The sequence below is a fragment of the Bradyrhizobium sp. WYCCWR15520 genome (assembly GCF_056174665.1).
Map to the genome: position 1 here is coordinate 169,997 of NZ_JBWBWM010000011.1, position 57,413 is coordinate 227,409.

Sequence of the window (57,413 nt, forward strand, 5' to 3'; positions counted from 1 at the left end):
TGGACGAGATTCAGACCGGCATGGGCCGGACCGGCAAGCTGTTCCACTACGAGCACGCCGGTATCGAGCCCGACATCATGACGCTCGGCAAGGGTATCGGCGGCGGCGTGCCGCTGGCCGCCCTGCTCGCCACCGGGCACGCCTCCTGCTTCGAACACGGCGACCAGGGCGGCACCTTCAACGGCAATCCCCTGATGTGCGCTGCGGGCCTGGCCGTGCTCGACCATGTGGCCAAGCCGGAATTCCTGAAAGCTGTGGCGGACGCCGGCCTGTTCCTGGAAAGCGAGCTGCACAAACTGTCCGCCCGGCATGGGCTCGGCGAGGTGCGCGGCCGCGGCCTGCTGCTGGCGCTCGACCTCAAACTGCCGATCGGTGCGTCAATCGTGGCCGAAGCGTTCGCAGACGGCGTACTCATCAACTCGCCGCAGCCCGATGCGCTGCGCTTCATGCCGGCGCTCAACGTCACGCGCGAGGAGATATCACTGATGATCGATTGCCTGGATGCGATTTTGGTCAAGGCAGGCGCGGCGCGTCGGGTGGCGTAAGGCTCTCATGTCATTCCGGGGCGATGCGGAGCATCGAACCCGGAATCTCGAGATTCCGGGTTCACGCTTCGCGTGCCCCGGAATGACGGTGACGTCACGGCCGCAAGATCGCAGCCCCCGTCGTCGCCCGGCTCTCGAGCTCGGTATGCGCTTTCGCCGCATCCTTCAGCGCGTAGGCATGGTTGATCGGCACGTGGAGCTTGCCGTTGATGACGGCGGCGAACAGCGTGTCGGCGCCTTCGAGCAGTTCGTTCCGGGTAGAGACGTAATCGTTGAGCTTCGGCCGCGTCGCAAACAGCGAGCCGTGATTGTTGAGCTCGGCGAGTGGGAACGGCGGCACCGGGCCGGAGGCGTTGCCGAAACTGACGAACAGGCCGCGCGGCCGCAGGCACGACAGTGAGCCCGGGAAGGTGGTCTTGCCTACGCCGTCATAGACGACGTCGCACAGCTCGTTGCGGCTGATCTGTTTGACGCGGGCCACGAAGTCTTCCTCGTTGTAGAGGATGACGTGATCGCAGCCATTGGCCAGCGCAAGATCGGCCTTGGCCTTGGAGCCGACGGTGCCAATCACATGGGCGCCGAGCGCCTTCGCCCACTGGCAGGCCAACAGGCCGATGCCGCCGGCGGCGGCGTGGATCAGCACGCGATGGCCGGGTTCGACCTTGAAGGTCTTGTGCAGGAGGTACCAGACCGTCAAACCCTTGAGCATCAGCACCGCGCCCTGCTCGTAGGTGATGTGGTCCGGCAGCTTGACCAGCTTGTCCGCCGGGATCACCCGCTCCGAGGCGTAGCCGCCGAGCGTGAAATAATAGGCGACGCGATCGCCGGGATGAAAATTGGTGACGCCGGGTCCGACGGCCACCACCTCGCCGGCGGCCTCGTTGCCGGCGATGAACGGCAGGCCGGGCGCCTTGTAGAGGCCGGTACGGAAATAGACGTCGATGAAGTTCAGGCCGACGGCGTGCTGGCGGATGCGGACCTCGCCCGCTGCAGGCGCCGCCACGTCCACGTCTTCATACACCAGGGCTTCCGGACCCCCTACCTTGTGCACGCGCACGGCCTTGGTCATGACAGTCTCCCTCGGTATTTCCTGAAACGCCCAACCTGAAAGCGAAACGAAAGCCATCGCCGGCCGGATGTCAACTCACCCCCGGCTCCTGACGGCCTTCCTGCGGTTGCGCCGGGCGAGCACGTTGAATAGTTCGACCGCGGCTGCGAACAACATGGCGAAATAGATGTAGCCGCGCGGAATATGGAATTTGAATCCATCCGCCACCAGCGCCACGCCGATCAGCACCAGGAAGGCCAATGCCAGCATCTTGGTGGTCGGGTGATTGGCCACGAACCGGGCCACCGGACCCGACGAGACATACATCACGACGCATGCGATCACGACGGCAGCGATCATGATTTCCAGGTCCTGCGCCATGCCGATCGCGGTGATGATAGAGTCCAGCGAGAACACCATGTCGATGACGATGATCTGCATGATCACCCAGAAGAATACGCTGGTTTTGGGTTCGGCATCGGGCTCGCCATGGCTCGCCTCGACCTCGCCATGAATTTCATGCGTCGCCTTCGCGATCAGGAAGGCGCCGCCAGCAATCAGGATGATGTCCCTCCAGGACAGTTCGACGTTTCGCACCGTGATGACAGGCTCCGTCAGGCCGATCAACCACACCAGCAGGCTGAGCAGCACGATGCGAAACACCAGCGCCAGCAAGAGGCCGATTTGACGCGCGCGCTTGGCCTGCTCTGGCGGGATTCGCGACACGATCACCGAAATGAAGATGACGTTGTCGATACCGAGCACGATTTCCAGTGCCGTCAACGTCAGCAGCGCCGCCCAGGCTTCCGGGCTCGTCAACAATTCCATCATGCTCTGAACGACTTTATTTGCCGGATCACTGCGTCGCTTCCCACAACATAGGCGGCAATGGCGCAAAGCCCGGCGATGATGGGAGCACCCACGTTGAAATCGCTGATGAGCGTGTAGATCGCAAGCACGGCTCCGATTGCCATCAGCCACAGGGTCAGCCAGCGCAGACGCACCACCCGGAACGGGTGCAGCACATGAAACGGGGCGAATGTGAGCGCGATCAGGATTGCAATTCCCAGAGTGGCGAGTTCCTTCGGCAAGTTCAGCAAGAACAAATAAAACGCCGCGGCGTTCCACAGCGCCGGAAAACCTCGGAAGTGATTGTCGGAGGCCTTCATGCGTCGGTCGGCGAAATAGAGCGCACCGGAAACCATAATGCCGATGCCGAGTATGGGCGCCGCCACCGGCAGCAGCCTGCCGCTCGCGGTGATGGCATAGGCCGGAACGAAGACGTAAGTTACGAAATCGACGACGAGATCGAGAACCTCGCCCGACCAGTTCGGCTGCAACCGCACGACGTCAAGTTTTCGCGCCAGCGGGCCGTCGATGGCATCGATGATCAGGGCGACGCCAAGCCAGCCGAACATGCTGGCCCAATGCTCGCGCACGGCCTCCAGCATCGCGAGCAACGCGACGCCCGCGCCCAGCGCCGTAAGAATGTGTACGGCGAATGCGGCGGTTCGCATTCGACTGGTTGCAGGAGCGGAATCTGGCTCTGAGGTCTGGTCCATTGCTCGGGCAGTGCTATCAGGAATCGCTCCGATTTGCATATCGGCGATTGCGGCGTTCCGCCGCGCGATTGGGCGGAAACATTTCGGCCGGTTGATGGCTTGAAAATGCCCGCTCGAACGTCAATTGTCCCAATATGAACGACGCATCTCAGGTTTATGACGCCGCTGTGATCGGCGGCGGGCCAGCGGGGTTGACCGCCGCCGTCTCCCTGGCCGCAACGGGCGTAAAGATCGCCCTGCTCGCCCGCCGTGTCCCCTATGCCGACAACCGCACGACGGCACTATTGGGAGCATCCACCGATCTGCTGGAGCGGCTGGACGTCTGGCCGCGCTGCCGCGACAAGGCGGCGGCCCTGCGGACCATGCGGCTCGTTGACGACACCGGCCGGCTGATCCGGGCGCCGGAGGTGCGCTTCAGCTCGGACGAGATCGGTCTCGAACAATTCGGCTACAACATCGACAACCGCTCGCTGATGGTTGCCCTGGAAGAGCGTGCCGCAGAACTTTCGAACCTGACCCGGTTTGACGATGAGGCTGTAGTGATCGACCCGCAGGATGCGCTCGTTGCCATCCGCACCGGCAAGGGCGGCCAGCTCGCCGCGCGGCTGGTGATCGGCGCCGACGGACGGCAATCGCCCTCCCGCGAGGCAGCCGGCATCGCGATCAGCCGCCGCGACCTGCATCAGTCGGCGCTGACCTTCAACATTTCCCATTCCCGGCCGCACAACGGCATCTCCACCGAGTTTCACACCGCACAGGGCCCATGCGTGTTCGTGCCCTTGCCCGGCAACCGCTGCAGCGTGGTGTGGGTCTCGGCGACCAGGGAAGCCGAACGGCTGATGTCGCTCAGCGACGACGAATTATCGGAGGCCGCGGAAAAGCAGTCGCACTCCATTCTCGGCCGCGTCGAAGTCGAAGCCGGGCGTAACCTGTTTCCGCTGACAATCGAGCGTCCCGACCAGTTCGCCAGCCATCGTGTCGCGCTGGTCGGTGAATCCGCCCATGTGGTGCCGCCGATCGGCGCGCAGGGCCTCAACATGGGATTGCGCGATGCGGCCGATATCGCCGACATCGCAGGTAGTGCGATCTCGCTCGGAGAGGATCCGGGATCGCCGGCGGTGCTGGCGCGTTATCAGTCCGCCCGCCGCGCCGACGTCGCGAGCCGGCTGATTGCCATCGATGTCGCCAACCGTTCATTGCTCAGCGATTTCTTAGGCATGCAATCGCTGCGCGCGGCCGGCATGCACTTGCTTGGTTCGTTCGGCCCGCTGCGGCGGCTCGCGATGCGCGAGGGGCTGGCGCCGACCTGGAAGCGCGTCAGCTAAGGCCGGCCGCAGGCGGCGCAAGTCCTTACGAACCGGATACCATTCTACTTTGCATGGGGTTGTTTTCGATATTTTCGTTTCGAGCACCCGCGCAACGCCTTACGGAAACACCAGCCGTCCGCTCTGGATGAACCACATCACGCTGGTCAGCGTGACCACGGAGGCGAAGGTCCCGATCAGCACGGCGACGGACGCCGGCTCGATCCAGGTGTTGTTCTGCCGGGCGATCACGAACACGTTCAGCGCCGGCGGCAGCGCCGCCATCAGGACGGCGGTTGCGGCCCAGGGTTGTGCGAATGGGCCGAACAGCAGCATCAGGGCGAACACGATCAGCGGATGGATCAGGAGCTTGATCGCGATCACGCCGGGCACCTCCCAGGGCACGCGGTCGAACGGCCGCAGCGCCACGGTCACGCCCAGCACGAACAGCGCCGTCGGTGCCGCGGCGTTCTGCAGAAACAGCAGCGTCCTGTCGATGGCGACCGGCAACTGAACATGCAACGCCGCGACGAGCGCTCCCGCCGCAGCCGACATGATCAGCGGATTCAGCACGATCTGTCGCGCAGCTACACCAATAGCATGCAGGAAAGACGGATGTTTGCGATCGGTCACTGCCATTAGCAGCGGCACGATCGTGAACAGAAAAATGCTGTCGCAGCAGAAGATCAGCGCGGTCGGCGCCGCCGCCTTGGCTCCAAGCACCGCCAGCGCCAGTCCGGGACCCATATAGCCGATATTGCCGTAAGCGCCGGCAAGCCCCGCCATGGTGGCCTTGCGCAGCGACAATTCGCCGACGATCCGACCAGCCACCATGGCAAGTATGAAGGCGCTTATGGTCGCAAGCGTGGTTGCGATCAGGAATGGCGGGTTGTTCAGTTCGGGAAACGGCGTCTCCGACATGATGCGGAATAGCAGCGCCGGCAGCGAGACGTAGAGCAGGAAGAAGTTCATCCAGCTGAGGCCCGATTCCGGCAGCCCCCGGGTCTTGCCACAGGCGAAGCCGATAAAAATCAATCCAAAATAGGGGAGCGCGAGGTTGAGGATATCGACCATCTCGGAAGCGTCTTTTCGTCAGTGATTTCGGGGGGATGGCGCCTGATATGGCCACTATACGTAAAGGTTAACTCGTTCTATTGCCCCTAGCATCGGCCACAATCATGGTCTATTCGACGGGACATGATCAAAGCGCGCACCGCCAAATTTCAGATCGGGCAGATCGTCCGCCACCGGGTGTTCTCATTCCGCGGCGTGATTTTCGACATCGATCCGGAATTCAACAATACCGAGGAATGGTGGTTGTCGATCCCCGAGGAGGTTCGGCCTCACAAGGACCAGCCGTTCTATCACCTGCTCGCGGAAAATTCGGAGTCCGAATACGTCGCCTATGTCTCGGAGCAAAATCTGCTGCCGGACGATTCCGGCGAACCGATCCGGCATTCGCAGGTGGCCGAAATCTTCGTGAAGGACAAGTCGGGCGGTTACCGGCCGCGCAATCCGTCGCTGAACTAGCGCGGTTTCGCGCAAAAGCGGAAACTGGTTTGCTCCAGGCAAACGCGTCAACGCCGAGCCATCTCTGACTGGAAACGAAAAAGGCGCCCGGTTGGGGCGCCTTTTGTTTTGTCGAACGGCTGCGGCCGTTACTTCGCCGCCGGATTGGCGCCGCCCGGTTGGGCCGCCTCCAGCTTCTTGCGCTGCTCTTCGGCCCGCTTCTGCAGCTCTTCCTGCAGTTTCTTCTGGTTTTCCTCGAACTGCTTCGGATCGGTCGGCGGACCGTCATAGGCCTTGGCGAATTCGCCCGCGAGCGGCAGCGGCAACGTCAGTGGCGCACCGTTGGAATTGATCGCCTGAACAACGAGGTTCTGGCCCTTCTTCAGGCTGGCGATCAGCTCAGGGGTCGCCTCGTAGTCGGACATGCAACCGTTCTGGAAGCAGATGACGTAGGGACCCTGCATCGGCGCATTGCTATCGACGATGATCCGGGTGCCGTGGACGAGCTGCATGCCGAGCGGCAGCGTCACGCGCAGGAGCTTTTTCGGCTCGCCTTCCGGCTCGATGATGACGGCGGCGATTACGGGCTGGCCCGACTCGATGCGGCCGTCCTTGCCGGTGAAGCAAACCTGCTTGGCGCCGGCTTCCTGACCCTTGAGGCAGAACTTGGTCCAGGGAGCGTAGATCAGCTGAACCTGCTGTTCCTGCGGCGGGGTGGCTCCGGCGGCGGGGGCACCGGCCGCAGGGGCTTGCGGGGCGGGCGCGGGAGCCTTGGGAGCCGCCTTCGGAGCCGCTTTCGGCGCGGCGGGCGCCGGCGCTGGTGCCTGCGCCTGCGCACCCGACGCAATCAACGTTGCCGACAGTGCCGAGGCCGCCAACAGGGCCAACATCTGCCCACGCGGCCGGACTGACCCGGCCAAGATACGGAAATTCATTGCGGAAAACCCTTTCTGAACCGGAGCGCCCGAAACCGCTGCAGACGCCGACACCTCTACCCGCGCTGAGGCGGCTATCTCGTTGGCAATTGAGGCGGATACGTGACAGGCGTTCCCGCTGGCATCAACTGCCCGCCTTCAATACAGCGGCAGCCGAAAAGATCAATGCCGACAAGCATCTTTGGTATTCCCCGCAGGCCGGGGCCAAAGCCTATGGTAAAGCTTTTCGGTGTGCATTTTCGAATCAAATCGCTGCCCGCCAATGACCGCCTTTAGGCATATCCGTCTGCGTGTGCTGACCTGTATCACCCTCGCGCTGGGTGTGGCTCCGCTCAGCGGTGCGAAGGCGGCCGAAACCCACGCACTGGCGATGCACGGGACGCCCGCCCTGCCCGCCGATTTCACCCACATGCCCTATGCCAATCCGGATGCGCCGAAGGGCGGGCGGCTGGTCTGGGGCGTCCTTGGAACTTTCGACAGTCTCAATCCCCTGATCGTCCGTGGCATCGCCGTTCAGCAGATCAGGGGCTTTGTGGTCGAGAGCCTGATGGCACGCGGCAATGATGAGGCTTTCACGCTGTATGGCCTGCTCGCCAGGAGCGTCGAGACCGACGATGCGCGCAGCTATGTCACCTTCCGCCTCGATCCCAAAGCGCGCTTCGCCGACGGCAAGCCGGTTACGACAGAGGACGTGCTGTTTTCATGGACCTTGCTGCGCGACAAGGGCCGTCCCAATCACCGCCAGTATTATTCCAAGGTCGCAAAGGCCGAGGCGCTCGACCCGCTCACGGTGCGCTTCGATTTCGGCGGCGCCAATGACCGCGAACTGCCGCTGATCCTCGGCTTGATGCCGATCCTGCCTAGGCATGCCGTCGATCCCGCCACGTTCGAGGAAACCACGATGACCGGGCCGGTCGGTTCCGGTCCCTATCGCGTCACCGCCGTCAAGCCGGGAGCCAGCGTTACGCTGACCCGCAATCCCGACTATTGGGGCCGCGACCTGTCTGTAAATCGGGGCCTATGGAACTTCGACGAGATCAGGCTCGACTTCTACCGCGAGTCCAACGGCCTGTTCGAGGCGTTCAAGCGCGGCCTCTACGATTTTCGCGTCGAATACGAACCGCTGCGCTGGCACGAGGGCTACGACTTTCCGGCAGCCCGCAATGGCGAAGTGATCCGCGACACCATCAAGCCCGGAATGCCACAGCCGTCGGAATTCCTGGTGTTCAACACGCGGCGCCCGCAGTTTTCCGACATCCGCGTGCGGCAGGCGCTGACGCTGCTGTTCGATTTCGAGTGGGTCAACCGCAATTACTTTTTCGGGCTCTATGCCCGCACGCCGGGCTTCTTCGCGGGATCCGAACTCTCCGCCTACACCCGTCCGGCCGACGCGCGCGAGCGCGAACTCTTGCAACCGTTCGCCGAGCGCATCCGCCCCGATATTCTCGACGGCACCTATCGCCTGCCCGTCACCGACGGATCGGGCCGCGATCGCACGACGTTGCGCCAGGCGCTGAACTTGCTGTCGGAGGCCGGTTACGATCTCGATGGAGCCGTGCTGCGGCAGCGTTCGACCAGGACGCCGCTCACCTTCGAAATCCTGGTAACGACGCGCGACCAGGAGCGGATCGCGCTGTCCTATCAGCGCGACCTCAAGCGCGCCGGCATCGAGGTCAGCATTCGCGCCGTCGATCCCGTGCAGTTCGACCAGCGCCGGCTCGGCTACGAGTTCGACATGCTGCAGAACCGCTGGGATCAATCGCTGTCCCCCGGCAACGAGCAATCGTTCTACTGGGGCAGTCAGGCCGCCGACATTCCCGGCACGCGAAATTACATGGGAGCCAAGGAGCTGGCCATCGACGCCCTGATCGGGACGCTGCTCGAGGCGCGTGAGCGTCCGGCCTTCGTCTCGGCGGTGCGGGCGCTCGATCGCGTTCTGATATCGGGCTTCTACGCAATTCCGGTGTTTAACGTGCAGGAGCAATGGATCGCGCGCTGGAATCGGATAGAACAACCTGTGGCGACCGCGTTGACGGGCTATCTGCCGGAAACCTGGTGGCAGAAGCCGGAAGCGAAGTGAATTTAGTTGCGTACCCAAGTATCTTGCCAAGTATCTTGCCCAACCGACGCAACCCTCGTGATAGAGCCGAAGTAACGCCGTGACCCAGCCGACCGCTTCGCCGACGCTCGATACGCTATTCAAACGGAACCTGGCACGGCAGCCGGACGCGCTGGCGCTGGTTGATCCCCCCAACAAGCCACGCATCACCGGCCAGCCGCCGAAACGTCTTAGCTTTGCGCAGGCCGACCGTATGATCTCCTCGCTGGCCGCGCACTTCATCGAGTCGGGCTTGCCGTCCAATTCCGTGATCGCGGTTCAACTGCCGAACACCATCGAATTCGCGGTCACCGTGCTCGCCGCCTATCGCGCAGGTCTTGTCGTTGCAGTGCTGCCCCTGCTCTGGCGGCAGTCGGAATTGACGATGGCCCTCAACCGCACCGCCGCGCGGGCGATCGTGACTTCGGGCAAGGTCGACGGCGTGGTCTATTCGGACATCGCCATGAACGCCGCCGCCGAAGCGTTCTCGATCCGCCATGTCTGCGGCTTCGGCAGCGACCTGCCGGAAGGCATGGCCTCGCTCGACAATGCCATCTTCCGGGAATCTCCGACCACGCGCGCCGTGGTCCAGGACGGCCGCAAGGCGGCGCTGATTTCATTCGATGTCACCGCAGACGGCTTCCGGCCGGTCCCGCGCGCCCATCTCGGCCTGATTGCGGGTGGGCTTTCCATGTCGCTCGAAAGCGACGTGCCGCAGGGCGCCACCATGCTGTCGGCGTTCTCGCCGATGTCGTTTGCCGGCCTCGCCTCCTCGCTGGCGATCTGGCTGCTGTCGGGCGGAACATTGGTGCTGCACCACCCCTTCGACGATGAGGTTCTGGAGCAGCAGATCAACGAACAGGCCTGCGACACGCTGATTGCACCTGCTCAACTGGCGCTGCGGCTGGACGAACTGGACCTCGCCGCGCGGATGCCGAGCCTGCGCAATGTTATCGGCCTGTGGCGCACGCCAGAGCAGGTCGGTTCCAGCGCATGCTGGACCGCGCAACAGGCGACGCTGACGGATGTCTATCTATTCGGCGAGGCCGGATTGTTCGGCGCGCGCCGGATCGCTGAGGATGGCTCGCCGGCCCTGATCAAGCCTGGCCCGCACGGCGCGCCGCGCGATCTGCCGGGATCGTCGATCGCGGGCGAAATCCTCGTGACGCCGCGCGGCACGTTAGGATTGCGCGGGCCGATGGTGCCGGTCGCAGCCTATGCGCCCCCTCCGCCGCCGAGCGACTCCCTGATCGCGTCGCCGCCGCGCGACTATGTCGACACGGACTACGCCTCGCGACTCGACCGCGTGACCGGTGCGGTCCATATCACGGCGCCGCCGTCCGGCGTCATGGCCGTCGGCGGCTACCGGTTCCTGGCGCAGGACCTCCAAGAATGGGCGCGCCGGCTCGGCCAGGGTGCGCTTCTGACCGCGTTGCCGGACCGTATCAGCGGCCACCGGCTGGCGGGGCGCGCCCTCGACAACGCGCGCGCTCGGGACGCGCTGACAGAACTTGGCCTTAACCCCTTGATGGTGGAAGCATTTCGGGATCGGAGCAACGCCGCCTGAGACGCCGGCGGCGGGCGTCCGTTGACGCCGCATTAAGCGGGGCAAACTAGGATCGCGGCTTCCTGTTTCGCGCCTTATCCGAGTCCGCAAATGTCCCAGCAAGGTCCGATCCTCGTCGCATCAAGCGCGAGCCGGCCGTCTTTTGCCGCCACGCTGGATGGCGCAGGGCTGTTTCCCGTGGTCGAGACCGGATGGGCGGACGCGGCGCGCGCGGTCGAGCAGGTCCAGCCGGCCGCCGTGCTGGCCGCGGCATCGCAGACCGACGCTGCCGGACTGACGGAGTTGGCCGCGCGGGTCGCGGCGCGACAGCCTTATCTGCCGTTGATCGCGGTGGACCCGCAGATGGCCTATCCCGACAACGTCATTCCCTTCTTTCAGAGCCAAGTCCTTCAGAGCCAAGTCCTTCAGAGCCAAGTCCTTCAGAACCACGTCCCCCACACCCAACAAGCTGGCTGCGACCGGCTGATGGCCCGCCTGCGGGCCGTGCTGCGCGTGCGGGCGTTGCATGCAACCGTGATGCGCCGGCTGGTGCCGGCAGCGCCGATGACGCTGTCACAGATCGACCCGGCGCGCGATGCTACCGTGCTGCTGATCGGCCGCGGCGGCGCCTATCCCGCGCTGTCGGTCGCGCTTGGCGAGCGCAGCGGCGTGGTCGGCGCGCTCTCGATCGAGGCGGCTGCGAAGCATCTCAACACCAGAGACATCGACGGCATCGTGCTCGGCGAAGGATTCAGCCTGCGCGTCGTCGATGCCTTCCTCACCGTGCTGACGGAGGACTCCCGTTTCCGCAATCTCCCCGTCGTCGTGACCGCAGGCGATCTGGCGCCGGCCTATGATCTGGCGAACCTCGAAATCGTTTCCGGCGATGCGGCCCAGGTGGCAACGACGGTGCTGCCGCTGATCCGCCAGCACGCCTTCGAAGCGCATCTGAGCCGCACGCTGAAGGCAATCGACGCCGACGGCCTGATCGACGCGCGGACCGGTCTGCTCACGGCGGAAGCCTTCGAACGCGACTTTGCCAGCGCCATCTACCAGACCCAGCAGCGCGGCGGCGGATTGTCGGTCGCGCGCTTTGCGTTCGACCCCGATCATCCGCGCGCGCAATTCGATGGCGCGCGGATCATCAGCCGCCTGATGCGGCAAATGGATTTTGGCGCCGCGCAGGACGACGGCTCGGTGGTCGTGGTGTTTGCCGAGGCCGACCTGAAGACGGCCCATGCCGTCGCCCGGCGGCTGTCGAGCGTGATGCGCCATACCAGTCACGGCCAGCGTGACGCACGGTCGGAGCCTTCAGTTACGGTCGCCACGCTGCTGCCGAACGATTCCGCGAAGTCATTGCGGTCACGGCTGCAGGAAGGTGCGCAACGCGCGGCATCTTAGAGCAAGCGCCCGATCTATCCCCGTCATTGCGAGCCAGCGGGTCGGCGCGAAGCGCCGCCCGATGACAGGCTCCGCGAAGCAATCCATCCCTCCGCGCATGAGGACAGATGGATTGCTTCGTCGCTTCGCTTCTCGCAATGACAGGAAGAGAGCCCCGCTTACGCCGCCTTCTTGCTTTCCGCGAGATTGGCGAGCTGCCGCAAGATCTCGGTCGTGCCCATCAACCGCTCTTCCGGCGTCTTCCATGCCTGCAGGAACACCACCTTCATGTCCGGCCGCACTTTCGCGGCCTGGCCGTGCTGGCGGATGAAGGCTACCAGGCGATCCGGTTGGGCAAAGCTGTTATCGCGGAACGAGATCACCGCGCCCTTAGGCCCGGCATCGACCTTCTCGACATTGGCTCTGCGGCAATAGGCCTTGATCGCGGCGACCTTGAACAGATAGCGCACCTCATCCGGCAGCACGCCGAAGCGGTCGCGCATCTCCGCGGCGAAATTGTCGATCTCCTCGTCGGTGTCGAGATCGGCCAGCCGCCGGTACAGCGATAGCCGCACCGCAAGGTCGTTGACGTAATCCTCGGGGATCAGCACCGGCATGCCGATGGTGATCTGCGGCGACCAGCGGTCTGCGGCAGGCTCCGCCACGCCGGCCTTGAGGTTGAGGATCGCCTCCTCCAGCATCGATTGATAAAGCTCGAAGCCGACCTCCTTGATGTGGCCGGACTGCTCCTCTCCGAGCAGATTGCCGGCGCCGCGGATATCCAAGTCGTGCGACGCAAGCTGGAAGCCGGCGCCGAGCGTTTCCAGCGACTGCAGCACTTTCAGCCGCCGCTCGGCCTGACCGGTGATCTTCTGCTGCGTCGGCAGCGTGAACAGCGCATATGCTCGCAGTTTCGAGCGCCCTACCCGCCCGCGCAACTGATAGAGCTGCGCCAGGCCGAACATGTCGGCGCGGTGCACGATCAGCGTATTGGCGTTCGGGATGTCCAGGCCGGACTCGATGATGGTGGTCGAGAGCAGGATGTCGTATTTGCCGTCATAGAACGCCGACATGATGTCCTCGATCACGGTCGGCGGCATCTGGCCGTGCGCGACCGCGACCTTCATCTCGGGCACGTTCTTATCGAGGAAGTCTTTCACGCTGGCGAGATCCTCGATCCGCGGCACGACGTAGAACGCCTGTCCACCGCGGTAGCGTTCGCGGAGCAGCGCTTCGCGGATCATCAGGGGATCGTGCGGGGCCACGAAGGTACGCACCGCGAGGCGGTCTACCGGGGGCGAGGCGATGATCGAGAGGTCGCGCACGCCGGTCAACGCAAGCTGCAGCGTGCGCGGGATCGGGGTGGCGCTCAGTGTCAGCACATGCACCTGCGCCCGCAACTGCTTCAGCCGCTCCTTGTGGCTGACGCCAAAGTGCTGCTCCTCGTCGACGATCAGCAATCCGAGGTCCCGGAACTTGATCGACTTGCCGAGCAGCGCGTGGGTGCCGACCACGATGTCGACATTGCCTTCGGCGAGCCCCTTCTTGGTTTGCGTCAGCTCCTTGGCCGGGATCAGACGCGAGGCCTGCGCGACATTGACCGGAAAGCCTCTGAAGCGATCGGCAAAATTCTTGCTGTGCTGCCGCGCCAGCAGTGTGGTCGGCACCACGACAGCGACCTGCTTGCCGTCGAGCGCCACGGCAAACGCCGCTCGCAATGCCACCTCGGTCTTGCCAAAACCGACGTCGCCGCAGATCAGCCGGTCCATGGGACGGCCGCTTTCGAGATCCTTAAGCGTGGACGTGATGGCGCCGAGCTGGTCCTCGGTTTCCTCATAGGGGAAGCGCGCACAGAATTCGTCATAGACATGCGGCTGCACCGGCATTTTCGGCGCTTCGTGCAACTGCCGTTCCGCCGCGATCTTGATCAGTTCGCCGGCAATTTCCCTGATGCGGTTCTTGAGCTTGGCCTTGCGCGCCTGCCAGCCACCACCACCCAGCCGGTCCAACTCCACACCGGTCTGCTCGGACCCGTAGCGCGACAGCAGCTCGATATTTTCGACCGGAAGGAACAGCTTCGTTTCCGCGGCATAATGCAGTTCGAGACAGTCATGTGGCGCGCCGCCGACCTCGATCGTCTGCAAACCCACAAAGCGCCCGATGCCGTGCTCGACATGCACCACGAGATCACCGGTCGAAAGGCTCGTGACTTCGGAGATGAAGTTGTCGAGCTTGCGGCTCGACTTGCGCTGGCGCACCAGGCGGTCGCCGAGGATGTCCTGTTCGGTGATGACGGCGAATTCGTCGGTCTCGAAACCGCTCTCCATGCCGACCACCGCCAGCATGGCCTCGTTGCGCGGCGTCGCCTGCACCGTGCGCCAGGTGTTGACGCTGGTGATATTGGCAAGCTTGTGATCCCTGAGCATGCTGCTCATGCGGTCGCGCGAGCCTTCGCTCCACAGGGTGATCACGACCTTCTTGCGTTGTGCCTGCAGCGCCAGCACATGCGCCACCACGGCCTCGAATACATTGACCGCAGTATCGGCGCGCTCAGGCGTGAAATTCCGGCCCTGCCGCGCGCCGGCGTCGAACACGTCGCTGGTGCCCTCAGGGACCGCAAACGGTGTCAGCCGCGCCACTGCCGCGTCGTTCAACCGCGTCGTCCATTCCGTTTCCGTCAGATAGAGCCGGTCCGGCGGCAACGGCTTGTAGATCGCGCCTGATCCTGGATGCTCCAACGCCTCGCGCCTTGCCTCGTAATAGTCCTGGATCTGCTTGAAGCGCTCGCGCGCGGCATCCTCGCTCTGCGGCTCGATCGCAACCGGCGCGCCATCGAGATAGTCGAACAGCGTATCCATCCGTTCCTGGAACAGCGGCAGCCAATGCTCCATGCCGGGATGGCGGCGGCCTTCGCTGACGGCCTCATAGAGCGGATCGCCGCGCTCCGGTGCGCCGAAGGTCGCGACATAGCCCATGCGGAAGCGGCGGATGGTCTCGGTAACGAGCTGGAATTCCGAGATCGGCACCAGGTCGAGCGCGCGCATGTCGAGCAGGGTGCGCTGGGTTTCCGCATCGAACGTGCGGATCGATTCCAGGCTGTCGCCGAAGAAATCGAACCGCACGGGCTGATCGAGCCCGGCCGGAAACAGATCGAGAATGCCGCCGCGCACCGCGTATTCGCCGGGCTCGCGCACGGTCGAGGAGCGGTTGTAGCCATTGTGCTCCAGCCAGGCGACGATCGAATCCATCGGCACGACATGGCCAGGCGCGACCGACAGCGCCTGCGCCGCCACAACCTCGCGCGCCGGCACGCGCTGCACGATGGCGTTGACGGTGGTGAGCACGATCAGCGGCTTGTCGCTGCCCTGCAGGCGCGACAGCCGCGCCAGCGTGGTCAGGCGTTGCGCCAGGACGCCGCCATGCGGCGACACCCGGTCATAGGGCTGGCAATCCCAGGCCGGAAACTGCATCACCGGCAGATCGGGCGCAAAGAATTCCAGCGCCCGCGCCAGTTGTTGCATGCGTGGGCCGTCGCGGCAGACCACCGCAAGGCTGACCGCCGGCGGTTTCGGCCGGGCCGCCACCGCACGCGCGAGGTCCGAGACGACCAGCCCTTCCGCGCCTTCGGCGACATTGGCAAAGGTCAGCGCGCGGCCGGGGGTCAGCAGCGCGGCAGGTGATTTGACTGATGCCTTCATGCGTCGTGATCCACGGCGCGAAACGCCTTGATGCGCTCGAACAGCGCGGTCGCATATTCCGGATCGGGCGGCTTGTCGCCGATCAGCGCGGCATAGAGATCGGGATCGGGTACCTCGATCAGGCGCTCAAGTTCGGCCAGTTCGTCATCGCGCATTTTTGATATCTCGGCATCCGCAAAGCGTCCGAGGATCAGATCCATCTCGCGGGTACCGCGATGCCAGCAGCGAAATAAAAGCCGCTTGCGGCGGTCGTCGAGGCCACCGCTCGACCGTGTCGTACCCGTCATTTCTCTGTCCCATCCGAACGCCAAAAGCCCGGACGTGCCGGGCGAGGTTGATATAGTCCCCGTACCCGGGATTGTCAGTAGCGTTTCGCCCACAGATCCATGCGAAAGTGGACGTGCACCGCTCGCGAGGCACTTCATTGCGCCCTTGGGTTGCCGCATCGCTGCGGTTTCGCCGCGCGGGGGTTGCAGCTTTTGCATTTCGCCGCTATGTGTCTGCCGCGATCGGTGGCCGATTTTGGCACGATCATCAGGGAGAAGGCTCGATGACGTTGATGTCTCGCCGCCCCGTCGAGGGCATCGCCTAAGAGCGCGTGCGTTAGCCCGCCGCTTGGGAACTCGCGCGCTTAAAGCCAACGATCGTTGCGTTTGCGCGCGTCGACGATTCTCAAATCTCCTGAAAGTCTTTCAATGGGCACTTCTCCCAAAGTGGACGGCTGCGCGCCGATCCACGTCTTCGCCTCGTCCAAGTCCTGGATCGAGGGCAACGCTACGCTGCAACTGCAACAGGTCGCCGGATTGCCCGGCGTCCGCGCGGTCGCCGCGATGCCGGACCTTCATCCCGGCAAATACGGCCCCGTGGGCTGCGCTGTGCTGTCGGATCACATTCATCCGCAACTGGTCGGCTCCGACATCGGCTGCGGCATGGGCCTGTTTGAACTCGATATCGCCGCGCGCAAGCTTCGGCTCGACCAACTGGCCGGGCGCTTGCACGCGCTCGATCAGCCATGGGACGGCGATACGAGCAGCGTTCTGACCGACGCCGGTCTTCGCGCGACCGCCTTCGATGCTTCGCTCGGCAGCATCGGCGGCGGCAACCACTTCTGCGAGATCCAGGCGATCGAGGAAATCCTTGAGCCTGACATCGCCGCGCAGGCCGGGCTCGACCGCGACCATGCCTATGTTCTGGTCCATTCCGGTTCGCGCGGGCTCGGCTTCTCGATCCTGGAGCGAGAGATGCGGAACGGCCAGGCGGCGCTTGACCCCGCGAGCGAAGCCGGCAGCGCGTACATGGATGCGCATGACCACGCCGTGCAGTGGGCCAGGCTCAACCGTCGCATCATCGCGGAACGGGCGGCGGCCGTTGCGCGTGCGCACCTGCGCGCTGTGAACGATCTGGCGCACAACATGGTCGAGCGTCAAGCCGATGCCGGTGGCAACGTGATGGCGCTGCATCGGAAAGGCGCAGCAGCGTCCGATCGCGGGCTGGTGCCGGTGCCGGGATCGCGCGGCACGCTGTCGTATCTGGTGGAGCCGCTCGCGGCGATGCAGACCGATGCGCTCGCCTCCCTCGCGCATGGCGCAGGCCGCAAATACGATCGCGCATCCATGCACGGCCGTATCAGGGTCAAGAAGTCCGACGTGGCGCGGCTGGAGCGCAATCCCTATGGCGGCATCGTCGTCTGCGGCGATCGTGGCCTGCTCGCGGAGGAGGCGCCCGAGGCCTACAAGAACATCGAACGCGTCATCGAAGACCTCGTCGAGTTCGGCCTGGCGCGGGTGGTGGCGACGTTCCGGCCGCTCGTGACGTTCAAGAAGGCGCAATCCAATGTGGCGAGCAGCGCCGCCCGACGGGAGAAATCCTGGAAGGAGGACCGCCGATGATCCGGCTTCTCTTCACCAGCGGCCGCGGTCCGGCGGAATGCCGGATCGCGGTCCGGAAAGCCGTTGCAACGCTCGCGGCCGAAGCTGCTGCGCTCGGCCTTGAAACCGACTGCGTAGAAGGCCCGAGCCCGGACGGACATGGTCCGGGCTCGGCCATCGTTCTGGTCCACGGCGAAGCCGCGGCCGCGTTCGCGCGGCCGTGGATCGGCGCTATCCAGTGGGTGGCGCAGAGCCCGGTCCGGCCGCATCACAAGCGCAAGAACTGGTTCATCGGCGTGTTCGAGCTTCCGGCGCTGCCTGAGGCACCGAAGGCGCTCGCAGAGCAGGATGTCCGCTTCGAAGCCTTCCGGGCCGGCGGTCCCGGCGGTCAGCATCAGAACAACCGAGAGCGCGGTGCGCGCCACCCACATCGCCAGCGGGCTCTCTGTCGTGGCACGGGAGGAGCGCTCGCAGCATCGCAACAAGGCGCTGGCACTGGAGCGAATGACAGCGTTGCTCCGGCTGCAGGGTGAGCTCGAAGCCATCACCGCCCGGAACGATGCGCATGCAGCGCATGACCGCCTCGAGCGTGGGCGGCCGGTGAAGCGGTTCAAGGGCGAGGCGTTCCGGGCATCGTAGCACAGGCTAGGACGGTGCCGGAGTGCACGTCATGGAGAAATACAATCGCGCGGTGTATCAATAGTCCCGGGGTCACCGCCTCGGAAATGGTTTGTACAATGACGAACGTAGTACAAGTTTACGACTATCGGTTTCCTTACACCGATTTTGCCATCATGCGCTTTCAAGTGCGCCTCTCGGAGATCGCGCAGTCACTTGGTTTTGAGGTCGAGAGTTGGGAGGATCAGCTGGGTCCAGCTCGCGGAATGCTTCTCAGGCTACCCACGGGACAAGTGGTCTTGTTTCTTGAGCTCCAACACGCGATCGATCACTATCAAGAAATGGGGCCATACGTCCACGTAGACGCCGGTGCGGTTGCGGAGTTCGGCGTTGAGCCTTTGATAAGCGAAGTTTTGACGACTCTCGGTTTATCGGACCAATCAGTTGATTGGCGCGCTTCAAGTGAGCAGCAGCAAATTGCTATTGATCTGGTGAAACGAGTAGCGGCTTATAAAGGACTGAAAGACTAAATTGATGCGGACTGGTGCTCGTCGCACGCAAATCATACGGATACTTCTCTGGATAGCTCTCGCCCTGTTCGTCCTCTCACTCTTCTCGCCCTCCGTTTCGGGAGGTAGATTTTTTCGCGAGGATTTCGTGTGCAAGGCGCACCAGTGGACGCGGGGATGGGAGCTTCTCTTGATTGGACCGCTCGGCGTCCTCGATGGGCAGTTCGGATGGATTGCAAATCCGTTGATGCTTTTTGCGGCGCTAGGAAGACTACGCCGAGCCGCAAATCTGAGTTTTGCATTAGCGGCCGTCGCGCTCATCGTCGTCACTGCTTTTTCCTTCACCTCTGTATGGATGGACGGTGGAGGAAACGCGACGGTGTGCGGCTTTGGACCGGGGTACTATCTTTGGCTGGCTTGTTCTGTTCTCGTGTTGATTGCGACGCTGTTGAAACCGGCCAAGTAGGCCGGCGTCGACCGCATCGCCTTGAAAGGCCGTCTCGAAAAAAAGCCGTGGACGTTCCGCCCAAACCCGCGCATGACGGCGCGAAACGGTCTTAGGTTTCGATATGCGCCCCACCCTGCTCAATTCGCTGTTTGCGCCGGTCACGAGCCTTCCAGGCGTCGGGCCGAAGCAGGACAAGTTGCTGCGGTATCTGCTCGACCGCGATGAGACCCCGCGGCTGGTCGATCTGCTGCTGCATCTGCCGGCGAGCGTGATCGACCGCCGGGCGCGGCCGAAGATCCGCGAGGCTGTGCAGGGAACCGTGGTGACGCTGGAGGTCAACGTGGATCGTCACCGCCCACCACCGCCGCGCAATTCCCGCGCGCCCTACCTCGTCCATGCCTCTGACGATACCGGCGACGTGGTGCTGACGTTCTTCCGCGCCAAGCCTGGTTATGTCGAAAAGCTGCTGCCGGTCGGCGAGAAGCGCTACGTATCGGGCACGCTGCAGATGTATGACGGCATTCCGCAGATCGTGCATCCCGACCGCGTGGTGGATGAAGCGACGTTTTCAAAATTGTCCGGCATCGACCCGGTTTATCCGCTGACCGAGGGCCTCGCGCTGGGATCGCTACGCCGCGCGATCGCGCAGGCGCTGCAGAAGCTGCCGGAATTGCCGGAATGGATCAGTCCGGAGGTGATCCGCCGCTGCAGCTTTCCGCCGATCCGGGAAGCGCTGAACCGCGTGCATGTTCCGGTCGAACTCACGGACATTTTGCCTGATGGCCCGTTCTGGTCACGGCTCGCTTTCGACGAACTCTTGGCCGGTCAATTGGCGCTGGCGCTGGTGCGTGCGCAACTCCGGCGTCCGGCCGGCGACCGCAACGCCGGCGACGGCCATCTGCGCCACAAGATCATCGACGCGTTGCCCTATGCGCTGACGTCGTCACAGCGCGAGGCGGTCGCGGCCATCACCGCGGATTTGCTGCAGCCGGTGCGGATGTTGCGGCTGCTGCAGGGCGATGTCGGGTCCGGCAAGACGGTCGTGGCGCTGTTGGCAGCCGCTGCTGTGACTGAAGCCGGCAAGCAGGCTGCGCTGATGGCGCCGACCGAAATCCTCGCCCGCCAGCACATCAAGACCATAGCGCCGCTGGCCGAACGCGCCGGCCTGCGGGTTGCCATCCTGACCGGCCGCGAGAAGGGCAAGGAGCGGCGCGAGATTCTGGCGCGACTCGAAGCCGGCGAAATCGACTTTTTGGTTGGCACGCATGCGCTGATCCAGGACGACGTGATCTTCAAGGCGCTGGCGCTGGCAGTGGTCGACGAACAGCATCGCTTTGGCGTGCGCGAACGGCTCGCGCTGACCAACAAGGGCGAGGCTGTCGACGTGCTGGTCTTGAGCGCAACGCCGATCCCGCGCACGCTGGTGCTCACCTATTTCGGCGACATGGATGTCTCCGAACTGCGCGAGAAGCCGGCCGGCCGGCAGCCGATCGACACCCGTGCGGTCCCGGCCAGCCGGCTCGACGAGGTCGTCGACGCCGTCGGCCGTGCGCTGAAATCAGGCACGCTGGTCTACTGGATCTGTCCGCTGGTCGAGGAATCCGAGGCTGAAGGTACCGAGCATCTCACCAACGCGACGGAGCGGTTTGAGAAACTGCAGCAACGCTTCGGCGACAAGGTCGGTCTCGTCCACGGCCAGATGAAGGGCGCGGAGAAAGACCGCGTGATGGCTCAATTCTCCGCGCACGAGATCGGGCTCCTGGTGGCGACCACGGTGGTCGAGGTCGGCGTCGACGTCCCGGCCGCAACCATCATGGTGATCGAGAACGCCGAGCGCTTCGGCTTGGCGCAATTGCACCAGTTGCGCGGCCGGATTGGGCGCGGCTCGGAGGCGTCTACCTGCCTCTTGCTCTACAAGGAACCGCTCGGCGAAATGTCGAAGGCGCGGCTGAAGGTGATCCGGGAGACCACCGACGGTTTTCGGATTGCCGAGGAAGACCTGAAGCTGCGCGGCGAAGGCGACGTGCTCGGCATCCGCCAGAGCGGCCTGCCCGGCTACCGCATCGCCCGCTCAGATGTGCACGCCCAACTCATTACGCAAGCCCGCGACGAGGCGCTGCGGATCATGAAGGACAATCCGAAGCTCAGGGGTGAGCGCGGCGAGGCGCTGCGCTGCCTGCTTTACCTGTATGAACGCGACGAAGCCGTGCCGCTGATCGGCGCGGGATGACGCGCCGCGACGTCGGCAATGCGGCGCCGGTAGTGCTCGGTGCCCTCGACGATTTTGTCGATCAGCGCCTCCAGCGCCCAGAATTTTTCGTGGATATCGAAGGTGACGGCGCGGCTGTCGGTGCAGGCGAACGTGCCGAGGCGCTGGTGATAGAGCTTTGCGAGCTTCGGATAGCCCATCGGTTCGGCCATCGCTGATAGCGCGAGATAGACCGAGAGTTCATCCGCCAGCTCCGGATAGCTGATGTGCTCGGTCATCAGCCACTGGTAGAGATCGGGATGAAAATTCGTGAACACGCCGGTGAAGCCGCGCGAGCCGGCCTTCATCGCGTCAAAGGCAATCGCCGCATTGGCGTTGACGATGGCAAGCGGCGTATCCCTGGTCAGCGCCACCCGACGCTTGACCGTTTCGAGGTCGCAGGAGACATCCTTGAGGATGACGAAGCGGCCACTATTGGCGCAGAATTTCAGTTCGTCGTCGCTGAGCAGACGGCGATAGGGCGCCGGGCACTCGTAGAGTCCAAGCGGAAGCTGCTTCGGCAGCCGGTCGAGCAGCCAGGTCAGGTCGTCGATGAACTTGCTGCCACCTTCCCGCTTGGCGTCGAGGCGGTTGGTGACGAGCACCATGCCGTCGACGCCGGTTGCGGCAATCGCGGTCAGCTCGGCAAGCTGGTCATCCAGGCTTTCGCTGATGTGGCCGGAAGCGATCACCGGCACGCGGCCTGCGGCGGCCTTCTTGACGAAAGCGGCGAGCTCGACGCGTTCGTCGAGCGTGAGAAACTGCATCTCGCTGGACTGGCAGACCGCAAACAGCGCGTCCGAGCCATTGTCGATGTACCATTCCACCAGCCGGCCAAGGCCGGGATAGTCGATCGCGCCGTTCGCGGTGAACGGCGTGATCATCACGGGAATGATGCCTTCGATCTTCTTGGTCATGAGGTCATGCCTGCCAGCATTCGAGGATTGACGGGTGCAAGGGATGATTCGGGCGAGCCATGATGGTTGCCGTCATTCCGGGATGCGCGAAGCGCGGACCCGGAATCTCGAGATTCCGGGTTCGCATCTTCGATGCGCCCCGGAATGACGACAGCTCAAATCACTCCACCTTCACCTTTGCCGGAGCCGGCTGCAGCGCGGCGGCGGAATTCGCCACGCGCGCGGCGTTCGCCATGCCGGCCAGCGCGGCATTGCGTTTCTGCGGATCGGAGCCGGGCTGCACCACGCCCGCTGACATGATCAGGGTCGCGGCGTCTTCGGTGCTCATGTCGACTTCGATGATCTTGCTCTTCGGCACGTAGAAGAAGAAACCCGTGGTCGGGTTCGGGGCGCAGGGCAGGAACACCGAGATGTGCTCCTCCTGGCCGGGAAGCTGGCTGGCGATGTTCACGCTCGGCGACTGCGAGATCAGGACGATCGACCACATGCCGGGCGAGGGAAATTCGACCAGGCCGACCTTGCGAAAGCTCGATCCCTTGCCCGAGAACAGCGTCTCGAACACCTGCTTCAGCCCGCGATAGATCGCGCGCACGACAGGCATGCGGCCGAGCAGCCGTTCGCCGAGATCGACCAGCGTCCGCCCGATCAGGTTGGCGGTGAGGAAGCCCAGCAGCGTCAGGGCGACCACGGCGACGATCAGGCCCGAGCCGGGCAATCCGAACGGCAGGTAGGTTTCCGGCCGGTAGGCCGTCGGCACGAACGGACGGACGATGCTGTCCACCCAGTTCACGAACCACCAGGTCAGATAGAGGGTAATGGCGACCGGCCCTGCGACAATCAGTCCGGTCAGAAAGTAGTTCCGGAAACGGGCCACTAGCCCGGCGTGATGGCCTTCCGGCACGGGTTCGTCCGGGGGCGCGGTCGGGGGCAGTTCTTCGCGGTTCATCGTGGTTCCAGGTCGGAGCAGCCGAACTCGACATTCGGGCGCGATCGGACGCAAAACCGGGGCTTTGCTGATCGCGCCTCTCCCAGCTAAGCCATCCTAGCAGATTTTTGAAGTCCCGGCATGACAGCCGAGGGACTTGACTAGAGCCTTTTCCGTTTCGATTGAATCGAAACGGGGCTCTAGATTCCTTGTTTTGACGCGTTTTCTTAACGCGAACCGGGTCCACTTCGCTGGAAAACGCTCTATTCGACCGTTACCGATTTGGCGAGATTCCGCGGCTGATCCACATCCGTGCCCATCACCACGGCGGTATGATAGGCCAGCAGCTGCACCGGGACGGCGTAGACCATCGGGGTGAACGTCGCCGCCATGTCCGGGAGCACGATGGTAACAAGCGATTCGATGGTGGCTTCCGCCGCCCCCTTGGCATCGGTCATCAGGATGATGTTGCCGCCGCGGGCCGCCACTTCCTGCATGTTGGAGACGGTCTTTTCGAACACCCGGTCATGCGGCGCGATCACCACGACCGGCATGGTTTCGTCGATCAGCGCGATCGGCCCGTGCTTGAGTTCGCCGGCGGCATAGCCCTCGGCGTGAATGTAGGAGATTTCCTTGAGCTTCAGCGCGCCTTCCAGCGCCAGCGGATAGCTGGTGCCGCGGCCGAGATAGAGCACGTCCTTTGATTTCGAGATGTCGCGGGCGAGCTTCTCGATCTGCGGTTCAATGGTCAGCGCCGCCGCCATCAGGCGCGGAATCTCGACCAGGCCATGGACGAGCTTGGTCTCGTCCTCGTCGGACAATTCGCCGCGTGCCTTGCCGGCAGCGACCGCCAGCGAGGCCAGCACCATCAGCTGGCAGGTGAACGCCTTGGTCGAAGCGACGCCGATTTCGGGACCGGCCAGCGTCTGCAGCACGGTTTCGCTTTCGCGCGCGATCGTCGAGGTCGGCACGTTCACCACCGACAGCGTGTGAACGCCCTGCGCCTTGGCGTAGCGCAGCGCGGCCAGCGTGTCGGCGGTCTCGCCGGACTGTGAAATGAAGATCGCGAGATCGCCCTTGCGCAACGGCGCCTCGCGGTAGCGGAATTCGGATGCGATATCGATTTCGACCGGCACCCGCGCCAGCCGCTCGAACCAGTATTTGGCGACGTAGCCGGCAAGGTTCGCGGTACCGCAGGCCGTGATCGAAATGCGCTGGATATCCTTGAAGTCGAACGGCAGCTTGACCGGCAACATGACGCGCTCGCTCGCCATGTCGATGTATCTGGCGAGGGTGTGTCCGACCACTTCCGGCTGCTCGTGGATTTCCTTGGCCATGAAGTGGCGGTAGTTCGCCTTGTCGACCAGCGAGGTCGAGGCGCTGTGCTTGACCGCGTCGCGGTGCACGATCGCATTGTTCTTGTCGTAGATGGTCGCGCCCTTGCGCGTCAGCACCACCCAGTCGCCGTCTTCGAGATAGCTGATCATGTCGGTGAACGGACCGAGCGCGATCGCATCCGAACCCAGATACATTTCACCGTCGCCATGACCTATCGCCAGCGGCGGGCCGTTGCGGGCGCCGATCATCAGGTCGTCGTCGCCGGCGAAGATGAAGCCGAGCGCGAATGCGCCGCGCAGTTCCGACAGCGCCGCCCTCACCGCCTCGACCGGCTTGATGCCCTGCTGCAGCAGGCTGTCGACCAGGTGCAAAACGATCTCGGTATCGGTTTCGGTCTTGAACTCCGCCCCCTTCTTCTCGAGCGCCTCGCGCAGCTCGCGAAAGTTCTCGATGATGCCGTTGTGAACGACAGCGACGCGGTCGGTCGCGTGCGGATGCGCGTTGTTCTCGGTCGGCTTGCCGTGGGTTGCCCAGCGCGTGTGTCCGATCCCGGTGTGCCCCGCGAGCGGTTCGGCCTCCAGCCGCTTTTCGAGGTTCTTCAGCTTGCCTTCGGCGCGGCGGCGTTCGAGGTGATCGCCTTCCAGCGTGGCGACACCGGCGGAATCATAGCCGCGATATTCAAGCCGCTTGAGTGAATCTACCAGAAGCTCCGCGACCGGAGCTTTTCCAAGAATGCCGACAATGCCGCACATGCGGTTCAATTTCCCCAAATCGACGAATAGCGTCGCAACCCGCGACTGTCTTAACGAAATTCGCTGTCTTACAGATACTCAATAATTATTGCGGATTGAGACAGCCTTAAGTGAAAAGCTTAATGGGTAGCCAAACCGGGTATTAACCTGTCGCATCCGCCAGGCGTGCGGAATACGGGTCCGCGATCTCGCGGCATGACCTGCCCGAGCTTTGGCCTTGGTTCCCCCGAAGAGAGGGAGCAGGGAATGCCGGGTGCTCGCTGCACCCGCGGTCTCGCGTGCAATGGGTAGAAGGAAACGCACACGAGCATACAGGTTCAGCGGAGGCAATCCGGCATTCCCTGCGCAATGGCTTTACGGCTTACTTCGCGCTCTCCCCGGCGACGAATTCCTTTTTGTCACCGTCACCAGCGGATTGAGATTTGTCTAAGCCCGGTCGGGCCGACGCGTCTCCGCTGGCTTGACATCAGCCACGGATGCCAGAACCACACGACTTCGCCGTACGCAGCGCCCTCACCCTTCACTCCGATCGACGAGATGCCGACGGAGGTTCTGGCGAAGGCCTTGAAACGCCGGTCGTCTGCGCAAGCGTAAGATCGCTCACGGGAGACCCCGCCCTGCGACCACGATCGCGCCCGACGCCGCTGCGTCCACCGCATCCAACCCCGCGTCCGTGACGATCGCGATACGCCCCTCTTGCCGGGGTGGATGGGCGAAGTGATAGCGGTGATTTGGCCGGGGACGAAAGCAGTTTATTTTTTCGGATACGACTGGACTGGTAGCATCAGGTTGATTTGGTTCAGGAAATTAGCTTGAGCGCGCAGCGCTAACCAAGCAGAATTAAATGCACGGCATCGCAATGCATGTTGGGAAAGTGCAACGCTCCTGCGCCCGCGCAGTCGAGGCCTGCTATAGCTAGCCGCTTGTCGTCTGAAGAAGCGCGGTTAGCCATAATGCATACGGGAGAACGTTTGAAGGCCACGTGGCGGACGAACTTGAAGTCGTAGTAGCACGCGATGCGGCTAACAATCGACTAAGCTGACGTAGCGCTTAGCTAGGATGGGTTCGCCGAGTTGAGTTCGAAGTACTGCGCGTATAATGGTCCCTTTTTCGCGGCCTCGCCCAGTGCAAATCGGGCAGAGAGTGCCACGCTTTGCAAGGAGTTTAGAACTTCGTAGGCCATCTGCCGTACGGTGGCTCCAAGCGCTCCTTCGACCGGCAGTGATTCTTCACTGTCTGCGCTCGGTTTATAGAGAAAGCCGGTACCCTTCAGATATACAGCGAGATAAGTCTCATCCTTAATATGATCATCTAAGTGCGCGCCCCCGTCTTGGTCGCGAATAATTCGGATAACTTGAAGCCTCGTCAGCACGGTGGTTGCGCCGATTCCAGACAACACGCCTTCGTTCCACCAATCGGCGACTGTTAGACTGCGACCGACATTGAGTGCCTCGTGGCCAAACGGAACCGAATCGACGATGTAACCACCAGTGCCATCGTCTTTAACATATGGAGTTGCTTCGATCGCCATCAGTGCGGTGCCGTGAGGCCCCCGAGAGTCCGCGGTGGAAGCGATTGTTAAGCTATCAATTGCCCCTAGTTGGCTGAGAATCGATTTGTGATTCCGCATGCCGGGTCCCAACAGCACGAAGATGGCATTGGCAATCCGAACCGCTTCGCTCCTGTGACCAGCGTCATACATTGCGGCAGAAAGGCGAAGAGCATCATGTTGGACGAGCAAGGAGTATTGCAGGCCCAGTCTAGTTCGCTTCAGCACAGCTTCCCCTTTAGCCATGTGCGCGTGAGCTTGAGAGTGGCAAATTACCCAGAGTAGGTCTTGACCCGCCACGCTTCATGCCGCGCGTGTATCCACGAGAAACTCGGGCGTTCAAGTCACTTTCAAGAAACTCATTCGCGACTAATAGCGCTTTCACAGGCTCTCTGGCGTCGCCGCGGCAAGCAGCTATTGCCTGATCGGCAGCCGACTCCAGCCCCTCCACGTCAGGTTGTGGATTAGCGTGATCGGCCTTGGACATTGAAGTCGATCCGTGTTAGTCGAAAAATCGTATGTTCTCATTATGTTCTCGCGATGTCAAGTCGTGACAAAATCGGACGAGGGCTCGCTTGCCAAACGAAATTGAGATGGACGCCGCCCAGCTTCGGCTACTGCAAATCTTCTATCCCTATGCGCTTAGGAAGACGCTTGAGGCCAGGCAGTCGAGTCAGCGCTTCGTCTACTATACCAGTGCAGACACAGCGATGCGCATTTTGCGCAACGGTGAGATTTGGATGCGCAAATCCCATCTGATGAATGATTTTCGCGAAATCGAGCACGGGTTCGACTGCCTCAATGAAGCGTATAAGAACAACAAGCAACGACTTGTAACTTTATTCGATGGCATGTTTCCTGGCTTTTGCGAGCGCCTAGAGCAGTTGTTCAATAATTGGCTGCCTCACTTTAGAACAGACAGCTACATCACCTGTCTGTCAGAACACGACAACTCCGAAGATCGGTACGGACGATTGTCCATGTGGCGTGCCTATGGCGGTGGTGCAGGGATTGCTCTGGTTGTGAATGGTGGCCCGATCTTGCGTCAATCGCACGCGCTTAAGGCTTACACGAACCCCGTAGCATACTTCGATAATTTTCAAGTAGCAGAGGCGTTCTTGCAGATAATTTCCAACGCAGAGAGCAATGCTGAATTTGTCCGGTCTCTAGGCGAACAGCAGGTGCAAGCGAATATGTTTGCAGCCTTCCGTCATGCAATTCTCTCCACAAAGCATCCCGGATTTCGCGAAGAGCGAGAGTGGCGCGTTATCTATTCACCTCAGTTCGAGCGGTCTGACCGAATCGCTTCATCGATTGAATCCATTAACGGCATCCCCCAATCGATTTGCCGAATTCCACTGAGAGATGTTCCTGATGAAGGTCTCTTTGGGCTTAGCCCGGCTGAGTTTATTGATCGGGTGATCATAGAACCCACGAAATTCCCACTTGGGATTTACGACGCTTTGACTGTGCTTCTTACCGAAATAGGTATTCAGAATCCCGCGGAGAAAATCGTTGTTTCCGATCTCCCCCTGCGCCAGTGAAGCGACAACGGGATGAATGGATGTGTAGGTAATTACGTTGACGATGCACATAATCTGCCGCAGGCGAGGTGCAATTGCGTGCACTGTCACAACTCGAACTGATCGACAACCATTTCCACAAGACCGAAGGAGCGCGGAAGTTGACCTGAGCTACTTGTAACGCCTCAACTCATCGATTTCACTTGCGTCGATTTCGATTTCCGCGCTGCAGTGTATCGACTCAATGTTAGCGTTCTCCGGAACCTTGCTGTCAAATTGCACCGCGACCTCGGCATAATATATCCCGCGGTGCATGGTCGAGGTCGAGAATTCGTCGAACGTTTCGTGATAATCATCGTACTCCCAACGATTGATCTCGACATCAATCTCCAAATCGACTTCGACATAAGCAGCGAATTCGATCTCACATGAAAACCTATTGGCTTCTTGCGAAAGAACGTTCAACCGCAACAATGTGAGTTCGTCTACGGAGTGCGGCCTCCCTCGTGCATGAATACGTCTATCATGCCGAGAACCTCCAAAAACCACTACTTCGGCCGATTTCAAACAATCTACGAGTTTGGACTCAAGGTCCTTGCTGTCGCTCAAGAACGAAAGAAGGTTATCATGCAGGGCCTTCGTAACTGTTGCCTTGGAAACTATATCAGCAAGACCATCTGAGATGAGAAGTTCCGGCGTGTGTTTGCAACAAGTTCTCATGTCAGAGTCTTCAGAAACGACGTAGATCTTAGACCCCGTCGCCTTTGCACGCTCCTGCAACGACGACACGACGAAAGCATCAGGAAATTCGGACTTCTTCTTTGCGCTAAATGGTGGCCGCTCATGGAAGTAATCGTCGAATATTTTATCGACGTTTTTACTGAGTGGAACCTCAACGGCCTTTACGTCCTTCATGAAGTCATCGAAGAGAGCCTGGAGCCTTAGTTCGGCATCCTCATCATCCATCAACTCAAGCACTTGCGCACTTTCCAACTGACCGAGCACGACATCGTGCCTCTTTACGGCCGCCCGCGCATTGCTGAGGTTGTCCCTGATTTTGCTGCGAACTTCGGACACTGTTATGCTTGTCGTCAGAACTTGCACCTGTCCTAAACGAACAAGTTCCTTTAAGCGCGCGAAGGATTTCGATCGCCAATCAAACCTCTCTCGAAAGAAAGCTTGGGTATCGATAAAGACTTGATTGGTTTCGAGCTGATCGTTGTTGCTGTCGGTCATTCGACACACACTAGGGTCTAGGGAGACGCGGCGCGACTATGATCGATTGCTCGTCCAGAACAAAATGGTGGCGACAACGGGCATTCTTTTGATCGCTACGCGCTCCGTTGCAGGCATTCGTTAACTAAACCTGTGGGATGCGTCGTGGGTAGGTTGCGCGAATCAATTGTTCCTGTTATGTTCTTCCGACGCTTTCGGAACAAGGATGAAACCCATGCTCCAGATTCCGAGATGTCGGCATTGTCAGCGCCTCTGGAAGCCTCGCTCGGGCGTAGTAGCAAGTCAGGCATACTGCTACCGATGCCGCGAAGATCGGCGAAAAATCGCAAAAGAAGCATTTTCGCTCAGGCCACTAACGGCTGAGGATTTGCGCAGCCCATACGTTCAGATGCGTCGGAAAGCTCGCTGAACGTTATTTGATCTTGGCAAATACCGCCGCTAGTTCGCGATCGGCAGTGTCATAGTTGACACCTGTTGAGGAGCCAAAACTGCGCTTATTTCCCTTGCCCGTTGGCTCACTCCAAGCCGACCAATTATAGGCATTGATACCAACGCCCTCCCACTCGACAAAGTACCTTCGCTTCTTATGCATGCAAGTCCAACTGACTTTGTCGGGCGTCACGTCGCATTCCCAGCGTGGGGTGGTGTCGAGCTTTGCGTAAGCTGCCAACGCGGCATTAGCGGTTTGATATCGAGCATTCGTGTCATCGTGCATCATGGTTCTTAGCACGGTGCGCCACGCCTTTGGGATGTGCGGCAAGAATGGAAGATGTTTTGCGAAGCCGCCCTTACCTGCGACGTGACGAGGCTTTGGAAGTCTTGAATACCACTCGGCACCGTGAAGCATTCGATAGATGGTCATGCCGAGCGCCCAAACGTCACTCTTGACGCTTGTGCCGCCGCCATTGAGCACTTCTGGTGCCAAATGATCGCTGTAACCCTGCCCTGACGCATACCCCACGACGATGTCATCGGTAACGAGGCCGAAGTCGCCAAGTTGAGCTGCACCGTGCCTGTTTAGAAGAATGTTCCCCGGCTTGATATCACGGTGGATCATGCCGCGCGCATGGAGTGCCGCTAAACCCATGGTTACATGAGTGGCGTATTTGCGAACATCTGCCAGCGGCATTGGGCCGGCTTCAAATTTCTTTTGCAGACATCCGCCAGAGCAATAATCCATAACCAAATGCACGGCGTCACTGCCATTGCTTTCGAGCAGACTGTGGACTTTGACCACATGCGCATGTTCTGCTCGACTTAAGCGCTGCCCCTCGGCGAGCAGGCTTTTTTTTCGGGCTTGCCAAGTGGCGTCATCTTCCGAAGGCTTTTTTGTAAACACCTTGACGGCGACCTGGCCATGTACATCGTCAGTGCCTGAATGAACCTTACCGAAATAGCCGTTGCCGATCTCAGCACCAATCTGCAAGTTTGAGACGAGGGTCACTTGTTCTTCCGCGCGGCTAGCAGGATCATTGCTGCTTCACGGCTACCACCCCGCAAAGCAACACCTTTGATCTCTTTTTTCCAAAACTCGTCGTCCTTGACGTAATCATCGACCTTTCGCTCACCAAAAGTTTTGCTGATTGACGCCTTCGATCTGGTTTCGGTCGGCACGATGGCACCTAGTGCTGCCATGACCACCCCCCGAAGTTCGGCAGACTGCAACAGAGCCATGGTTGCTGCGCCCTTCCTGACCGCACTCTCCTTGACGAATGCGTTCTTGATGCCGTTCTCACGAGCGTAATCCGTTATCTGCTTGGAGATAGTGGAATAAGCGTCAGCCCGGTTTCCGGTTTGGATTGTCCATGTATCGTCGTTCTGAAGAACGAGGGGCTTGTCGTCACCATCTACCTCAGCGTCCACGAAAGTTACCTTGTCGCCCGACACGACGACACCCAGCCAGCGCTCAGTCATTAAAGGTCCTAACTGAATTGTGGGATTGATTCGGAGTAATATACCAATGGTTGCAGGACGCAGAAATGGGTTATTCGAATTGCTGCACAGCAACAATGCTAACAGGAGATACTCCAATGGTCTGGGCTAAGCGCCAGCTTAATGGCATCGAATATGTTCAATACTTCGAACGTCTTGAAAAACTCATCATGGCAGACGCTACGCGATATGCCGAGTACATTGTGGTATCTGTGAAAGCTGGCAAACCGCAGACTAATGATTATTACGTCGGCCTTCCAGACAAGGCTGTGCTCGCTTTATTCGACGGGTTCGAACCCGTGGCCGAGGATGTGCTGCCGGGCCAACTTTTATTCGACAATTGCGGATTGAGGCGGTCTTAAGCCGAAAGCTTAACAAGCCCAGCGCTTAACCCTCTTTCTCAGCCTTCGCCCGCATCTTCATCTCGCGGTACCGCGCCGCCCTCGCGGTTGCTCTGCGGGTTGCGTTCCACGGCCATCGCATCGCTGGGCAGGTCCTTGGTGATGACGGAGCCTGAGCCGACGAACGCGCCCTCGCCCATCGTGGTCTAAGAAGCCGTCATAGTTGTTGCAGGTGATGGTGCCAGCGCCGAGATTGGCGTTGGCGCCGACATGGGCGTCGCCGACTAGGACAGATGATTGACCTTGGCGCCCGCTTCGATCGTCGCGGCCTTGGTCTCCACGAAATTGCCGATCCGAACGCCGTCGAGTGCGCCTATGACGCCGCGACTTCTGTGAAATGTTTCAGACCGCGCCGGCGTCGGTTGTTGCCAAATATGTGGCTACCTGTGCGCGATAAAGCTTTGATCCTTTCGCATTCTCATCTCTAAAGCGCCACAGAGTGGGCTCCCGCTTCCCAGCCTGCATGCATTCGCAGAGGCGTCCGGAATTCCACAACTCGGAAATCAGGGAGACGGACATGCAACTCATTCGATCAGACCTCGATTTCATTCTCGCGCAAATTCGCTTCGCCGAAACCGGCGCTCCTTTGGAGGACCCTTCCCTTCCGTTTGGGCTGCGGACGGTTGACGGCACTGATAACAGCGTGGTGCCAGGACAATCGGACTTCGGCGCCGCGGATCGGGTGTTCCCGCGAATGACCGATCCCGTGTTCCGCGACGCGGATCTCGGGACGTCCTACTCCCAGACCAAAGATACAGTGATCGACGCCCAGCCGCGGATCATCAGCAATCTGATTGCCGACCAGAATCCAAACAGCAACCCGGCGGCCGCCGCAGTCGACAGCGATGGCGACGGGGTCATTCCGAACGTGAATCCCGATGGCGCGGCGCCGTTCAATCAGTGGTTCACGTTGTTCGGCCAGTTCTTCGACCATGGCCTGGATCTGGTGAACAAGGGCGACAGCGGTACAGTGTTTATCCCACTGCAGCCGGACGACCCTCTCTACGTTGAAGGCAGCCCGACCAACTTCATGGTGTTGACGCGTGCGACCAACCTGGCCGGGGCAGACGGGGTCGTGGGGACTTCGGACGATGTCCACGAGCACACCAACCAGACGACGCCGTTCATCGATCAGAACCAGACGTACACGTCGCATCCGTCGCACCAGGTTTTTCTGCGCGAGTACGCGCTTGACGCCAACGGCAATCCGGTGGCTACGGGGCGTCTGCTCGAAGGCGCCGATGGCGGCCTGGCAACATGGGCTGACGTCAAGGCGCAAGCGCGGGAGCTGCTCGGCATCGACCTGACCGATGCTGATGTGACCAACATTCCCTTGCTGGCAACCGACTCCTACGGGCGCTTCCTGCCCGGAGCCAATGGATACGCCCAACTGGTGATGCCCGGCCCTGACGGCATTGCGGGCACGCCCGACGACGTCCTGACAGAAGGCGACCCCGCCAATCCCGTCAGCACCACCGACGCGATCCGTACCGGACACGCCTTTCTGAACGACATTGCCCATGATGCCGTTCCGACCGACAAGGTCGCGGACGGCGACACGGAGGTCAGCCTCGCGAACCTTGACGGGTCGGATACGAGCGGCAACTACGACAATGAGCTGCTAGATGCCCACTACATCACCGGCGACGGACGCGGGAATGAGAATATCGGCCTGACCGCCGTTCATCACGTTTTCCACGCGGAACACAACCGGCTGATCGGGCACCTGAAGGTGATCCTGGCCGAAGCGGACAATGATCCAGTATTCGTGAGCCAGTGGCTGAAGCCGGGAGCGGATATATCCGACGGCATCCAGGACAGTGAGTGGAATGGCGAGTACCTATTCCAGGCCAGCCGATTTGCGACCGAGATGCAATACCAGCATCTTGTCTTCGAGGACTTTGCACGTAGCATCCAGCCGAACATCGATGAATTCGAGGCGCACGACGTCACCATCGATCCCGCGATCGTGGCCGAGTTCGCGCACACGGTCTATCGGTTCGGGCACTCGCTGCTGCGCGAGACTGTTGACCGTCTGGATGCCGACGGCAACGTGGTCGACGCCAATGCCGCGGTGGCGGGCGATCAGCAGCTCAGCCTGATTGACGCCTTCCTCAACCCGCTCGCCTATGCGGCGCGTGGCGCCGACGGCGAGGCTGCAGCGGAGATCGTGCGCGGAGCAACAAGCGAGGTCGCCAACAGCGTCGACGAATTCGTTACCGATGCGCTGCGCAACAATCTTCTCGGTTTGCCTCTGGATCTTGCGACAATCAACCTCGCGCGCGGCCGTGACACCGGCGTGGCACCGCTCAACAGTGTCCGCGAGCAGTTCTACGCAAAAACCGGAGATCCCGATCTCAAGCCATATGCGAGCTGGGCGGAATTCGGGAGCGGCATCAAGCACCCGGAGTCTCTCGTCAACTTCATTGCAGCGTACGGCGCTCATCCGTTGCTCGCTGCTGCCGCAACGGTCGCGGAGAAGCGCGCCGCTGCCGTCACGATCGTCTATGGGACGGCGGATGACCCGGCCACGGCGGCAAACGAGACCGTTGGTCCGGACACTGATTTTCTCAACGGCACTGGCGCCTTCGCCGGTGTCGAGACGGGTCTCAATGACGTTGATCTGTGGATCGGGGGCCTGGCGGAGAAGCCGCTGGCGTCGGGCGGATTGCTGGGCTCGACCTTCAACTTCGTGTTCGAGACCCAGATGGAGAATCTGCAGAATGGCGACCGCTTCTACTACCTGTCGCGGCTGGAAGGCACCAATTTCCTGAATCAGCTCGAAGGCACCTCATTCTCCGAGCTGGTGATGCGCAACACCGGTACCACTCACCTTCCCTTCGACGTCTTCTCGGCGCCCACCTACACGATCGAAGCCGGCGACCCGTCAACCCATCCGGTCGACGCGGCCGGAAATCCATTGGTGACGACCAACCATGGAGGCAAGCTGGCGTTTCTTGGCGACGATCACGTCGTGATCGGCGGCACCGGCCGGACGGACAGAATTCTGTCCGGCGCCGGGGACGATACGCTCTGGGGCGATGGCGGCAACGATGTCCTCGACGGCGCCCTCGGCAACGATGCCGTGATCGGTGGTGACGGCAACGATCGCCTGGCGGGCGGCGACGGCGACGACTTCGTCAACGGCGCCGCCGGAAACGACAAGGTATCGGGCGGCGCAGGCTCCGATCTGCTCGTCGGTCTGGAGGGCCGCGACCGCATCGAGGCCGGCGATGGCGACGACGAAGTCTTCGGGGGCCTCGGCAACGACCAGATCTCTGGAGGCGGCGGCAATGACGAACTGCTGGGGAACGAGGGCGATGACTGGATCAAGGGAGGGCAAGGCGACGACCACCTGATCGGTGACAACGGCAATCCGTTCGGCGAGCCGCTGGCGGACACCGATACGGCCCTGTTCTCGGGCAAGGCAAGGAACTACACGATCACTCATAATGCCGACGGGTCAATCACGGTCACCGACAAGGTCGGTGCCGACGGCACGGACACGCTGCAGAATATCGAACGCCTGCAATTTGCGGATCGGATGATCTTGGCAGACGGCACGACCACGCCGCACGGTGGCCACGGCTTTGGATGGTGGGGCGAGTTTCGCGACTCGGTCACCAGCGGTCAGACGCCTGCGACCGGCACGAGCGCGGGGGCGCCAGCAAGTCAGGGTTCTGCTGCGGCCCATGCGAACGGCGCGACCGCATCGTCCACCGCATCGTCCTTGGCAAGCCACAGCTTTGCGCTGCTGAACCAGTATATGGCCGGCAGCTCCGGCCGCGCCGATCCCGGTCAGGACGTGGCGGCCGTGCCGAATGGCGCCACCCGGCAGGATTCCTTCCTGACGAGACCGCAGCCTTGATCCGCTTCCGCACCCGGGCGCACGGCGCCTGGGTGCGGGCAAGAATCCCGATACGCAGCACCGCAACGACCAGCACTTTCCGACGCTTCTGCAGGTTCCGCCTGTCTCATATCTGCCGCACCCGCAAAGACGTGACCGGACCTGCCGCACTGTCGGCGCATTCGGTCATTCATGCTCACGGCGCGGCTGAGGGGGGCGCGGCTGATTGCCCTGCTTTCTCTAACGTAAGAGGAAAACGTACTGTGAAGAAGATTGTGATTGCAACGGGTGCGACGCTTGCCCTGGTGACTGCGGCTGGTGCTGCCGACATCCCACGCAGGCAGCCCGTCTATCAGACCGCCCAGGTCGGCAAGATGCCGATTGGCAAGACCCCCATCGGGAAGACCCCGGTCGGCAAGACGCCTGTCGCGCCGCCGCGACCCTATGCGTCGCGGTATTGATTCAGATCCACGTTGATCCTGACCTCTAGCGTCGACAGTCGAAGAGCGAACCGTGGCAAACAGGCCGAAGAGATCGGGACTATGCCTGCTTGCGGGACTCGCTGTCCTGCTCCAGTGCGAAATCCATCCAGCTTCTGCCCGCGAGATTGACATTCTCGCGGGCCTGGAACGTCTCATTTCGCCGAAACAGGAAGTCGACAAGCGCGCCGCCAACGCGGACGCGCTTGTTTCCCCTGACGCGTCCATTGAATCGAAACCGGCGCCACAGTCGATCCGAAAGACAAGATCGGGCTCAGCAAAGGGCCCGTACTACGTCGATTTCAGAGCGCGAACGGCGGCGAGCTGGGGACATGCTTTCGTCTGGTTCGGGAAGACAAGCGAGCGAGCCGTCGAAGTCGCGGGCCTTACCCCTGCCGGAGACAACGTACCTTATGTGCTCGGTCATCTGATCTGGGTGCCGTCCGAGACCAAGGCAAGCTATGGCGATCTGGATCCGCAGTACCTGACCGCCAGCTACCGCGTCTACTTGAATGAACCCGACGCAAAACGGGTTTTCGCATACATCAAGAAATTGCAGGCGAGTTCACCGGTCTGGAACGCCGAGACAACGAATTGCACCGCGTTTATCGGCAGCATCGCAGAATTCATGGGATTGAAAGTTCCTCACCGCTGGCAGCGTCCCGAGAACTACGTCAACAATCTCAAGGCGATGAATGACGGGCGCCAGATGATCCGCCTGTCGTCAGAGCAATAGCTTGCGTTCGCTACACTTCCCTGCAGGATGAACTTCGCGTCGCCGGTCGATGGCTCACTTTGATTTAAAGACCAATTGGTCTATATATTAGTAATGAGCCGCCAAACCCCAGTGCAGTTGCCCCGTGGCCGCCCCCGAAGTTTCGACGTGGAAGCCGCTGTCGAACGCGCGATGGGTGTGTTCTGGTCGCGGGGCTATCACGCCACGGCGCTCCCGGACCTTCTTCGCGCGACGAAGCTCTCGCGCGGCAGCCTTTACGCCGCTTTCGGCGACAAGCACTCGCTCTTCCTGCGGGCGCTTGATCGCTACATTGCCGATGCGCTGACACGGATGGATATCGAACTCGACCGCCGCAGGGAGCCGGTCGACGGCCTGCGGGCCTACCTTGCCGGCTACGTCGACCGCACGACCGGTGCCAAAGGTCGGCGCGGATGCCTGCTGGTGGCGACAGCCATGGAACTGGCTGGCCAGGATGCCGAAGTCGGTCGTCGCGTCGCGAGCTTTTTCAAAGCTATGGAGGCCCGACTGGTGGATGCGCTTTCCCGTGCGAAGACGGCGGGCAAGCTGGCCGATGGCGTTGAGCCTTCAAGTGCCGCCCGAATTCTCGTCTGTTTCGTCGAGGGGCTGCGCGTGGTCGGCAAAACGGCGCCGACACGGATCACATCGCAAGCCACCGCCGACGCGCTTCTCGACCGCTTCATCAGGTAACAGACTATGGGACGCCTTCCGCGATTGGCGCGCGCCAATATTTAGACTGATCGGTCTTGAAAGGAAAGTTGCCATGTCTGCCATTCAGATCGTCTGCGCGGTGGTTGTCCCCCTGCTCTGGGGTTATCAGTTCGTGGCCATCAAGGTGGGCGTGACGGAGTTTCCACCGCTCTTCTTCCTCGCACTGCGCTTCCTGGCCATCGCGCTGCTGCTTGTTCCGTTCGTCAAAAGGCCTGCGCGTCAACAGTTCGGCCCTATCGCAGCTATTTCGATTTTCCTTGGTGGACTGAACTTCGGGCTCTTCTATGTTGGCCTTGGGCTCGGCTCGGGAAGCATGTCGGCCGTCGCCTATCAACTCGCCACGCCCTTCACCGTCCTGCTGGCCTGGCCGCTGCTCGCGGAGAGGCCGTCTCTCACCACGTCCGCCGGCGTGGTGATTGCATTCATAGGCGTGGTCGTGCTGGCAGCGGAGCCTGGCCTGTCGGCAAACGCGCTTCCGCTGCTGCTTGTGGTCGGGGCAGCCTTCGCATTCGCGGTGTCCAACGTCCTGACGAAACGCTACGGCCCGTTTGATCCCCTGATGTTGATGGGGTGGTCGTCGCTGCTCACGGTGCCTCAGGTCATGTTGATGTCGTTGCTCCTTGAGCATGGCCAACTGGCGAGCCTTGTCACGGCGGATGAACGTGGTTGGCTGGCCCTCGCCTACACAATTTTCATCGGAGGGATTGTCGGGTTTGGCCTTTGGTTCTGGCTAATCGGGCGTTGCTCCATGGGCCGCGTCGCCCCCTTCGGTCTGCTGCTTCCGGTATTCGCCTTGATTTCGAGCGTGTTGTTCCTTGGCGACCGCATCACGCCAAAGCTGATTGCCGGGGGGCTAATCGCGATATCAGGCGTCGCCATTACACAGGCCAGACCAAGCGCTCGACCAATTTGAACCCGGAAGCGCGCCGGGGCGACTTAGGGGTTTGGGCTTGAGCTGATTTCCGCTTTGACCGCCGCCTTCGCCCACGCGCTCTGGATGGGGATGAGATGCTCTGGCGCTGCTTTTTCCTGGCTCTGGCGTTCCTGCCCGCGCTCGCCCCGCCGGCTCGCGCGGCGGACAAGGCGTGGGAGGACTGCGGTCAGACCGCCGATCAGGATCGCAAGATCGCCGGATGCACGACGGTGTTGGCGCGCGGCGCGGCAGAGAGCGAGACCAACCGCGCCAACGCCTACGTCAATCGCGGCTATGCCTACTCCAGGCGCGACTACGACCGCGCCATCAGGGATTACGACGAGGCGATCCGCCTCGATCCGAAAGCCGTGCGTGCCTACAACGCGCGCGGCCGTGCGTACCACATGAAGGGCGACTACGATTGCGCCATCGCGGATCTGGACGAGGCGATCCGGCTCCATCCACGCTACGCGCTTGCGTATGAGGGCCGCGGCAAGATCTACCACAGCAAGGGCGATTACGACCGCGCCATCAGGGATTTCGACGAGGCGATCAGCCTCGATCCGAAGTTTGCGGACGCCTATAGCAATCGCGGCAATGCCTACTCCGGCAAGGGCGACAACGACCGCGCCATCAGGGATCATGACGAAGCGGTCCGCCTCGATCCGAATTTTGCAGACGCCTATTTCAATCGCGGGCTTGCCTACACCAGCAAGCGCGATCACGACCGCGCCATCAAGGATTACAGCGAGGCAATCCGCCTCGATCCGAAAAATGCGAGCACCTATTTGCATCGTGGCGGTGCCTACTTCTTCAAAGGCGACCACGACCGCGCCATCAAGGAGTACGACGAGGCGATCCGGCTCGATCCGAAATATGCGCTTGCCTATGAGATTCGCGGGCGCGCCTATGAAACCAAGGGAGACCCCGCTCGGTCGAAGAAGGATTACGACGAGGCGGCGCTGATACGGCGGGGTGCGAAACAAGCCGCGACAACGCCTTTTGACATCAGCGGGACGGCCTCTTCCGAAAAGGGCGACTACGATCGCGTCATCAAGGATTTCGACGAGGCAATCCGCCGCGATCCGAAAGATGCGATAGCCTATTACAGTCGTGGCAGCGCCCACGCCCAAAAGGGCGATCACGACCGCGCCATCCAGGATTTCGACAAGGCAATTCGCCTCGAGCCAAAAATTCCGTTTGCCTATTTCGAACGCGGCAATGCCCATAAAGGCAAGGGCGATAACGACCGCGCGATCAAGGATTACAGCGAGGCGATCCGGCTCGACCCGAAATACGCGGCTGCCCACCACAACCGTGGAATTACTTACTTCCACAAAGGCGATAAAGACCGCGCCATGAAGGATCTCGATGAGGCGATCCGCCTCGATCCGAAAGATGCGATGACCTATTACAGCCGCGGCAGCGCTTACACCGACATGCGCGATAACGACCGCGCCATCAGGGATTTCGACGCGGCAATCCGCCTCGATTCAAAATATGTGGCCGCCTATTACAATCGCGGCAATGCCCACAGGGACAAGGGAAATAACGACCGCGCCATCGAGGATTACAGCGAGGCGATCCGCCTCGACCCGAAATATGTGGTTGCCTATGTCAATCGCGGGGCTGTTTACTCCTACAAGGGCGACAATGATCGCGCCATCCAGGAGTTCGACGCGGCGATACGTCTCGATCCGAAAGATGCGGCGGCTTATTACAATCGCGGCAGCCTCTATTCCAGCAAGGGTGACAGCGACCGCGCTATCAAGGATTTTGACGAGGCCATCCGCCTCGATCCGAAATACGTGGTTGCCTACTACAATCGCGGCTACGCCTACTCCAACAAGGGCGATAACGACCGCGCCATCAATGATTACAGCGAGGCAATCCGCCTCGATCCGAAGAATTCGCGGTCGTATGGCCGTCGCGGCGATGCCTACCGCGACAAGAGCGATTTCGAACGCGCGGTCAAGGATTACGCCAAGGCGATCGAGCTGGTCGGCAAACCGGAGAAGTCGCACTGGAATTACTGGCTCCTTCGCGGCGTGAGCTACGAGCGGCTCGGCAAATGGCCTCAGGCCGAGGCGGACTTTCTTAAGGCGATGGAGCTCGATCCCGATCAGCCCTCGGTTCTCAATCAGCTCGGCTTCAACTGGGTCGACCGTAATCTCAAGCTGAAGGAAGGCCTGGCGTTGCTCGAGAAGGCCGTCAAGCTCAAACCGGACGACGGCAATTTGCTCGACAGTCTTGGCTGGGCGCACTACCGGCTCGGCGACTATCCGGAGGCGATCAAGCTCATGGAGCGCGCGGCCGCTCTCGAACCAAACAGCAGCGAAACAAGAGACCATCTCGGCGATGCGTACTGGCGGACGGGACGCCAGGACGAGGCGCGTAAATCCTGGGAGCAGGCGTTGTCGCTCAAGCCCGACCCAACTGAGGCGGAGAAGATCAAGGGCAAGATTGCCCGCGGGCTGGAAAAATAAGGCGCCTGGCGGCGCAGTGGCGACACGATGCCGCGTGCGCTAACTCCGCTGGTTTAGCGTCGCGCAATGTTCTCTCCGCGCAACGTCCCTCGCTTTCTCCACACCCGTAGATCGGCCATGACTTTTATGGTCGCCGCGAGGACCAGCGCGCAAAGCGCCGCCTTCGAGATCGTCTCCATCGTTCCCTCGATCAGCATGGCATGGACCACACTCCCTGCGACGATGACAATCGCGAGAGGCATATGGACGATACGCCACATTTGCGCTCGCAGTCCCAATCGCCGGCGGAGTGCAGCTATAAGCGCGACGGCGAAGATTGCCCACATGGCGATCACACCCCAGGGGGAAAACGGCGTCGGCGATGAGAAGAGAAGCGCGTCAATCATATCAGGCGGACTGGTGATCCAAAGGCCCCCGACGTGGACCACCACCGCGACGACCAGCACGCCTCCGATCCAGTGATGTATAAGCCGTCCACGATAGGCCGACGGTCCCGGCAAGTATCTGCCAATCAGCAGAGGCTGAACGAGCACAAGACCCAGTGCGATGATTCCTGCGAAACAGGCCAGTATGTAGACCGGATCGCGCCATGCCAGCAGCGGGCTCGTCCCTGCAGCGGCGATCGGCACGCAAATGGCTGTCGCAAGGGCGACCCAGATCAGGGTCGCCTGGGCCAATCTCCATCCTTTCGTTCGCAACTCGATCAGGCCGGCTGAAGGACGAAGTGCGCCTCCAGGCTGGTATCTTTTGCGCTCCGCATCACGGGACGCAGAAAGACGGTTTTGAATTCACCACTGTCATAGGCCAGGTGACCATGCGGTTGGCCAAAGATGGGAATAATCTGCGGCATCTCGAGACGGAACGCCCCGTTCTTGTCGGTGAGCGTGGCTCCATGACTTTGCGGCTCGTGCTCCCGCCCTTCGGTCGTGTGCGCCCAAATCTGGATGCGCTGCCCGGCAAGCGGAGCCCCGTCGCCTGCGCGGCGCACTGTGCCACTCATCCAGAAGCCACCCTTGCCGATCCGATCCACGATCGCCGCGCCCCCGCGGTAGTTGTTGGCCCCGCCTGGCATCGAAGCGGTCGGCGCAAGGCCTTGCGCGCGGGCGGGCAACAGGAGCCCGGAAACCCCGGTTGCCAGGACACAGCCGCCAGCAGCGAGGAGGTTCCGGCGGTTGAGTAGGACGGTGGTCATGTAGCTTCCTCCTGGCGACCGTGCAGTTGCCCCGCCGAGGGTACAACAACAAGCGCGAGACGCCCAGTTGAGGGCGGCAGAGAGCGCGGCAGGTCGCAATAACAGTGTTGTGAACGGGTGTGCCGGCCGCTCAACCAGCAAGTAGCCCGCATGAGCGCAGCAATTGCGGGGATAAACCACAAGCCCGGATGTCGCTACGCTCATCGGGGCTACGCTTGCAGCTTCGTCACTAGTATCTCATCGAGATACTAAGCATTGCAATACGTATCTCAATGAGATACGTACTGCTCATGATTAGGAGCTTCAAGGGGAAGTTCGCCGAGTCGATCCTTCAGGGCCGCGCGGTACCGAAGGGGTTCCCGGCAAACCTCGCCAAAGTAGCGCGCCGAAAACTGATCATGGTGGACGCCGCCGATTTTCTCGAGGCCCTGAACTCGCCTCCCTGTAACCGCCTTGAACGACTCAAGGGCGATCTGGTGGGCAAGCACTCGATCCGCATCAATGATCAATGGCGGATCGTATTTAGATGGAGCGATGCGGGTCCCGAAGACGTGGAAATCGTCGACTATCATTAGGAGCTTGCAGATGGCAAAGAAACTTCCCCCGATTCACCCCGGCGAAATCTTGCGAGAAGAGTTTCTCGTTCCGCTTAAGCTGACATCCTACGCCGTCGCAGCGGCGCTGCACGTGCCGCGCACCCGGATCGAACGCATCGCGCGCGAAGAGAAGCCCATTACGGCCGACACCGCGCTGAGGCTCGGCAAGTTCTTCAAGACCGGCGCTGCGTTCTGGATGAACATTCAGGCGCGCTACGACCTCGAAACGGCCGAAGACGTGCTCGCACCGCAAATCAAAAAGATTGCGTCCTACGAGGCAGCGTGAGGGTAACGGCTAGCGGTGACAGTGCACTTAATCTGCCGCGGGCGACGTGCAATGGGGTGCACTGTCACCGTAATTCCAGTCAACACGCATAAAACGTCAAGACGTATCGCAAGGCGATCTGTATGCGAGCCGTCTGTGGCAGCGCCTTGGTATTCAGCCGCCCTTGGCTTTGCGGCCGCGCGCGCTCGGCTTTACCGGCACGCTCTGTCCATACTTAATCCACCAGGCCGTCAGGGCCTCCATCGTGGGTCCAAGCGCGCGTGCCTTTTGCGTCATCTCATACTCTACCCGCAGCGGCACTTCTGCGAACACGGTACGCGAGACCAGACCGTCCGCTTCGAGCTCGCGGAGTTGTGCGGTCAGCATGTGCTGGGTGATGCCGGGGATCGCCTTTCGCAACTCCCCGAAGCGGTAGACCCGCTGGTTGAGCAGCCACATGATCTCCAGCTTCCACTTGTCTGAGAGCAATGCGAACGCGCGCCGCATCTCCTCATGCATGTTGATTTCTTTATTGGCCATAGTCTGGTTTTCCATACCTGCTGCAAGTTATTCATCCTACTTGCGAGAGACGATCTTGTTCTACATTTTCGATGCACAAGGCGCGCAGAAAAGTGCGCATCCAGACAACGAACAAGATGAAGGAGATTGCTGCTCAACAGCAATCAACGAGACCTCATGGCTGCAATTTACTCTTACTGGATCAGCACGGCGCTTCTGTCCTTGCTGTATCTGACTTCCGCTTACATGTACGTCACCAAAGGAGATTGGGTTCGGCAGGCGCTCGCGGAGCTTGGCTACCCGGCCTACCTCGTGCCGTTGATGATCGTCGTGAAAGTTTTGGGCCCGGCCGCAATTCTGTTGCGCTTCAATGTGCCGCTCAGCGATCTCGCCTATGCGGGTATGTTTTATCACCTGCTGTTGGCCTTCCTGGCGCACGTTGCGGTCCAGAAGCCCAGCGCCGCCCTGCCTGCCGCGGTGGGCCTCGTGCTATTGGCTGCCTCGTTCGTCACGCAAAACGCCGCTCGCGAGGTCCCGTCGCCCTATATGCAGGCGGCAACGTTCTGACGCGCCCGGCCACCATCAACTATGGACAGAACATCAATATGAGCCGCATCAAAGGAATGGCTGCCATCGTCACAGGTTCGCGGCGCGGCATTGCTTGCGCCACGGCAAAGCTGTTGCCGTTAGGTGCAACATGAAAGTAACGCTCTTTGGTACCACAGGAACTACAGGTAGGTACTTGATCGATGAGGCTTTGAAACGCGGCATTGACGTCACGCTCGTTGCGCGGCCGAGCAGCCTCTTTGAAAACGCCAAGGTGAATATCGTTCGCGGTGAGCTTACCGATAGTGCTCTTCTGCGAGAAGCCATCAGCGGATCTGACGCCGTCTTGTCGGCGCTTGGGCCGACGACGTTACGGCATCCAGAAGATTTGCCGATTACGAGGGCTACGGAAGCGATTATTTCAGCGATGAAGCAGACGCAGGTGCAACGCCTCATTGCCGTTTCTACCGGCACGGCTGCCGACCCCGGGGATCGATTTGACTGGAAAATCGGGCTCCCCGCGTTGCTAATCAAGCATATGATGCGCAGCTGCTACAATGACATCCTTGGGCTCGCAAGGGTGATACGAGCTTCGGAGTTGGAATGGACAATGGTGCGTGTGGCTTTCTTGAAGAACCATCCCGCCTCCGCTCACCTCAACGTAGGGCTGTATGGCGTTTCCAGACATTCGCTGACCGTCAATCGCGAAAACGTTGCAAAGTTCATGTTCGATCAAATCACTGACCGCCGGTATATCCATCAAGCGCCAGGGATCAGTACGAAAGAAGTTTGACTTCTCGCCGATGCGTCGAAGCCACGGCTCCCCCTTGACCAGGACAGATCGGCTACGTGGCCAAGGGAATCTATAGTTAGCTACTGACAGAGAGGACTCAAAATCCCTCGCGCTTAACCCTCTTTCGGCTTCTTGGCCCGCATCTTCATTTCGCGATACCTTGCCGCCCCGCCCTCGCGGTTGCTCTGCGGGCTGCGTTCCACCGCCATCGCATCGTCAGGCACGTCCTTGGTGATGACCGAGCCCGAGCCGATATAGGCGCCCTTGCCGATCTTCACCGGCGCGACCAGCGAGGAGTTGGTGCCGATGAACGCGCCCTTGCCGATCGTGGTCTTGTGCTTGAAGAAGCCGTCATAGTTGCAGGTAATGGTGCCGGCGCCGAGGTTGGAATTGGCGCCGACATGGGCGTCGCCGACATAGGAGAGATGGTTGACCTTGGCGCCCGCTTCGATTGTCGCCGCCTTGGTCTCCACGAAATTGCCGATCTTAACGCCGTCGCCGAGCGAGGTGCCGGGGCGCAGGCGCGCATAGGGACCGATCGAGGCCTTCTTTCCGATCGAGGTCTCTACGATGTGCGAGAACGAATGGATCACCGCGCCGTCGGCAATCGTCACACCGGGGCCGATCACCACGAACGGTTCAATGGTGACGTCGCTGCCGAACTTGGTGTCAGCGGCGAGATAAACCGTCTCCGGTGCGATCAGTGTCACGCCGGCATCGAGCGCCGCCTGGCGCAGCCGCGCCTGCATCACCGCTTCGGCTTCCGCAAGCTGGGCCTTGTTGTTGATGCCGCGCACTTCGTCTTCGCTGGTTTCGATCACGACGGCCTCCAATCCCATTTCCCTGACAATAGCGACGGCATCGACCAGATAGTATTCGCCCTTGCTGTTGGCATTGCCGATCCGGTCGAGAATTTCCAGAGCGCGGTGGCCGTCGAACGCCATCACGCCGGCATTGCACAGCGTGACCTTGCGTTCCTCCGCGGTCGCGTCGGCATGTTCGCGGATCGCCATCAGGCGGTCGCCTTCGAGCAGCAGCCGGCCATAGCCGGTCGGGTCGGCAGCCTGGAAACCGAGCACCGCGAGCGCAGCGCCGTTTTCCAGCGGCGCGCGCAGCCGCGCAAAGGTTTTGGCCGAAATCAGCGGCGTGTCGCCGAACGCCACCAGCAGATCGTCGGCGCCGCGCGCGATCGCCTCGCGGGCGGCCAGCACGGCATGCGCGGTGCCGAGGCGCTCGGCCTGAACGAAGGTCGCCGCGTCCGCCCGCACCCGCTTGACCTCGTCGGCCACCGCCTTGTGGTCTGGCCCGATCACGACCGCGAGCGAGGCGCCTGTTCCATGCGGGGCGGCGTCCAGCACATGCGCCAGCAGCGATTGGCCAGCGACGGGATGCAGCACCTTCGGCAACGAGGATCGCATGCGCGTGCCCTCGCCGGCAGCGAGCACGACAGTCAGGCTGGATCGAGCGGTCATTCGGGTCCTCAGAGTCTGCTTCAAAAAGCAGCCGACGAAATCGGGCACTTTCGTTTGGCTCGTCATGCCCGGCCTTGTGCCGGGCATCCACGTCTTTTGTTCCCATCGAGCAAGAAAGACGTGGATGGCCGGGACAAGCACGGCCATGACGGAACGTATCGGGCGAACAAGCTTGCCGGCCGTCTTTAATTGTTTTCCCCCGGAGATCAAACCGATTCGCCGCCCAAAAACCTCCTGATTCAGGTGAGCGGCGCTTTTCCCTGTTAATGTTTGACCGGTGATTCGGGCCTTGAGGAGGGCCAAGGGCGTTTGGCCAAAAAACCAGACCATCTCCCGGACTTCGAGGCGGACGACAGCGGTGGCATGCTCAGCAACCTGCTGGCCGACGAGGATGAATTCGACCGTCGCGCCCTGTGGCGGATCGCCTCCTGGGGCTTTGGCGCGACGGCTGCGGTGGTTCTGGCCGTGATGGCGAACCAGTCGTCGTTCGGATGGAAGCGCGAGCAGGTCGCAGCCGCCGACCTGACGCGGCAAGCGCAGCAGATACAAACGGTCGCCAGGGAAACCCAGAACGAGGCGCGGCGGCTCACAGCCGCGATCGAGACGCTCAATGGCGATCGTGACAGGCTGTATGCCCGCGTGACCAACCTGGAACACGGGCTCGACTCCGTGACCGGCGCCATTGCCCGGCAGGGCCCTGCTTCCACTCCGCCGCCTGCTGCCAATGCGGAGCCGGCGGCCAGCCCGAATCCGCAAGCCTTGAATCCGCAAGCCTTGAATCCGCAAGCCTTGCCATCCGTCGCGCCGGTCGCCACTGCCCCGGCCGCAGCGCCCGCCGCAGACAAGCATGCAGCCAGCGCTGCCGCCGAGCCGGCCCCGGCTCCTCCGGTAAAGGATGCAGGGAAGACCGACGCCGGCAAGACCGATAGCGGCAAGCTGGAAACGGCAAAGGCCGATATGCTCAAGCCGGAGCCGACAAAGCCCTCGCCCGCCACACCGCTGGTGGCCTCGCAGTCGATGATGGCGCCGCCAGATCCTGCGGCCGCCAAGCTGATCGAGCCCGGCAAACCGCCGAACCAGGTTATCGCGAGCCCGATCCCTGACGTGGTGGCGTCGGCGCCGTCAGATGCGGAAGCGGACGAAGAGACTGCGCCAAAAGTTTCCCTGCAGCGGACCGAGTTCGGGGTCGATCTCGGCACCGCCAATTCCGTGAACGGCCTGCGTGCGCTGTGGCGCGGGCTGTTGAAGTCGAGATCGAACGCGCCGCTGATGGCGCTGCGTCCAATCATCGTCATCAAGGAAAGCACGACCGGCCTCGGCATGCAGCTTCGCCTGGTCGCCGGTCCGCTGAACGATGCCGGCGCCGCCGCAAAAATCTGCGCCGTCCTGGCCGAAAACAACCGTCCCTGCGAAACCGCTGTTTTCGACGGCCAGCGGCTGTCGTTCAAACCCGACGACACGCCGCCCACCGCCGCCAAGCCGATGCTGCGCCGGCGCGCCGTCGCCAAGCGGTCGACGGTCGTCGAGGAGGGGAAGCCGGAACCGCCGCCGCCGGCGACGCAGGCGACATTGTCGACCATCCTCGGCAGGAAAAACACGCAATAAGCTTTTGGCTACAGAGCGTTACGTGAAATCCTTGACCCGCATTCTCTTCACAGTCGGACGCTTGTCCCAAACGCCAATCCCGACCATATTGCCGCGATGAAAAAATCCCCGTTCCGGCTTACGCCCTATCAAGTCCAGTTCCTGTTGGTGGTCGGTTTCGTCACCGTCGGCTACGCGCTTTATTTGCGCTACCTCGCGGTGGAGTTCTCGACGGTTGCGCTCGCCTGCGACGCCGGCCTGCAAAGCACGCTGTGCAAGTCGCGGACGCTTGCCACCTATCTATTCAAGAATTCGGTGTTCGGCATCACCGCGGTGGTGATCGCTGTGCTTCACGTCATCCGGCCGTCGATCTTGCTGTTGACCTTGGGGCTGATCGCGGCGGGCTTCGGAATCGTGCTCTACAATATCGCGCTGTCGGGGATTGCGATCGGCCTGCTCATTTTGGGATTTGCACGGCCCGCGCCCGCCACAGCGTGAGCGCCAGCAGCAAATAGATCGCGCAGGTCCACATCGCCTGCCAGTTCTGGCTGCCCTCGTTGAAGCCCATGAACAGCGCGGCCGCCACCAGCAGACCGGCGAACGCGGATTCGGCGATCGGGCGCATGCCCTCCTTCGGCCGGTTCAGCAGCATCAGCGCCGCGAACGGCACCACCGCCATGGTCAGCGAGGCGAACGGAAAATCGCGGTAGCGCGGATCGAACGCAAAGCCGAGCGCGGTCCCCGCCGCGATCAGCGTGGTGACACCGAGCACGAAACCCAACAGCGCCGTCAGCACTGACTTGGTCCTGATGTCGCGCGGCCCGAGCAGTTCGAGGAAGGTCGGCAGCGGCCGGCCCGACATCGCGGCGTTCGCGCACAGCATCGGCGAGGCGATGGCGGCCGCCAGCAGCGCGCCCCATTGCAGCCAGCCGCCGGCCCCGTAGCTCTCGTAATACATCTTGTCGGCGGCGATCCCGAGCAGCATGCCGGCGGTCGTTGCAGACGTTCCGACCACGACCCAGGCGGCCAGCCCAGGCTTCCACGGCCGCCGCCGCAGCGTCAGCCAGCCCGCCAGGAATACGAGGGCGCTGAGCGCCATCCCACAGCCCATCTGCAGTTTCCAGAATGGATAATTGCTGATCGGCTCGCCGGGCGGATATTTCAGCGCCCGCTGCGCGTCGTTGATCATGCCCCAATAACCGCCGACGGTGCCTTCGAGCTGGCGCTTCCAGGGCTGGTCATAGGCCTCGATCAGGTTGACCCGAAACTTTTCGCGCTTGGCGAGATCGAGGATTTCGGACACCACGCGCGCCTGGTTGGTGCGCGAGGGCAGCGCGCCTTCGCGCATCCGCCCCGCGCTCGGCCAGCCGGTCTCGCCGATCAGGATTTCCTTGGCCGGAAACGCAACGGCCATCCGCTTGCGGATATCGTCGACATGACTGGCGGCAAACTTCGCGCGTACCGGGATGTCTTCCCAGTACGGCAAGATATGGATCGTGACGAAGTCGACCGCGTCATAGATTTCGCGGTTGCGCAGCCAGAATTCCCAGACGTCGGCATAGGTCACGGGCACGGTGACCCGCGACTTGACCGAGCGGATATTGGCGGCGAGATCGGATGTCGTCATCTCGCCACGCAGCAGCACCTCGTTGCCGACCACCAGCGCGGTGATGGTGCCCGGATATTCCTTGGTCAGTTCGATCGCGACCGCAATCTGGGCGAGGTTCTTGGTCCGGTTGCTCGAGAGCCAGATGCCCTGGATCACCTTCAATCCCACCTTGGCGGCCAGCGCCGGGACCTGATCGAGCCCGTTCTCGATCGAATAGGTCCGCACGCAATCGGTGATCTTGGCGAGTTGCGCCAGATCCTGCGCGATCTGTTCCGGAGGGATTTGCGTCGATGGAATCAGCGGCGTCTGCGCGCCGCGGAACGGCGCGTAGGAAACGCATTGCAGCTTTGCGTTGGGGTCGATCGGCGCGCGCGCAAGCGTAATCGGCGTGGCGAGCCACCACCACAGGGCCGCGATCATAGCGAGCGATGAAAGGAGAAGCGCCAGCGGCGTACGAAGAGAAATCGGTTCCATCCTCCGGGCGGGGACCGTCGATTACCTGTTCATCGGCGTCCTGCCAAGATGCTGGACAGCCTATTCCGTCTCGTCCCCTGCGGCAGTTTTACCACCGATACGATAAAGTTGTGACTTTGCTGGACAAAATCGCAAATACCCGTCATTTGAATCGCCTGATGTCTCCGCCGCATTGGGGACGAATTTGGGCGGCAACAAGCCAGACCAACACACCAGCCGCCCGCGCGGCGGGAAACTAATCGGGGAATGTATGCGTCGACGGGTGCTTGATCCAAAAGTTGCGGTTTTGCGGCGCTTTGCTGCCGCCGGTCTGGTCCTCCTGATCGGATCGGCTGGCGCGTTGGCCCAGAGCGGCTCCCCGGCTCCGCAGGATCAAGGCAAACCGCAGGCCGCCAATCCCGATCCCGGCAAAGATAACCAGCGCAAGGCGGACGAATTCGTCGAGGCGTCGCAGGCCATCAACGGGCCGGCCGGCAACCCCGAATGTGTCTGGCTTGGCCGGCGCGTGGTTAGCCTGATGTGGCGCGACGACCTCGATACCGCGTTCCGCCATCTTGACCTGTACGACCGCTTCGGCTGCCCCGGCGGGCATGTCCAGGCCGCCTTCCGCTGCCTGACCCGGTTCGGCGGGCAGATCGACCCCAAGGTCGCGGAAACGCTCTCCAGCCGCATTCACGCCTGCTGGATCAACCCGGGCGCCCAGCCTCAGACCGCCGCTGCCCAAGGCCCGGCACCGGCAGCCCCTGCGACCGCCGGCAACGCGCCGCCTGCGCCCGCCGCTTCGCCCTCGCCGGCTCCCAGCCCCGCACCTGCCCCGCCGGCGAAATAACCGTCGGGCATTCAGGATCCGTTCAGCGGAACGATCCTATTTATCCGGTGTTTCGATTGGTCACGCCCTTAAAAAGTCATGGGCGTCATACCAGTTGTGAATTCGCGCGGCAGGATTATCCTAATGATGCCGCTATGTCGGTCGAGCCTAGGGGACAGGTTCGCTTTCCTTAAATCTCAGCCCCGTATGGTTTAGCCGCCGATGCGTGCTGTCGTCGCCGTTCTGCTGTTTGTCACCGCAGCTCACGCCGGGGTGTGGGGCCTGTTCCAGCAAAAGCTGCCGGCCCCCGACTTCCGCGGCATCCTGCCAAGCGTTTCCTATGCGCCATTCGAGGGCAGCGCGCATCCCGACGTCGACAATCTGCCGCAGGTCGAGAAGATTCGCGCCGACCTGAAGAAACTGTCGACGATGACGCGTGCGATCCGTCTCTATTCGTCGACCGGTGGCGTCGAGCTGGTTCCGCCGATCGCCGCCGAGTTCGGCCTGAAGGTCACGCTCGGCGCCTGGGTCGACAAGAACACCGACCGCAACGAGCGCGAGATCGACGCCGCCATTAACCTGGCCAAGCGCAACAGCAATGTCATTGGCATCGTCGTCGGCAACGAAACCGTGTTTCGCGGCGAGCAGAAGGTCGAGGATCTGATCGCCCTGATCAAGCGGGTGAAGAAGTCGGTCAACGTTCCCGTCACGACAGGCGAAATCTGGAACATCTGGCGCGACAATCCGGAGCTCGGCTCCTCCGTCGATTTCGTCGCGGCCCACGTCCTGCCCTATTGGGAAAACTTCACCGACAAGCAGGCGGTCGATCAGGCGGTTTACCTCTATGGGCTGCTGCGCGAAAAATTCCCGGGCAAGCGCATCGTCATCGCCGAATTCGGCTGGCCCAGTGCCGGCTACAATTTGCGGAACGCCGAGCCGGGCCCGTTTGAGCAGGCCTCCGTGCTGCGCAACTTCGTCACCCGTGCCGAAGCCATGGGCATGGAATACAACATCGTCGAGGCGATCGATCAGCCCTGGAAGTTCTTCGAAGGCGGCGTCGGCCCCTATTGGGGCATTCTCGACGCCAACCGCGAACCGAAATTCGCCTGGACCGGGCCGATCGTAAACGAGAACTACTGGAAGCTCGCCACGATCGCGCTGCTCGTTGGCATCCTGATGTCGCTGCCGATCCTGCGGCTGGAACGGCCGACCATCATGCAGGCGCTGATGCTTTCGGTGGCCGCCAATGGCGTCGGCGCCTGGGTTTCGACGGTCTTTGCCTACTGGGCCGGACATTACTTCGTGCTCGGCTCGGCCTTTGCGCTGACGCTCGGCCTGATCCTGCTGGTGCCGCTGATCCTGATCGCGATGGCGCGGATCGACGAGATCGCAGCTGTTGCCTTCGGCCACGGCCCGCGCCGGCTGATCACCAAGAGCGCGCCGCTGGCGCCCGCCACCATCGGCGAGAACGTCGCCTTCCCGAAGGTGTCGATCCATATCCCTGCGTATTTCGAGCCGGTCGAGATGCTGAAGCAGACGCTGGATGCGGTATCGCGGCTCGACTACCCGAATTTCGAATGCGTCTGCATCATCAACAACACGCCCGACCCCGAATTCTGGCAGCCGATCCAGGACCACTGCCGCGCACTCGGCGAGCGCTTCAAGTTCATCAACGCCGAGAAGGTGCAGGGTTTTAAGGCCGGCGCGCTTCGTATCGCCATGGAGCGCACCGCGGCCGACGCCGAGATCATCGGCATCATCGACGCCGACTATGTCGTGCATCCGGACTGGCTGAAGGATCTCGTGCCTGTGTTCGCCGACCCGCGCGTCGGCCTGGTGCAGGCGCCGCAGGAGCATCGCGACGGCGATCTCTCGCTGATGCACTACATCATGAACGGCGAGTATGCCGGCTTCTTCGACATCGGCATGGTCCAGCGCAACGAGTTCAACTCGATCATCGTGCACGGCACGATGTGCCTGATCCGCCGTTCCGCGATGGACATGGCCGGCGGCTGGTCCAGCGACACCATCTGCGAGGACACCGATCTCGGCCTGACCATCCAGCAGCAGGGCTGGCTGACGCACTACACCAACGTCCGCTATGGCGAGGGCCTGCTGCCCGACACCTACGAGGCGTTCAAGAAGCAGCGTCACCGCTGGGCCTATGGCGGCTTCCAGATCGTCAAGAAGCATTGGCGGCGTTTCCTGCCCGGCGCCAGCCGGCTGACGCCGGACCAGCGCCGCGAATTCTCGCTGGGCTGGCTGAACTGGCTAGGGGCCGAAAGCCTGGGCGTCGTGGTGGCGATCCTCAATCTGATCTGGGTGCCGATCGTGGCCTTTGCCGACATCGCCATCCCCGACAAGATTCTGACGCTGCCGATCATCGCCTCCTTCATCGTCTCGCTGGTGCATTTCATCGCGCTCTATCGCCTGCGGGTGAAGATCAAGGCCGGCCAGATGCTGGGCGCGATGATCGCGGCGATGAGCGTGCAGTGGACGGTGTCGCGAGCCGTAGCCCAGGGCCTGATCACCGAGCACCTCGCCTTCGCCCGCACCTCCAAGGGCGGGCTGTCGCGGATGTCGATCGAATTCCAGGCGTTCTGGGAAGCCGTGATCGGCGTGCTGCTTCTGATTGGCGCCGCCGTCTTGGTCGTCACCAACGGCTACAAGGAAGTGCGGGAGATCTACATATTCGCGGGCGTGCTGGTGCTGCAAAGCCTGCCGTTCCTGGCGGCGGTTTCGATCGCGGTGCTGGAAAACTCCCGTATCAATTCCTTCGCCTTCTGGCGCAACAGCGCGGTGCGGACGGCGGAACTGATCGGCCTGCGCCCGGTCAGCCTGCCGCGGGTCTCCAACCAGTCCCAGCCGGTCGCCTCCGAAGTCCGCCGCGAGGCCAATTAGCGTAGCGTTTTCGAGCGAAGTGGGTTCCGGTTCGCGTCAGGAAAACGCGTCGAATAAGGAACCGATCTCGGTTCTGATTTCAGCAGAACCGAGACTTGCCCGTGGATTGATTGGCGCTGGATAGTTGAAGAATCCGAACTAACCTTTAGCTACCTCAAGAGAATTGGATCAGGCGAACCTGGAATTTGTCGCGCGGGCGCTATTGACCCGCAGGGGCCCGCCCCCTACACAGCGCGGCAAGTGAGCGCGTAGCTCAGGCGGTAGAGCACGTGACTTTTAATCATGGGGTCGAGGGTTCGAGTCCCTCCGCGCTCACCAAATCATCAAATATTTTATAGTTCTTACAAGGTATAGGGGCGGCTTTTTGAGTCGCCCCTTTTCGTGTCCGCAGCAGGTTTGACTGAAGCGGCCCTGACCATTGCGAACATGGGGAACGGCTCTGGCCGCGGGCCGGGCCGCAAATGCCCCACCTTCACCATGATTTGTGCATACATCCACCCAACACCTGCTGGGGCAGGATAGCGCCAATGGCAGCTCGTTTCCATGAGACAACGGACGAGGAGTTCGAGGTGCAGTGTCGCAACCTCGTGCGCGTCGTGTCGGCCTGCACTCTGGGGCTTTGGTCCTTTTCTGCGGGCCTGCTGATCGGGACCTTCTATCTGTTTTGAAAGTGTTGCGGACGGGCGACTTCCGCTTTAGGTCGGCCGTTACGTCAGCCATCGCCCTTGCCCAACCCCGTAAGGTGCTGCCGGCGTAGCGCCAGCGCACAAGCGGAATCGGCTGCGCGATGGGCGGCGGGTCGAGAGGCCCTGCGCACGACGTTGCCGGACGACATGCGCAGGGCCACGCCACCCCAGGGCAACTCCCCTAAATGGCCCATTCAGGCTGGGTCTGATTCTTGGCAGAATTGGGCGCAACGCAGCGCCCTCAGAAAATCATCTTTGGAAAGATGCGGGAATCCGGCGTGGCCGGTGGCGCCCGTGGCCGGTGTCGCCGTCTTCTGCCGGGACTATCGCGCAGCCACTCGACCACCCTACCCGCCAATCGCTGGCCGGATGAGGTGCGTCTGTCCGATGTGGAGCAATTCGTCTGCAAGGCGTGTGGGCACAGGGGCGCCGACGTCAGCCGCTGTTTGAGGGGAAAAAGATCGGCGGCGCTATGAGTTAAAATACGGCCCCAGCGGGGCTTGGGGCAGACTGGGGCCGTTAAGTGAGATGCGTCTCCTGTGCCGAGAACAAAACCGACTCCGGCACATCCCTTGATAGCAAGTGGCAGATTACCTCGTACTTACTCTTTAGGGTATCCGATCGCATCTTTAGGGGTACCCGATCACGCACACTCGTTGTCCTGAGAGACTGCCGACCACATCAAGGTCTTCGCCACGACGGACGCCGCGGAAAAATGGTTCGAGGAAAACGCCCCCCCGAAGGCGTGGCCTTGAGTATGTAGTTCTGGAGTGGCGGGCAGCTTGGATCCGAGCAGAACAAAGGAACGATATTCACCGCGCCGATGTTAACCCGTGCACTCAAGACAATGAGGAGCCGCCATAATGAACCGCTTTGCTTGCTTGGGGGCCTGTCTGGTGGTGTACGCTCTTGCCGGTCCAGCCTTGCTTGCCGGTCCAGCCTTGGCTGCAGGCGGATGTGGCGTCGGGTGCAGCAGCACTTCTGAAGGGGCTTGTGTCCGCGATGGATGGCAGCAAGCTTTGCCCGTTCGGAACGTGTGCCCGGCCACATCCGTGGCATCTCCCCCTTGCGGGCCGTATCACCGATGGAGCCGGCAATCCCAGATGTGCGTTGAGCGTTGAATCGACGGGGTGCCTGTTGTCAACTGAGCCGGCCTGCGTGGCGAGCAGCATGATGCTGAGCGCGCCAACCGTTAAGGCCAACGTTCCGTTCTCAGCGCTTGGCAGCGCGGGGCGGACGTGAGGCCGCTCTTCCGAGTGCGCCCATGTGGTCGCTAGCCAACGCGATAACGCCTTAGGAACGATCCGGGCCTGATGCCGTAGGAATCGGGTGGCGTCCATAGACGCCACCGCGGCTCCAGCCCTTTGCGCCGTCTTCTCGACTCCCGGGGCTGGGGCCCGCCCTTCGTATGCGGCCAGTCGGGCCTTTGACAGCGTGGTGATCAGCACTGTGGAACGCCGTGCCAGCCCTCGACCTGGGCCATGATGACCCTCGGTTTCGCCGGCGTGGGCTTCATGACCTCTCGTCGTCGCAAACAGGCACCCGCGCTGACGGTGGCCTGATCGCCAACCCAATCAGAATCTACCGAGAGACCGCCTTCGGGCGGTCTTTTTGTCAGCGGTTTCAGAATTAACCTCCGCGGCGAACATCAAGCCTACGGGAGTTCTGTTGCGGCCTGCCTCAACAGGTCTAGCGTGGCCGTAGGTCGCGCAGACGGAAATAGTGCCCCGCCTGCGTACCGCGCGAATAGGGGGGCCGCTTTGCCCTCGGGGCGGCCCCGCCCCCCCCGCGTGGCATGGGCATTGCTACATGCCCCGCCCGATACCTGATCGGCGACGCGGCAACGAGTGGCGCCCAGCTGTCGGCGGCGCTGCCGAGTCGATACAGTCACGATTGCAGCGAACGGCTCCCTTTGTCGGTATTGCACGGATCGCATACCAGCGCCTTGCCCTGGGCCAGCGTGCCGCCCCTTGATGATCGCAGTGGAACTGAACGTCTCCTAAATGTTCCGTTCAGCAGCCATTGCGCCTCGGAATGTTACCGTCCTCTTTTAGAGAAACCACGCGCGGCTTTGCCGCGTTTAGTTCCTACAAACCTAATGGGAGCTGAAAATGCCATTGATCAGCGGAGCAGCTGCGGTCCTCGCCCTCCAGCTCGGAATGCCCGCAGTCCAGAACGAAATGCCTGAAGTGGTTCAGGTTGGTGGGTATTGCAGCCACGGCTACGACATCGACATCCATGGCCGTTGCTATCCCAACGGTGTCATCCCGCCGCAATACCAAGCCGCGCGCCAAGGCTACGCCTACTATCAGCCGCGTCGATACTACAGGGAAGCGTACCGGCCACGTTGGCGACACCACTACTATCGCTATTGAGTTTCAAGCCGTACACCTAGGGCAGATAGGCTCGGTGCGGTTGTATCGTGGCGGGATGTTGGCCCATGCACCCTTCTCGGCCGCAAGGCTCCTGATCCAGTCCGCATCATAACCACGATCGGCCAGCAGCATCGTTTTCGACTTCAGTCGAGACAGGAGTTTGCCAGCAAGTCGGTTGTCGTGCACCTCGCCGTCCGTCAGCGCGAGCCGCACCGGCAAGCCATTGGTATCGACCAATGCATGAACCTTGCTGGTCAATCCACCTCGCGACTGCCGCCGGTTGCGTGTGATACACGCCCCATGCTGATGCACGCGAACAATAGACGTGTCGATCATTTGCACGGCGGCATCATGGGCGCCGGCCAGTGCGCTCATAAGCTTGGCCCACACGCCCGCCCGTCGCCAGCGAACCAAGCGATTGTAGTACGGGCCGAAGTTGTCCGACAGATCGCGCCGCCATGGCGCGCCAGATCGCAAGACCCAGAAGATGCCATTGAGGACGCGACGGTCATTC

General features: G+C 61.7%; 49 protein-coding genes, 1 tRNA gene and 3 pseudogenes (2 of these 53 running past the window's edge). 32 read left to right on the forward strand and 21 right to left on the reverse strand.

Translation table 11 applies throughout. From position 1 onward, the window contains the following. Positions 1-545, forward strand: partial view of an acetylornithine transaminase gene (locus AC0QUY_RS14735; RefSeq protein ID WP_475387361.1) — the 3' end only. The gene continues 652 nt to the left of window position 1, outside the view; the window shows 545 of its 1,197 coding nt (coding positions 653-1,197); the start codon falls outside the window, past its left edge; it ends in the stop codon at positions 543-545. Positions 546-639: 94 nt separating this feature from the next. Here AC0QUY_RS14735 and AC0QUY_RS14740 read toward each other — a convergent pair whose 3' ends face one another. The 3 genes from AC0QUY_RS14740 to pcsA all read right to left on the reverse strand — a co-directional run bounded on the left by AC0QUY_RS14740 (position 640) and on the right by pcsA (position 3,155). Beyond that, the gene (locus AC0QUY_RS14740; protein ID WP_161854679.1) at positions 640-1,614 is read right to left on the reverse strand and encodes a quinone oxidoreductase family protein; all 975 of its coding nucleotides are present in this window, start codon (positions 1,612-1,614) and stop codon (positions 640-642) included. A 75-nt stretch (positions 1,615-1,689) separates the two neighbouring features. Then, on the reverse strand, positions 1,690-2,424 hold the full coding sequence (locus AC0QUY_RS14745) for a TerC family protein (RefSeq protein WP_475387362.1): 735 nt from the start codon (positions 2,422-2,424) through the stop codon (positions 1,690-1,692). Next, positions 2,421-3,155: a phosphatidylcholine synthase gene (pcsA, locus tag AC0QUY_RS14750; RefSeq protein ID WP_475387363.1), complete on the reverse strand. Its 735-nt coding sequence runs from the start codon at positions 3,153-3,155 to the stop codon at positions 2,421-2,423. Before pcsA ends, AC0QUY_RS14745 begins: the two co-directional genes overlap by 4 nt. 134 nt (positions 3,156-3,289) lie before the next feature. Here pcsA and AC0QUY_RS14755 point away from each other — a divergent pair, with 134 nt between their 5' ends. Next, on the forward strand, positions 3,290-4,480 hold the full coding sequence (locus AC0QUY_RS14755; RefSeq protein ID WP_475387364.1) for a UbiH/UbiF family hydroxylase: 1,191 nt from the start codon (positions 3,290-3,292) through the stop codon (positions 4,478-4,480). Between the two features lie 99 nt (positions 4,481-4,579). Here the strand turns inward: AC0QUY_RS14755 and AC0QUY_RS14760 are convergent, their stop codons facing one another. After that, positions 4,580-5,533 carry an AEC family transporter gene (locus tag AC0QUY_RS14760; protein WP_475387365.1) on the reverse strand — a complete coding sequence of 318 codons (954 nt, stop codon included), beginning with the start codon at positions 5,531-5,533 and terminating at the stop codon, positions 4,580-4,582. A gap of 123 nt (positions 5,534-5,656) precedes the next feature. Between AC0QUY_RS14760 and hspQ the strand changes: the two genes are divergently transcribed. Beyond that, positions 5,657-5,989 (forward strand): heat shock protein HspQ, encoded by a 333-nt coding sequence (gene hspQ, locus AC0QUY_RS14765; RefSeq protein WP_027537766.1) that lies wholly within the window; start codon positions 5,657-5,659, stop codon positions 5,987-5,989. Between the two features lie 128 nt (positions 5,990-6,117). On the opposite strand, the gene AC0QUY_RS14770 is transcribed toward hspQ, so the two are convergent. Beyond that, positions 6,118-6,903 (reverse strand): invasion associated locus B family protein, encoded by a 786-nt coding sequence (locus tag AC0QUY_RS14770; protein ID WP_161854684.1) that lies wholly within the window; start codon positions 6,901-6,903, stop codon positions 6,118-6,120. A gap of 262 nt (positions 6,904-7,165) precedes the next feature. Here AC0QUY_RS14770 and AC0QUY_RS14775 point away from each other — a divergent pair, with 262 nt between their 5' ends. From AC0QUY_RS14775 to AC0QUY_RS14785, 3 genes are all read left to right on the forward strand, one after another. Beyond that, positions 7,166-8,983, forward strand: a complete 1,818-nt coding sequence (locus tag AC0QUY_RS14775; protein WP_161854685.1) for an extracellular solute-binding protein — start codon at positions 7,166-7,168, stop codon at positions 8,981-8,983. A gap of 79 nt (positions 8,984-9,062) precedes the next feature. After that, a complete protein-coding gene (locus AC0QUY_RS14780; protein WP_475387366.1) occupies positions 9,063-10,568 on the forward strand; it encodes an AMP-binding protein in 1,506 nt (501 codons plus the stop codon). A gap of 90 nt (positions 10,569-10,658) precedes the next feature. Continuing rightward, positions 10,659-11,948, forward strand: coding sequence for a GGDEF domain-containing protein (locus tag AC0QUY_RS14785; RefSeq protein ID WP_475387367.1), 1,290 nt, complete (start codon positions 10,659-10,661; stop codon positions 11,946-11,948). A gap of 158 nt (positions 11,949-12,106) precedes the next feature. Here the strand turns inward: AC0QUY_RS14785 and mfd are convergent, their stop codons facing one another. Together mfd and AC0QUY_RS14795 are read right to left on the reverse strand one after the other, a co-directional pair. Beyond that, a complete protein-coding gene (gene mfd, locus AC0QUY_RS14790) occupies positions 12,107-15,625 on the reverse strand; it encodes a transcription-repair coupling factor (protein WP_475387368.1) in 3,519 nt (1,172 codons plus the stop codon). After that, a complete protein-coding gene (locus AC0QUY_RS14795; RefSeq protein ID WP_475387369.1) occupies positions 15,622-15,912 on the reverse strand; it encodes an FAD assembly factor SdhE in 291 nt (96 codons plus the stop codon). Before AC0QUY_RS14795 ends, mfd begins: the two co-directional genes overlap by 4 nt. A gap of 408 nt (positions 15,913-16,320) precedes the next feature. Here AC0QUY_RS14795 and AC0QUY_RS14800 point away from each other — a divergent pair, with 408 nt between their 5' ends. The 6 genes from AC0QUY_RS14800 (at position 16,321) to recG (ending at position 21,298) form a co-directional block, all read left to right on the forward strand. Further along, positions 16,321-17,514 carry an RNA ligase RtcB family protein gene (locus AC0QUY_RS14800; protein WP_475387370.1) on the forward strand — a complete coding sequence of 398 codons (1,194 nt, stop codon included), beginning with the start codon at positions 16,321-16,323 and terminating at the stop codon, positions 17,512-17,514. Next, the gene (locus AC0QUY_RS14805; protein ID WP_475387400.1) at positions 17,511-18,026 is read left to right on the forward strand and encodes a peptide chain release factor H; all 516 of its coding nucleotides are present in this window, start codon (positions 17,511-17,513) and stop codon (positions 18,024-18,026) included. The genes AC0QUY_RS14800 and AC0QUY_RS14805 overlap by 4 nt, the downstream gene beginning before the upstream one ends. After that, positions 17,944-18,132, forward strand: a complete 189-nt coding sequence (locus AC0QUY_RS14810) for a hypothetical protein (RefSeq protein WP_475387399.1) — start codon at positions 17,944-17,946, stop codon at positions 18,130-18,132. The genes AC0QUY_RS14805 and AC0QUY_RS14810 overlap by 83 nt, the downstream gene beginning before the upstream one ends. Positions 18,133-18,230: 98 nt before the next feature. Beyond that, positions 18,231-18,641 (forward strand): hypothetical protein, encoded by a 411-nt coding sequence (locus AC0QUY_RS14815; RefSeq protein WP_475387371.1) that lies wholly within the window; start codon positions 18,231-18,233, stop codon positions 18,639-18,641. Positions 18,642-18,810: 169 nt separating this feature from the next. Continuing rightward, on the forward strand, positions 18,811-19,086 hold the full coding sequence (locus AC0QUY_RS14820; RefSeq protein ID WP_161854692.1) for a hypothetical protein: 276 nt from the start codon (positions 18,811-18,813) through the stop codon (positions 19,084-19,086). Positions 19,087-19,189: 103 nt separating this feature from the next. Continuing rightward, a complete protein-coding gene (gene recG / locus AC0QUY_RS14825) occupies positions 19,190-21,298 on the forward strand; it encodes an ATP-dependent DNA helicase RecG (RefSeq protein WP_475387372.1) in 2,109 nt (702 codons plus the stop codon). Here the strand turns inward: recG and AC0QUY_RS14830 are convergent. The 4 genes from AC0QUY_RS14830 to AC0QUY_RS14845 all read right to left on the reverse strand — a co-directional run bounded on the left by AC0QUY_RS14830 (position 21,250) and on the right by AC0QUY_RS14845 (position 27,043). Then, positions 21,250-22,233: a dihydrodipicolinate synthase family protein gene (locus AC0QUY_RS14830; protein WP_475387373.1), complete on the reverse strand. Its 984-nt coding sequence runs from the start codon at positions 22,231-22,233 to the stop codon at positions 21,250-21,252. The genes recG and AC0QUY_RS14830 overlap by 49 nt on opposite strands. 160 nt (positions 22,234-22,393) lie before the next feature. After that, positions 22,394-23,179 (reverse strand): DUF502 domain-containing protein, encoded by a 786-nt coding sequence (locus AC0QUY_RS14835; RefSeq protein WP_161854695.1) that lies wholly within the window; start codon positions 23,177-23,179, stop codon positions 22,394-22,396. A gap of 242 nt (positions 23,180-23,421) precedes the next feature. After that, on the reverse strand, positions 23,422-25,248 hold the full coding sequence (gene glmS, locus AC0QUY_RS14840) for a glutamine--fructose-6-phosphate transaminase (isomerizing) (protein WP_475387374.1): 1,827 nt from the start codon (positions 25,246-25,248) through the stop codon (positions 23,422-23,424). 1,054 nt (positions 25,249-26,302) lie between these two features. Next, on the reverse strand, positions 26,303-27,043 hold the full coding sequence (locus AC0QUY_RS14845) for a hypothetical protein (protein ID WP_475387375.1): 741 nt from the start codon (positions 27,041-27,043) through the stop codon (positions 26,303-26,305). 347 nt (positions 27,044-27,390) lie between these two features. Here AC0QUY_RS14845 and AC0QUY_RS14850 point away from each other — a divergent pair, with 347 nt between their 5' ends. Beyond that, complete coding sequence (locus AC0QUY_RS14850; protein WP_475387376.1) at positions 27,391-28,341, forward strand: DUF2971 domain-containing protein; 951 nt, start codon at positions 27,391-27,393, stop codon at positions 28,339-28,341. A 150-nt stretch (positions 28,342-28,491) separates the two neighbouring features. On the opposite strand, the gene AC0QUY_RS14855 is transcribed toward AC0QUY_RS14850, so the two are convergent. From AC0QUY_RS14855 to AC0QUY_RS14865, 3 genes are all read right to left on the reverse strand, one after another. Beyond that, the gene (locus AC0QUY_RS14855) at positions 28,492-29,556 is read right to left on the reverse strand and encodes a PIN domain-containing protein (RefSeq protein ID WP_475387377.1); all 1,065 of its coding nucleotides are present in this window, start codon (positions 29,554-29,556) and stop codon (positions 28,492-28,494) included. Between the two features lie 412 nt (positions 29,557-29,968). Further along, positions 29,969-31,000 (reverse strand): serine/threonine-protein kinase, encoded by a 1,032-nt coding sequence (locus tag AC0QUY_RS14860; protein ID WP_475387378.1) that lies wholly within the window; start codon positions 30,998-31,000, stop codon positions 29,969-29,971. Next, positions 30,997-31,470 carry a hypothetical protein gene (locus tag AC0QUY_RS14865; protein WP_475387379.1) on the reverse strand — a complete coding sequence of 158 codons (474 nt, stop codon included), beginning with the start codon at positions 31,468-31,470 and terminating at the stop codon, positions 30,997-30,999. The genes AC0QUY_RS14860 and AC0QUY_RS14865 overlap by 4 nt, the downstream gene beginning before the upstream one ends. A gap of 116 nt (positions 31,471-31,586) precedes the next feature. Here AC0QUY_RS14865 and AC0QUY_RS14870 point away from each other — a divergent pair, with 116 nt between their 5' ends. Continuing rightward, a complete protein-coding gene (locus tag AC0QUY_RS14870) occupies positions 31,587-31,850 on the forward strand; it encodes a hypothetical protein (RefSeq protein WP_475387380.1) in 264 nt (87 codons plus the stop codon). A gap of 38 nt (positions 31,851-31,888) precedes the next feature. Here AC0QUY_RS14870 and AC0QUY_RS14875 read toward each other — a convergent pair. Beyond that, positions 31,889-32,194 (reverse strand): annotated as a pseudogene (locus tag AC0QUY_RS14875) (hypothetical protein); the annotation flags it as partial. 212 nt (positions 32,195-32,406) lie between these two features. Here AC0QUY_RS14875 and AC0QUY_RS14880 point away from each other — a divergent pair. The 6 genes from AC0QUY_RS14880 to AC0QUY_RS14905 all read left to right on the forward strand — a co-directional run bounded on the left by AC0QUY_RS14880 (position 32,407) and on the right by AC0QUY_RS14905 (position 41,079). After that, the gene (locus tag AC0QUY_RS14880) at positions 32,407-35,757 is read left to right on the forward strand and encodes a peroxidase family protein (protein WP_475387381.1); all 3,351 of its coding nucleotides are present in this window, start codon (positions 32,407-32,409) and stop codon (positions 35,755-35,757) included. A gap of 242 nt (positions 35,758-35,999) precedes the next feature. Then, positions 36,000-36,197 (forward strand): hypothetical protein, encoded by a 198-nt coding sequence (locus AC0QUY_RS14885; protein WP_161854703.1) that lies wholly within the window; start codon positions 36,000-36,002, stop codon positions 36,195-36,197. Between the two features lie 52 nt (positions 36,198-36,249). Continuing rightward, positions 36,250-36,951: a hypothetical protein gene (locus tag AC0QUY_RS14890; protein WP_475387383.1), complete on the forward strand. Its 702-nt coding sequence runs from the start codon at positions 36,250-36,252 to the stop codon at positions 36,949-36,951. A gap of 93 nt (positions 36,952-37,044) precedes the next feature. After that, the gene (locus AC0QUY_RS14895; protein ID WP_202639095.1) at positions 37,045-37,659 is read left to right on the forward strand and encodes a TetR/AcrR family transcriptional regulator; all 615 of its coding nucleotides are present in this window, start codon (positions 37,045-37,047) and stop codon (positions 37,657-37,659) included. A gap of 73 nt (positions 37,660-37,732) precedes the next feature. After that, positions 37,733-38,593, forward strand: a complete 861-nt coding sequence (locus AC0QUY_RS14900) for a DMT family transporter (RefSeq protein ID WP_161854706.1) — start codon at positions 37,733-37,735, stop codon at positions 38,591-38,593. Positions 38,594-38,688: 95 nt separating this feature from the next. After that, positions 38,689-41,079, forward strand: coding sequence for a tetratricopeptide repeat protein (locus AC0QUY_RS14905; RefSeq protein ID WP_475387384.1), 2,391 nt, complete (start codon positions 38,689-38,691; stop codon positions 41,077-41,079). A 53-nt stretch (positions 41,080-41,132) separates the two neighbouring features. Here AC0QUY_RS14905 and AC0QUY_RS14910 read toward each other — a convergent pair whose 3' ends face one another. Together AC0QUY_RS14910 and AC0QUY_RS14915 are read right to left on the reverse strand one after the other, a co-directional pair. Then, complete coding sequence (locus tag AC0QUY_RS14910) at positions 41,133-41,756, reverse strand: ferric reductase-like transmembrane domain-containing protein (RefSeq protein WP_475387385.1); 624 nt, start codon at positions 41,754-41,756, stop codon at positions 41,133-41,135. A 26-nt stretch (positions 41,757-41,782) separates the two neighbouring features. Beyond that, positions 41,783-42,271, reverse strand: a complete 489-nt coding sequence (locus AC0QUY_RS14915; protein ID WP_475387386.1) for a peptidase associated/transthyretin-like domain-containing protein — start codon at positions 42,269-42,271, stop codon at positions 41,783-41,785. Between the two features lie 290 nt (positions 42,272-42,561). Here AC0QUY_RS14915 and AC0QUY_RS14920 point away from each other — a divergent pair, with 290 nt between their 5' ends. Together AC0QUY_RS14920 and AC0QUY_RS14925 are read left to right on the forward strand one after the other, a co-directional pair. After that, positions 42,562-42,846: a type II toxin-antitoxin system RelE/ParE family toxin gene (locus tag AC0QUY_RS14920; RefSeq protein ID WP_475387387.1), complete on the forward strand. Its 285-nt coding sequence runs from the start codon at positions 42,562-42,564 to the stop codon at positions 42,844-42,846. 10 nt (positions 42,847-42,856) lie between these two features. Next, positions 42,857-43,153 (forward strand): HigA family addiction module antitoxin, encoded by a 297-nt coding sequence (locus tag AC0QUY_RS14925; protein ID WP_161854711.1) that lies wholly within the window; start codon positions 42,857-42,859, stop codon positions 43,151-43,153. A gap of 153 nt (positions 43,154-43,306) precedes the next feature. Here AC0QUY_RS14925 and AC0QUY_RS14930 read toward each other — a convergent pair whose 3' ends face one another. Next, positions 43,307-43,687, reverse strand: coding sequence for a winged helix-turn-helix transcriptional regulator (locus AC0QUY_RS14930; protein WP_161854712.1), 381 nt, complete (start codon positions 43,685-43,687; stop codon positions 43,307-43,309). Between the two features lie 141 nt (positions 43,688-43,828). Here AC0QUY_RS14930 and AC0QUY_RS14935 point away from each other — a divergent pair, with 141 nt between their 5' ends. Next, positions 43,829-44,218, forward strand: coding sequence for a DoxX family protein (locus AC0QUY_RS14935; protein ID WP_475387388.1), 390 nt, complete (start codon positions 43,829-43,831; stop codon positions 44,216-44,218). A gap of 130 nt (positions 44,219-44,348) precedes the next feature. Next, positions 44,349-44,990: an NAD(P)-dependent oxidoreductase gene (locus AC0QUY_RS14940; RefSeq protein ID WP_161854714.1), complete on the forward strand. Its 642-nt coding sequence runs from the start codon at positions 44,349-44,351 to the stop codon at positions 44,988-44,990. A gap of 113 nt (positions 44,991-45,103) precedes the next feature. Here AC0QUY_RS14940 and glmU read toward each other — a convergent pair whose 3' ends face one another. Then, the gene (gene glmU / locus AC0QUY_RS14945) at positions 45,104-46,462 is read right to left on the reverse strand and encodes a bifunctional UDP-N-acetylglucosamine diphosphorylase/glucosamine-1-phosphate N-acetyltransferase GlmU (RefSeq protein WP_475387389.1); all 1,359 of its coding nucleotides are present in this window, start codon (positions 46,460-46,462) and stop codon (positions 45,104-45,106) included. Positions 46,463-46,771: 309 nt separating this feature from the next. On the opposite strand from glmU, the gene AC0QUY_RS14950 reads away from it, so the two are divergent. Both AC0QUY_RS14950 and AC0QUY_RS14955 read left to right on the forward strand, forming a co-directional pair. Beyond that, complete coding sequence (locus AC0QUY_RS14950; protein WP_246738229.1) at positions 46,772-48,067, forward strand: hypothetical protein; 1,296 nt, start codon at positions 46,772-46,774, stop codon at positions 48,065-48,067. Between the two features lie 96 nt (positions 48,068-48,163). Beyond that, on the forward strand, positions 48,164-48,544 hold the full coding sequence (locus AC0QUY_RS14955) for a hypothetical protein (protein ID WP_161854716.1): 381 nt from the start codon (positions 48,164-48,166) through the stop codon (positions 48,542-48,544). On the opposite strand, the gene AC0QUY_RS14960 is transcribed toward AC0QUY_RS14955, so the two are convergent. Continuing rightward, positions 48,504-50,129 carry a glycoside hydrolase family 17 protein gene (locus tag AC0QUY_RS14960; RefSeq protein WP_475387390.1) on the reverse strand — a complete coding sequence of 542 codons (1,626 nt, stop codon included), beginning with the start codon at positions 50,127-50,129 and terminating at the stop codon, positions 48,504-48,506. The two genes, AC0QUY_RS14955 and AC0QUY_RS14960, sit on opposite strands and share 41 nt — an antisense overlap. 250 nt (positions 50,130-50,379) lie before the next feature. On the opposite strand from AC0QUY_RS14960, the gene AC0QUY_RS14965 reads away from it, so the two are divergent. From AC0QUY_RS14965 to AC0QUY_RS14990, 6 genes and pseudogenes are all read left to right on the forward strand, one after another. Then, positions 50,380-50,958 (forward strand): beta-1-3, beta-1-6-glucan biosynthesis protein, encoded by a 579-nt coding sequence (locus AC0QUY_RS14965; protein WP_161854717.1) that lies wholly within the window; start codon positions 50,380-50,382, stop codon positions 50,956-50,958. A 201-nt stretch (positions 50,959-51,159) separates the two neighbouring features. Further along, entirely contained in the window at positions 51,160-53,838 is a 2,679-nt protein-coding gene (locus AC0QUY_RS14970; protein ID WP_161854718.1) for a glycosyltransferase, read from the forward strand. A gap of 242 nt (positions 53,839-54,080) precedes the next feature. Next, a tRNA-Lys gene (locus tag AC0QUY_RS14975) sits at positions 54,081-54,156 on the forward strand. A gap of 209 nt (positions 54,157-54,365) precedes the next feature. After that, entirely contained in the window at positions 54,366-54,506 is a 141-nt protein-coding gene (locus AC0QUY_RS14980; RefSeq protein ID WP_161854719.1) for a hypothetical protein, read from the forward strand. 1,481 nt (positions 54,507-55,987) lie between these two features. Continuing rightward, positions 55,988-56,086 (forward strand): annotated as a pseudogene (locus AC0QUY_RS14985) (PEP-CTERM sorting domain-containing protein); the annotation flags it as partial. Positions 56,087-56,635: 549 nt separating this feature from the next. Further along, entirely contained in the window at positions 56,636-56,899 is a 264-nt protein-coding gene (locus AC0QUY_RS14990; RefSeq protein ID WP_475387391.1) for a hypothetical protein, read from the forward strand. 21 nt (positions 56,900-56,920) lie between these two features. Here AC0QUY_RS14990 and AC0QUY_RS14995 read toward each other — a convergent pair. Beyond that, positions 56,921-57,413, reverse strand: a pseudogene (locus tag AC0QUY_RS14995) (IS5 family transposase) (its annotated part continues 80 nt past the right edge of the window); the annotation flags it as partial.

Coding starts and splice junctions, on each gene's coding strand:
- AC0QUY_RS14740 (WP_161854679.1), bottom strand. CDS start 1,614: ATGACCAAGGCCGTGCGCGTGCACAAGGTAGGGGGTCCGGAAGCCCTG.
- AC0QUY_RS14745 (WP_475387362.1), bottom strand. CDS start 2,424: ATGATGGAATTGTTGACGAGCCCGGAAGCCTGGGCGGCGCTGCTGACG.
- pcsA (WP_475387363.1), bottom strand. CDS start 3,155: ATGGACCAGACCTCAGAGCCAGATTCCGCTCCTGCAACCAGTCGAATG.
- AC0QUY_RS14755 (WP_475387364.1), top strand. CDS start 3,290: ATGAACGACGCATCTCAGGTTTATGACGCCGCTGTGATCGGCGGCGGG.
- AC0QUY_RS14760 (WP_475387365.1), bottom strand. CDS start 5,533: ATGGTCGATATCCTCAACCTCGCGCTCCCCTATTTTGGATTGATTTTT.
- hspQ (WP_027537766.1), top strand. CDS start 5,657: ATGATCAAAGCGCGCACCGCCAAATTTCAGATCGGGCAGATCGTCCGC.
- AC0QUY_RS14770 (WP_161854684.1), bottom strand. CDS start 6,903: ATGAATTTCCGTATCTTGGCCGGGTCAGTCCGGCCGCGTGGGCAGATG.
- AC0QUY_RS14775 (WP_161854685.1), top strand. CDS start 7,166: ATGACCGCCTTTAGGCATATCCGTCTGCGTGTGCTGACCTGTATCACC.
- AC0QUY_RS14785 (WP_475387367.1), top strand. CDS start 10,659: ATGTCCCAGCAAGGTCCGATCCTCGTCGCATCAAGCGCGAGCCGGCCG.
- mfd (WP_475387368.1), bottom strand. CDS start 15,625: ATGAAGGCATCAGTCAAATCACCTGCCGCGCTGCTGACCCCCGGCCGC.
- AC0QUY_RS14795 (WP_475387369.1), bottom strand. CDS start 15,912: ATGACGGGTACGACACGGTCGAGCGGTGGCCTCGACGACCGCCGCAAG.
- AC0QUY_RS14800 (WP_475387370.1), top strand. CDS start 16,321: ATGGGCACTTCTCCCAAAGTGGACGGCTGCGCGCCGATCCACGTCTTC.
- AC0QUY_RS14805 (WP_475387400.1), top strand. CDS start 17,511: ATGATCCGGCTTCTCTTCACCAGCGGCCGCGGTCCGGCGGAATGCCGG.
- AC0QUY_RS14815 (WP_475387371.1), top strand. CDS start 18,231: ATGACGAACGTAGTACAAGTTTACGACTATCGGTTTCCTTACACCGAT.
- recG (WP_475387372.1), top strand. CDS start 19,190: ATGCGCCCCACCCTGCTCAATTCGCTGTTTGCGCCGGTCACGAGCCTT.
- AC0QUY_RS14830 (WP_475387373.1), bottom strand. CDS start 22,233: ATGACCAAGAAGATCGAAGGCATCATTCCCGTGATGATCACGCCGTTC.
- AC0QUY_RS14835 (WP_161854695.1), bottom strand. CDS start 23,179: ATGAACCGCGAAGAACTGCCCCCGACCGCGCCCCCGGACGAACCCGTG.
- glmS (WP_475387374.1), bottom strand. CDS start 25,248: ATGTGCGGCATTGTCGGCATTCTTGGAAAAGCTCCGGTCGCGGAGCTT.
- AC0QUY_RS14845 (WP_475387375.1), bottom strand. CDS start 27,043: ATGGCTAAAGGGGAAGCTGTGCTGAAGCGAACTAGACTGGGCCTGCAA.
- AC0QUY_RS14850 (WP_475387376.1), top strand. CDS start 27,391: ATGGACGCCGCCCAGCTTCGGCTACTGCAAATCTTCTATCCCTATGCG.
- AC0QUY_RS14855 (WP_475387377.1), bottom strand. CDS start 29,556: ATGACCGACAGCAACAACGATCAGCTCGAAACCAATCAAGTCTTTATC.
- AC0QUY_RS14865 (WP_475387379.1), bottom strand. CDS start 31,470: ATGACTGAGCGCTGGCTGGGTGTCGTCGTGTCGGGCGACAAGGTAACT.
- AC0QUY_RS14870 (WP_475387380.1), top strand. CDS start 31,587: ATGGTCTGGGCTAAGCGCCAGCTTAATGGCATCGAATATGTTCAATAC.
- AC0QUY_RS14880 (WP_475387381.1), top strand. CDS start 32,407: ATGCAACTCATTCGATCAGACCTCGATTTCATTCTCGCGCAAATTCGC.
- AC0QUY_RS14895 (WP_202639095.1), top strand. CDS start 37,045: ATGAGCCGCCAAACCCCAGTGCAGTTGCCCCGTGGCCGCCCCCGAAGT.
- AC0QUY_RS14900 (WP_161854706.1), top strand. CDS start 37,733: ATGTCTGCCATTCAGATCGTCTGCGCGGTGGTTGTCCCCCTGCTCTGG.
- AC0QUY_RS14905 (WP_475387384.1), top strand. CDS start 38,689: ATGCTCTGGCGCTGCTTTTTCCTGGCTCTGGCGTTCCTGCCCGCGCTC.
- AC0QUY_RS14915 (WP_475387386.1), bottom strand. CDS start 42,271: ATGACCACCGTCCTACTCAACCGCCGGAACCTCCTCGCTGCTGGCGGC.
- AC0QUY_RS14920 (WP_475387387.1), top strand. CDS start 42,562: ATGATTAGGAGCTTCAAGGGGAAGTTCGCCGAGTCGATCCTTCAGGGC.
- AC0QUY_RS14925 (WP_161854711.1), top strand. CDS start 42,857: ATGGCAAAGAAACTTCCCCCGATTCACCCCGGCGAAATCTTGCGAGAA.
- AC0QUY_RS14930 (WP_161854712.1), bottom strand. CDS start 43,687: ATGGAAAACCAGACTATGGCCAATAAAGAAATCAACATGCATGAGGAG.
- AC0QUY_RS14935 (WP_475387388.1), top strand. CDS start 43,829: ATGGCTGCAATTTACTCTTACTGGATCAGCACGGCGCTTCTGTCCTTG.
- AC0QUY_RS14940 (WP_161854714.1), top strand. CDS start 44,349: ATGAAAGTAACGCTCTTTGGTACCACAGGAACTACAGGTAGGTACTTG.
- glmU (WP_475387389.1), bottom strand. CDS start 46,462: ATGACCGCTCGATCCAGCCTGACTGTCGTGCTCGCTGCCGGCGAGGGC.
- AC0QUY_RS14955 (WP_161854716.1), top strand. CDS start 48,164: ATGAAAAAATCCCCGTTCCGGCTTACGCCCTATCAAGTCCAGTTCCTG.
- AC0QUY_RS14960 (WP_475387390.1), bottom strand. CDS start 50,129: ATGGAACCGATTTCTCTTCGTACGCCGCTGGCGCTTCTCCTTTCATCG.
- AC0QUY_RS14965 (WP_161854717.1), top strand. CDS start 50,380: ATGCGTCGACGGGTGCTTGATCCAAAAGTTGCGGTTTTGCGGCGCTTT.
- AC0QUY_RS14970 (WP_161854718.1), top strand. CDS start 51,160: ATGCGTGCTGTCGTCGCCGTTCTGCTGTTTGTCACCGCAGCTCACGCC.
- AC0QUY_RS14980 (WP_161854719.1), top strand. CDS start 54,366: ATGGCAGCTCGTTTCCATGAGACAACGGACGAGGAGTTCGAGGTGCAG.
- AC0QUY_RS14990 (WP_475387391.1), top strand. CDS start 56,636: ATGCCATTGATCAGCGGAGCAGCTGCGGTCCTCGCCCTCCAGCTCGGA.